The organism is Vibrio sp. OPT41, assembly GCF_015163595.1.
Taxonomy (GTDB): domain Bacteria; phylum Pseudomonadota; class Gammaproteobacteria; order Enterobacterales; family Vibrionaceae; genus Vibrio; species Vibrio alginolyticus.
Genome location: NZ_JADDYH010000014.1, coordinates 64,465 through 122,135 on the forward strand (window position 1 = coordinate 64,465; position 57,671 = coordinate 122,135).

Here is a 57,671-nt window from a genome sequence, read left to right on the forward strand (position 1 = left end):
GATTGATCAGAAAATAGCGCATATTCAGCGCCAGTTCGCGGTCTTTTTTGTCGGGCAGAGAGTCGCTAATCACTGCCTTGGAGGGTGCCTCAATGGTCGGACGCATCAAGCCAGTGATCAGCAGCAAGGCAAAGAAGTGCCAGATTTGATCAGCCAGCCCAATGCCAGTATACGCCAGCGCAGCGATCACATTACCGCCGAGCATCATCACTTTGCGGCCAAATTTATTTGATAGGTAGCCGACATAGATCCCAGAGGTGCTGCCTACCAGCGCCGAAAGCGCCAACATGGTGCCGATGGCGATCTCGCTGGCAGCGTAATCTTGATAGAGGAAGACAATCAGAAACGGCCAGGCCAGAAACAAGCTAATGCGTGAGAATAGGGTACCAAACAATACGATCCAAACCGGACGAGAAAGCGCTGAATGCGCTGGTACGTAAATAGGCTCTGATGTTCCATATAAACCTTCTTATTGCACAGAATCTATTCAGTATATCTACTCTTAATTTCAGTGCTATAGGTCAGATTTAGAGCAGTGCAATTAGTTGAATTAGTTAATTTGGTAACATTTTTATTTGGATTTTTTCTAACGGAGAGGCTGGAGATTGGTGAATTGCTCTGTGCATCAAAATCACTGATAAAAAATCATATTAGCAGGATTAAATAAATTAACCCATTCGTTGCAACACTAGCTAGTGTTGACCTGAGGGGGCTAAGAAACTTTGGGGCGTGCGACGTGAGGTCGTATGAAGCGCTGTTCACCGCTCAACGAGTAAACCTTCTATTGATATTAAATTTGTGGAGTACGCTGAAAAGTCTGTAGCGGTTTTGAGCATTAAAAATGAAAGGCTAAAGCCTTTCTACTTTACGAAAGAGCTTAAGCATCGTAATAAAATACTCAGAGCAGGTACGGTATATTCACGAATAAAGGACACAAATACACCAAAAGACTCTTGTGCAAACCCTCAAGATATTAAAGCAATGTGGCTGGAGCGTTTTGGGCTTGATTTACCTGCTGCAGCTCGCTTCAAACTGCTCCTAGAGGATACAGATAACTGGATTTACAATGGAGTTAATGGTGCATTTTATGCGTTGGATCCAGATTTTACTATATCGATATCTGAAGATGATTATCGAGGTAGTAATTTTTGGTGGCAGAATACTCTAATTGAAGAGCCCGTAAAGTACGATTATTTGCTCAAGTACAAAAATGCTGTTATGCATGAGTTGCCCGTCGTCCATTTCCAAAATGAAGGTTTATGCGTTCCATTTCCGGATGTTGAGTATGTAACTCACCCGGAAAAGAGAGATGGACTAGATGCAAAGTTTTATTGTGATCTATTTTACTATACCAAAGGCTCATTGTCGTATGCACTGTTCGAACATCTGCGCAAAATTCATACTGACAAGCCCGACTTAAGTACTCCTATTGTTACTCAGATAAAGTCTCCAATTATAAAGCTCCCATTTTTTATCTTAGATAAAAATGAGCAACTTGAAGAGCTTTGTAGTTCGTATCTGCTTGCATATAAGAAATTTGTTGAAAACCAAGATGACATTGTTGCGGATAGCCTTTATCAAGGAAAAATATGGATCGGTACAAACTTGAGAGGGTCTTCTCAGAGTGGGCGTTTAGTGAGGTAACCGAAAAATGCATATAACAAACTGTTTAAGAGTGATTCGCAGCGCTTGGCATTTTTGCTATGCGTTGCGTTTAGTGTTTAAGGTGGTATGCGGTAGCTTCGGTATTGCGTTGCTCACACCTTAACAGGGCGTTATGTGCTTTGGGAGAAAATGGAAATGGATATTCCCGACAGATTCAAAAATGTAAGATACGTTTCATCCCGCATTCCGGGTTGCAAAGATGATTCAGACTTAACGCTTGGAGCTAACTGTCAGGTCTTTGCTTATAACCTGCTCAGAGACTTCGGTCTAAATCCACCTAACTACCGTTCTAGTGAATGGTGGGATGAGTGAGGTGGTCACTGAGTTTAAGCCGCTAGATATCATGATGTACAACGACTCTACTGACTCATACGGAGCACACGTTGGGGTGTATGTCGGTAATGGACTCGTCTACCCCCTTTCTTTATCCAATGGCGTACCCATGTTTGAGCGCCATTTAGACTTACTTCAACAAAGTAAGTATCAGTTTTTATTGGCGCTAAGCGTATAAAACAGTTTGGTGCATAACGTACTTGAATCCAAGGCACTTAGTATCAAGTTTGAAGTGCGACACTTAGAGTAGCTGCTCATAAATATACTCTGTTGGTGTCTTGTAACCAAGCCTTTGGCGTGGTCTGTTATTCAGTTTATACGCTATCTGGCTGCACAGTCTTTGTGTCACATGAGCCATTGAGGTTTTCTTAGGTAAATATTGGCGTATGAGTCCATTTGTATTCTCATTGGTCCCTCGCTCCCAAGAGTGGTAGGGCGTTGCGAAGTAAAACAAGCATTTATGCTTGTTTTCTATCTCCTGATATTGATTGAATTCTGTACCATTATCAGCAGTGATAGTTCTAAATGGTAAGTTTGAACGTGTAACGATCTCTGTCATTCTCGCGTTGAGTGATACAGTTGTTCGGTCATCTAGCTGTCCGATATAGGTGTAGCCAGTCATTCTTTCAACGAGAGTGACAATGCAGTGCTTAGTTCCGCGACCGATCACGGTATCTATTTCCCAATGTCCAGGTTCTAGGCGTAACTCAGCTTGTTTTGGTCGTTCTGTTATGTGCCTTTTAGCGGCAATTCTCCCCCTGCTATCTTTGGCGTTGTAGCGCTTACGTCTCTGTTTTGGTGATTGACGTAAATGTTTCCAGAGCATGCCTCCGTTGGCTTTATCGGTCCAAATGTGCTGGTAAATAAGCTCATGGCTCATCACTGGATAGCCATGCAAACGGCAATACCCAACGATTTGGTCAGGACTCTAATCGAGCATTATAAGCGCGTCAATAATTTTGAAATCGTGCTTGGTATAGCGCTTGTTACGCCGTGACCGGCTCAACCTGTTTCTAGCTCTTTGTTGTGCTCTAGCAGGCTGATAGGAAGGGTTAGGGCGATAGGCGTTGTATCGAGAGTTACGTTTAAATTCTCGGTAGATAGTGCTCTTGTGACGCCCTAGCTCTTTAGCGATGTTGACGACACTAATGCCTTGCTTTCTAAGTGCGGACATCATATACCTTTCATTCTCAGTGAGGTGTGTGTAATTCATGGTTTTTCACTTCTTGGCGGGAGTAAAATTTATGAATAGCACATCTCACTGTTTTAAATTTCAGGGGTGTCGCACTTCGTACTTGAATCCAAGGCATATAACAAACAGTTCAAGAGGGATTCGCAACGCTTGGCATTTTCACCATGCGTTGATTTTAGTGATTAAGGCGGCTTGCGGCGGCTTTTGTATTGCGTTGCTCACCCCTTAGCTGGGCGTTAGCCTTATTACGGGGAATTGGAGCCCTCAGCAGAGGACTCCCGATATAAATCACTGTTTAAAAACGTGGTCTAAAACTGCAATATGATACGCATTTACTTGTCCCCAACGTTCATCAGGAACTTTATTGATCTTACCTCCAATTTTTTGGGTGTAAGCTCTAGCTTCCAAACCTTTAGCTTTTGCTAAGGTCAGAATGATTGGGATATTTTTAGAGTTACAATAAGCGATAACTGTGTAGTAATCCTTATCTCCAAATTTATGCTCTAATGCAGCATTTGCCGCTTTAAATGCATCGTCGGCTTTTTGATTGGCTTTTGTAACTTCGGCATTTGTTCTAGAAATGTGAGCTTGTGTATTTAACTGAGCCTTTTCTAAGTTGTTAATTCGTTGGTCATGTTGAACTAGCAAATTAGCTTGGTTTAATAGTTGCTCCGCCGATGATAGTACTCTCTGTGCTTCGAAATATGCATCTGCCAATTGTTCTTGGACTTGCCATGAAAAATCATCGGTAAATGCTTTTACCAACATTGAGTACCCACGTTGTGTAATTAAAATAATTCCAGATGGCGGAATAGGGTGTGGGTAAGAAGCTGCAAATGCTTGGTCCGTAGGCATTGCTATGAAGTAGTGTTTGTTCTTAAGCAACTTCGATTGGTTTGCAGTAAAAATGTTGTAAGTAGTGTTTTGAGAAACTCTATGTTATTTGTCAATGTCCCACAAGGTTAGGACACGCTCGGAGTTAAACTCAACGACAGGGATCGTAACCAAAAGGTCATTAATACTCAAAGGTCAAATATGGATATTTACCCAGAAATCGAGTTATCTAAAGCGCAGCATAATGCAATTGAAGCTCTTAGAAACAAGTCGTTTCCTGAACACCAAGTTACTCGCTCTTACTATAAGCAACTCCCGCATATGAGAGTTCTGAATTACGAAGGTGATCAGTTAGTTGGTTACATGGGATTAGACTACAGAGTTGTTCGCGTTGGTGATGAAATTTATAAAGTATTAGGTGTGAGTGACTTTTGCGTCGAGAGCACAGTTCAAAGACAAGGCATTGGCACAACAATGTTGTCTCAACTCAGCGAGTATGCGTCCACTAAAGATGTCGACTTCATCATTTTAGTCTCCGTTTTGGAGCGTTTTTATCTGGCTAATGGTTATCAGCGCCTTAACTCTCTAAGTTCTTGGTTGCGAGTTCACGAACATAAAAATTACGGTGTTGCTGTAGAGCAACTAGATGATTTATATGTTAAACCTATCAGCGGAAAAACTTGGGCTTTTGGTCATATAGATTGGTTAGGGTATATGTATTAGTCTGTAGTGGGCTAATAATTGGTTCACAACAAGAGTGGTTACACATGGCATTTTCACTATGAGTTGATTTAAGTGATGTAGGGCAGTTTTGTATTGTGATACTCACTCCTTAATAATGTGCTGTAACTCTTAGGAAGCAAAAGGTTTAATTTATGAAATGTAGAGTACTAGTAACCAGCATAAGTATTGCTCTTTGTAGTGTAGGAGAGGCCGCGAATCCACTAAGTATTCAAAGCGATGAGCAACTGTTTAAAAACTTCGCTCTCTCATCTTGCATTGCGACTAATTACAAAGGATCAGCTGTTGCGAAAGATGCGATAACGGCGATGCAAGGCTACAGAGAGTTTTCCGAGCTTCCTTTGGAGTCATTCTTTGGGGTTAGCGAGCTATTGGAAAAATATGATATGGCTATTTACAAATCAAAAAATGGTAACGTGATCAAATTGGCCTACTGTATAGACTTATCTAATTCAGACGATGTTCATAAGCTATACATTAATGCGAAATCAGAGTTATAACAAATTGCTCAAAGTTGATTCGCAACGTGTGGTATTTTTACGGCGCAATACGTTGAGTGATTAAGATGATTTTTAGTGGCTTCTGTATTGAATTACTCATCTCTTAGCGGGGCATTATGCGGTGATGTAAATATGAAGATATTTTTAATAGTAGCAACACTCGTTCAGTTTACTCTCCTGAGTTTCTCGAAATACTATTGCTCAATTGCAAATGAGGTGCTTAGAAAGGCGGTGGAAACTAAAGAGAGTAATTTTCTATCTTTCCTTGATAAGTATGATTATTACAATGACTTAGATAATTATCTAGGCTTAGCGTCCGCTACAGTGTGGGTTATGGTCGTGCTCGTGATAAAGTTGAAAAATGTATCAAGCACCGACATGGCTCATGTGGCTGTTTGTTTGCCGTTATTTTTTCATATGGTTTTGATGTCGATGTAGTTTCAATAGTTGTGGTTGGGTGATTAGGTACAACAAACGGTTCAGGCTAGCGTACCATACATAGCATTTCCAATTAGCGTTTCTTATACGTTACGAGAGCGTTTTCCCACAGGAGTAATATGTGATTGTAGTAGCAAGGTTTTCTTTTCCTCATGAAGCTCATATTGCGAGAGCAAGCCTAGATAGTGTCGGAATAGAAAGTTACATCGCTGACGAGCACACGGTAAATACTCAGTGGCTTTATTCAAATGCAATTGGCGGCGTCCGTCTGATGGTGGACGAAAGTGATGCAGAAGATGCGAAACAAATACTTAGTAGCGATTTCTCAGAATCATTGGGAAATGAAGTTGACGTTGATGAAGAAAAAGACGTTTGCCCTAAATGTGGTAGTAAAGATCTATTTGCATTTACAAAAGGTAAACGCCCAGCTTTCTTAGTTTTTATTTTACTGGGTTTTCCACTGTTTTTTTACAAGCATGGCTATAAGTGTAAGCAGTGTGGAGAGTTTAGTGAAAAACTTTAAATCTTTAGATAACAAGGCATTAAAGAGAACATTTGTACTCGTAGTATTTTTACGATGAGTTATGTCTAGTGCCTATACAAGAAGTCAGAGTTACTGCTTGCTTACAAGCAAAGCATTATACGATAGTGAAGGAATAACATTGAATGAGTGAAGTTAAAACAATAGAGCAGTTAAAAGAAATTTACGCAGAGCCAAGTGCGAGAGCTAAAAATAAAGCGCTGCCTGTGCTGGATGTTCATGCGATTACATTAATTAATAATTGCCATTTTGCAGTTCTAAGTACCGTTGATTCACAAGGGTATATCGATCTTTCTCCTAAAGGAGGAGAGCCTGGCTTCGTAAAAGTTTTAGATGAATCAACATTATTGCTCCCTGATAGCTCGGGGAACAATCGTATAGATAGTCTAAAAAATATCATTAGTAACCCCAAGGTAGGGTTGTTATTGATGGTAAATGGTATTGATGAAGTGCTCCGTATTAAAGGAATCGCAAGTATTCACACCGACTCCAACTTGATATCTGCTTGCCCCGATGGAAGTAAAGATCCTAAGGTTGTTATCAAAATAGTCATAGAGAGTATGTACTTTCATTGTGCGAAAGCGGTGATGAGAGGGAAACTTTGGTCTGATGACTATAAAGTAAATCGCTCAATTCTCCCTTCATTAGCTCAAATCTTTAAAGATCAACAAAAGTTAGAAAGTAAAGCGCTTAATCAAGAAGAGATGTTGAAATATTACCAATCTAGCCTTTAGAACGAGCGTGGTAATATATTGAAAAGATAGAAAAATCAGGTTCGACCGTACTATGCGGAAGTATGGATTAGGTTTAGTGGGGATGTTACTGTCTCAATAGCGTTAGTTCACAAATAAACAATTGTTAGTCCAAATTTTAAAATGAAAAATGCAGGAAAATTTACTCTAGAAAATTACGTTTTGGCTAGTCCGGGAGTTAGGTGTGTTGGACAAATGATTGATCTTTTTGTCAGTTTTAGCATTTTTACTCTCGTTTTATGGGGCGGCTTAGAAATCGGTATTGAAAAAGAGCTTGTGCGCGCTATAGCAGTAACTGCGACTGTATCGTATTACCTTTTTTCTGATTGTTTACCAAATGGTCAAAGTGTGGGTAAAAAACTTTTGGGCATTGCAGTTATAAGTGCAAGAACGGGTAAAAAGTGCAATATTTTTCAGTCGCTCTTTCGAAATGTTATTACTCCATTCTTCGGTTTTATTGACTCAATTTTCATTCTTGGTAAAAAGAGGCAACGTCTCGGTGATAAGTTAGTGAGAACGGTGGTGGTAGTGCACTAAATTGATAGCGCTGAGGACTAGGGTTCAAGTCGGGCTTTGTTTTCGTGGTGGAACAGCCTCGCTTAGGAGGTAGCGTTACTCACATACTTAATGTAGCGTTGTAAGAAAATTGGTATTGGAGTCCAAGTTTTATGTCAGAAAAAGAGAAAATGTTAGCAGGTGAGCTTTATGACCCAAGTGATGAAGAGTTATTAAAGTTAAGGTTGAGCGCTAGGTTACTAACTGAAAAATTGAATGCCACGTCTGTTGAGCATAAACAAAAGCGAGTTCAAATAACTAAGCGCTTGTTCGGCACAACAGGGGACGATATTCATGTTGAATCTTCTTTCAATTGCGACTACGGATCCAACATTCACGTTGGAGATAATTTTTACGCTAATTTTGGTTGTGTGATTTTGGATGTTGCGGAAGTTAAGTTTGGTGATAACTGTTTACTTGGGCCTCAAGTTGGCATTTATACTGCGACTCATCCCTTAGATCCTATCGAGAGGAACAGTGGTTTAGAGCTAGCAAAGCCCATAAACATTGGTGACAATTGTTGGATAGGTGGCCATGCCGTAATCAACCCTGGCGTAACACTTGGGAACAACGTGGTGGTAGCCTCTGGCGCAGTCGTTACAAAGAGTTTTAGAGACAATGTCGTTGTTGGTGGCAACCCAGCCAGAGTACTGAAGGAAATCGTCACTAAGTGATAATAAAGTATATGGACTATTTTGAGCCTGAGTTTAGGACTTGTGATCAACTCACCCCAAGCTTTGAGGCGTTCAACGGTTACTTGTTGACGCACTTGAATGTCTAAAATTTGCTTCAATATAGAGTCGTTACACGTGGCGCTTTTGTCGCGCGTTGAGCTTGTTTAAAAGTCTCATACGAAATCATTTGTATTACGTGTCTCACACTTTTATTGGATTTTCGTCACCAATAACAAACCAAAAGGCTGACCCCAAAATGTTAGTAACAAAGATTGAAACGGAACGATTAATTCTAAGAGAGCTAGTTGAAGATGATGCAAGCGAATTGTTTGACATCTTCTCAGACCATGAGGTCATGAAATATTGGAACTCTGGCCCTTGGGTTTCAATTGAAGAAGCGCGGACATTTATAGCCAAGAGTACACAGGCCATGAATAGCAATACAGAAGTGACACTAGGCATCTTCCTAAAGAGCAATGGCCAACTTCTGGGTAAGATAATGCTGTTTAATCACGTGAAAGAGTCTAGGCGCGCAGAAATTGGCTTTGGCGTTAGTCGTCATTTCTGGGGTAAAGGCATTGTATTAGAGGCGGGAACTGCATTAATCGAACACGCATTCAAAACACTGAATCTACGTCGAATCGAGGCTGAGATAGATCCAGACAATACTTCTTCAGGTAAAGTCTTGGAACGGTTAGGTTTTATAAAGGAAGGTTTCCTAAGGCAGCGTTGGGAAGTGAATGGAGTAGTCTCAGATTCCGCAATTTACGGGTTGTTAGCTAAACCCCTAGACAGCGTTTAGTATCCGGCCTTAAACGCATCTAATAGGTCTAGCCTGCTCGTGCTCTATACACAGCCTTACATTTGACGGTGAGGTTTCTTGAATTGACTTGGTGGTCACTGAATGTACTATCAAAGATAGGACTTACTGCAAGGATAGCAGCATGAGCGAGAAATTATTTTGGGTTAATCCCTACCAAACAGAACTTAACTCAAGAGTGAGCAATGTAGACGGAAATAAGGTTGAATTGGACCAGACTATCTTCTTTGCAGAGTCTGGAGGCCAAGAGAGTGATAAAGGAACGATTAATGGTATTCCGGTTTTGATTGCTCAAAAGTTAGGTGTTCGACTTATTTACACATTGGAATCCTCTCCAAATTTTACTCTTGGTGACATTGTAACTACGAATATTGATTGGAAGCGTAGATACGCCTTAATGAAGCTACACTTTGCGGCTGAAGTGGTGCTCGAGATGTTTTATCAGCGTCGGGAAGGCATTGTTAAGATAGGCGCGCATATTTCTGAAAATAAGAGTCGCATAGATTTCGAGTGGTCTGAAAGTATTGGCCCGCTATTGAAAGAAATTGAAACTGATGTGCAAGCTTTGATTAACTCTGATTCAGTTATTATTAGTGACTTTTCCGATCAAGAGAGTGAAAGAAGGTATTGGAGAGTGGATGGGTTTGCGCAAGTACCTTGCGGTGGCACTCATTTAAAGCGCACATCAGAAGTCGGCCAAATTCAATTAAAACGCAAGAACATCGGTAAAGGCAAAGAAAGGGTTGAGATAACCTTATGCTCGTAAGTCGATAGGGCATTAGAAATAGATTCCTAACAAGTGGCATTTCAATTCATGGTGAGATTCACATTTGCGATATGATGGTTGAGATTGAGGGCGTGTTGGCTACTTCTTAACGAAACGCTACACGATAGGGGCGGGAGGATGATATGTCGAAAGTTACATTGAAAGGCTTTATTTTAGTTCCGGAAAAGGATCTAGAATTAGTAAAACATGCGTTAATAACTCACAAAAGGCTCACGTTAGAAGAGCCGGGCTGCCTTACTTTTCTTGTGACTCAAAGCTCGACTAATCCGTTTCGTTTTGATGTCTATGAGGAGTTCGTCGACAAAGCCTCTTTTAAACAACATCAGGAAAGAGTTCAAGCCTCACATTGGGGAAAAGTAACAGCCAATGTTAAACGGCAATACGAAATCTTTGAATGTGTGCATGACTAATCGAATCGGAGTGATTTAGAGCGTTTACGCTTTGTTTTTTAGATTGCTCTACGCTCTACTATGTTGCTTTATTCATCTATTAACCTGGCTTAGTGTTCTTGATACTTTGCCGTATTAAATCTAGAAATTTTAATGGAAGTGTTATGTTTAGAGTTGTGTATGAATGGCGTGTGCCAAGTGAAAAAATGGATGAGTTTCAAAATATATGGCGTTCGACGACAGATTCAATTCATGAGTCAGTAGATGGGGCGCTTGGTAGTTTTATGCTTCGTTCTTACGATGTACCGGAAAAGGTTTTAACTATTGCCAAGTGGCGAACACGTGAAGACTGGGAGCGGTTTTGGGGAACTAGTAACCCAGAAAAAATGAAGAAGATGAGTGAAATTGCAGAGCGTATTTCAGTTGAACCATTCGATGAAATTGAAGATAGAACTAAGTAGGGCAATAGAAACGTTAAAGTGATGCCTAATGAACAGTTTGGCGGACAATATGAAAGACAACCTTAACCAAGGAATAGGGTTATGCAGATTTTAATCGTTGGAGGTAGTAAGGGTCTAGGAAGGTTCTTGGCTACGAACTTACAGGGTACAGAAATTTATGCGATTTCTAGATCAAAGCTAGTTGAGGAGGGAGTCGCTTCTGTTTGTATTGACGTTGATCCCGGTAAAAAGCCAGATTATACGTGCTTCAAAGGTGTAGAGTTTGACATCATAGTTTATTTGGCGTCGATGTGGGGAGAGTCTTTAGAATTGACAACAAACGAACTGATTGAGTTTATGAATGTTGGTCCGATTGGGTATCTTAATTTAGTCAATGAGCTTAACGCTTTAGGTTCACTTAACGATAAATGCAATATTGTATCTATTGGCTCTACAGCAGAGCTTTCAGAAAGTAGTGAATACCCTGCATTCACCCTCAGTAAAAGATTACTCAAAGATATTTCTAGCCAGCTGCAAAACGTTTATCGTGATTACCGCTTTACTCACCTTACAATAGGTGGGATCGGGCATGCTGAAGAGGAACGTATTGAGTATTCGAGTGTTTTGGAGATTATAAATATGCTAACCAAGCTTGATCCAAACACATACCTTTCAAATATGCATATAAAGTCCAAGCTAGGAATGTAGGTCTCAAGCTGTATTACGTACCTGCTTCTATGGTTTGGCATCATGTGCATTCTTTTTATTGAGCTATGGTTATAACTCCAATGAAAGGAGTTTACTTATGTCATACATTGATGGGTTTGTCGCTGCAGTGCCGACAGCGAATAAAGAAAAGTATATCGCACACGCAAAAATAGCAGCAGAAATGTTCAGGGAGTTTGGGGCCTTAAAGGTTGTTGAGACGTGGGGGAGTGAAGTACCAGATGGTGAGATCACATCATTTCCCATGGCAGTTAACGCTGAAAGCAACGAAACCGTTGTGTTTTCGTGGGTAGTCTGGCCTTCAAAAGAAGTTCGGGACTCAGGGTGGCAGCGGATCATGGGTGATCCTCGAATGAGTCCAGACAATAACCCAATGCCCTTTGATGGAAAGCGTCTCATTTATGGCGGATTTGATGTTATTTTGGAGCAGTAAAATACCAAAGAATCTCAACTCGATTCGTGACACTTGGTGTTTTAATCAGTATTACGCTTCTGATGTACGTTCAATAGAGTATTCCGCGATAAGTGTTGATAAAACTCCACTTGGAGGCTTAGAGTAAAAATGGAAGAGATAAATTATTCACTGATTGTCGTATCAGCTATCGCTGCCATCGCTAGCCCCGGACCTGCAACTCTTGCGATAGCAGGCACGTCAATGAACCACGGTCGACGCTTTGGAGGGTATTTGGCTGCAGGTGTTTTAACGGGGTCTTTATTTTGGTCAACCTCAGCCGCTTTTGGTCTCGCAACCATACTCTATAGCAATGTTTGGCTTTTTGAAATTCTTAGATATTGTGGGGCATTTTATCTTTTATTTTTGGCTTTAAAGTCCGTACATTCTGCCTGCAACATCGATCAGCTAAAGTTACCCAAAACATACGTAACGACAGAGAAGGGTAACTACTTAACCGGAGTGTTAATTCACTTAACTAACCCAAAAGCTATTCTGTTTTTCGGTGCGCTTTATTCGATAGGAGTTCCTCCTACGGCCAGTCCGTTGGAATTGTTGTCGGTCATTTTTGTTGTGGGGCTGGTTAGTGCTTTAGTTTTCTTTGGCTATGCTTTTCTTTTCGCGTATAAAAAGGTCAGGCAAACCTATCTCAGATCCAAAGCAGTTTTTGAAGGCGTGTTCGCGTTATTTTTTGGTGTGGCAAGCATTAAGTTGCTGCTTAGTGAGGCAGGAAAATGAAGCACAAAAGGCTTGAAGAAATAAGAATAGATAATCTATCTGATTTGACGGTCTATTAAGTATACTAAGTAGCCGATTTGTTAACTTCCATAAGAGCTGCTGGCTAGAAAAAGCTTACAACCAAATGATGCTAAATATTATCATTCAAAGGGCTAACAAAGGCCCATAATTTAATTCGTATCACTGTTCATGATTGTGCTCTTCGTGCAGTGCTGTAGTATTAGTAACGTGTTGTTAATACTAAATATAACCAATTGAAACCTGGACGTTGCATTACTTGTAGTTCGATGAAATGTTATCCCGCAAGACGTTAATTTGGAGAAAAGAATGGATTCAAACTCACTATTATTATTTGTTGTCGCTTGTCTCGCTATCAACATGATTCCTGGACCTGATGTAATTTATATTGTTTCCAATACAATGAAAGGTAAATTATCTGCTGGGCTGAAAGCGGCTCTGGGGCTTGGTGTTGGTTACTTTTTTCATACACTAGCGGCATGTTTAGGTTTGTCAGCAATAATTCTGAGTTCATCTTTGGCTTTTAGCGTTGTTAAATGGTTAGGGGCCGCTTACCTAGTTTATTTAGGTGTTCAGTCATTACTGTCCATGTGGCGTGGAGAAAGTAAAATCGTTGAAAACAAAAATGTTGATAATAATAAAAATGTGTTTGTTCAGGGAGTTATCGTCAGCGTCTTGAATCCAAAAGTAGCGCTATTCTTCCTATCATTTCTGCCTCAATTTATTGATACGTCTGCAAGCTCAACATCAATGCAATTATTAGTACTTGGCTTGCTGTTCAGCGTACTTGCGACGACATGTAACGTTTTGTACGCATCTGTGGGTAATTGGGTATTTAGTCGTCCACACTCTCAGCGTTATTCAAGAACTCTTGAAGGTGTTTCAGGTATTCTACTTATCAGTCTAGCGAGTAAAGTGGCATTTAGTGATCGTTAGATACAGGGCATTTTATTCTCGTGATTATTATATGGCTAATGTTTGCTCAATCTATACGTTAAATGAGTGCTATTGCATAGGTTGAATCACAAATTTCAAAAATACCAATAAGTGAACGTATTTATTTATAGTATGGTTGGCGCGATTTTATCGTAGCTAGGTTAATAACATGAAAAATAAAGTAATTCTGTGTTCCGCATTCCTTTTGGGTTTGTCAGGTTGTGCTTCTGTTCCTACTGTTGATTCGACAGTATCAAATCAAATGAAATCATTTGAAGCACCTCAAAAGGGGAACGCAGGGATTTACATTTACCGAGAAGATGCTTTTGTCGGAGCAGCGCTTAAAAAGTATGTTTACGTCGATGGGGAATGTATTGGTGAAACCGATCCTGGTGTATTCTTCTACCATGAGGTCGAAGGCAATAAAGAACATCAAGTAAGTACAGAGTCTGAGTTTTCGGAAAATCACTTAACTATCTTAACGGAAGAGGGCCGTAATTATTTCGTTAATCAATACATTAAAATGGGTGTATTTGTTGGTGGTGCGGGCGTAGAACTCGTGGACGAAAGCAAAGGTAAAGCAGAAGTACTAAAAGTCGACATGGCAGAAAAAGGAAACTGTTCTTCGATCTAGTTTTACTAACAGACGCTTTTTAGATTAAAAACACATTATCAATGTAACCCAACGCTTGATGAGATCCATTCAGCGTTGGGTTTTGTATTTTTGGCAAACAGTATACCTATTTCAGACCGCATGATTTGCCACCTCCTAGCTTGAGCCAATTTATCGTTCAAAGTATCTACTTGTGAAACGTGAATTTTCGAGAGGATTTCGTAGGGAGCAATCCTACAAACGCGATTAACTGATGTGCCATTCCATCATTAACCTTGTCGAGTGTATTGCTAAACTAGGTAGCGGTGTGTCTCCTCTCATTAAACAAATAATAGGTATATCAGTTTTAGCTTCTATGCCTTTACATCATGCACTCGGAGCGCAATTTAAAATCAAAGGGCTAACACCAATATTAGAGAAAAATCTTGAAAGTCACCTTACACCACTAACGAAACTCTCTGTTTCAAACATTACCTCAAATCGACTAACGCAGATGGTTAATAATGCGTTAAACCCTTATGGCTACTATCATTCCGAGCTCAATGTTCAGAGATCAGAGAATGATCTCATCATGCTTGAGGTTGACGCAGGGGAGGTGATGTTGGTCAAAAAATCTAACCTTGCTGTGTCGGGGGAGGCCATTAACGATCAGGATTTCATCGAACTAATTAATCAAGCTCAACTTAAACAAGGGCAGCCGTTGCTTCATTCTGAGTACGACACGCTAAAGCGAAACTTAATTTCATTGGCTCAGCAAAAAGGTTATTTAGATGGACGTTTTATCGAATCGTCTTTGGAAGTCATTCCAAGTTTGAATGAAGCCCATGTGAATCTGCATTTCTCTAGTGGTTCTCGCTACCAATTTGGAGAGCTGTCTGTTCTTACGTCGGGTATCGAAACGGCTCGAATAGAAGCGATGAGAACATTTGAGTGGAGCGACGATTTTGACACTGTGAAATTGAGTCAATATCAGGCCGATCTCTCCAGTACTGATTGGTTTCGCAGTGTGATTGTGAAAGCGGATTTCGAGGAGGTATCCGATGGTCATAAGGTGCCGATAGAAGTGCTCGCAGAGCCGAATTCACGCAATATTGTGCAAGTCGGCGGAGGGTATTCGACAGACTTGGGATTACGCGCTTCGCTAAACTGGACCAAGCCTTGGTATAACGCAAGTGGGCACAGTTTTGAGGCACAAGCGTACGCTTCCAAACCGGAACAATCGCTATTACTAGGTTACAAAATTCCCACACAAAATGTTCTAACGGATTACTACGGGATTCAGTTTGAATCTAAGCATGTCGACTATCGAGATACATCGAGTTTTTCTAATGATTTATCGTTTGAAAAGCACTGGCAGTTAGACAGTGATTGGCAAAGCACCATGCACGTTCGTTATTTGCAAGAAAGTTATCGACAAGCTTCGGAGAATAACGAATCACAGTTGTTATTACCGGGGGTGACATTTTCACTACTTGATCGCAAGAACGATCAATTAGAAGTAAAGCACCGTCACGTTTACTCATTGGAATACTCAGACCCTAATTTTTTCTCCGATTCTCGTTTGCTGCGTATTGAAGGCAACAGTGTGCTGTCTTGGGGCATTAGTGAAAAACACAAGTTTCACTTTCGTTCTAATGTTGGCATTAATGTCGCTGACACTTTGAGCGATATTCCATCATCATTACGTTTCTTTGCGGGAGGTGATGGCAATCTTCGGGGTTATGGTTATGAATCCATCTCTCCGAGAGACGAAAATGGCGATTTAACCGGTGCTCGTTACATGTTTACTGCTGGGTTGGAATATCAATATCAGGTCTACCGCCAACTGTGGCTTGGGGCATTTTATGATGTTGGTGATGCCTTCAACGAAAGGGTGGATTGGAAAAGTGGAACAGGGTTGAGTTTGATATGGAACTCAAAATACGTGCCCGTCAAAGTGGACTTTGCTTATGGTTTAGATGCTCCGCAAGGAGACCAATTCCGCGTTCACTTCTCGCTAGGAACGCAGTTTTAGCGGGCATTAAAAAGGCTCTCATCCTTGCAGATAGAGAGCCTTTTTAAGTCTTGATTGTTTAGAGTTCGAACTCACCATTCAGTTTCTTGAATATCCAGTTAGGCGCCTTATGCCATCCACCATAGTTTGGATTCTTAGTATGGATCTCATTCATTGATTGCCACTGAGTTTGGCCTTGTCCATCTCGAGACACTCGCCAAAAAAGTTCATCTTGTTGTCGAGTTAAGTAGTGCATGACATGTTCTGCAAAGGCTTCGCTTTGGACCAACACACCAAATTCCACATTGAGGAAATCCGATCTTGGGTCGAAGTTTGATGAGCCGATATAAGTAAGCCGATCATCGAGTATCACCGTCTTGTTGTGATAATAAGTATCCGCATGGAAGTAATGGTCATCATTTTTCGCTTGGTTTTTGTACTCAAGTAGATGAACGCCCTTATCCAACAAGGTTTGGCGGTGCTCCTCGTAATAAGCCGGAATAAAGCCAGAGTCATTAGATGCAGACGAGTTCGTCATTAACGTGATGTCCGCTTTTTGCTCCATCAAGGTATCAATAAAGGCAAATTCACCATCGCTTGGTACCACATAAGGCGTTGATATCACTGCTTTGGATGCAGAGGTTATTTGTTGCCAAACTTGGTGTTCTGCCCGTTTTCTAAAGTAGGGTTTGTTGTTTTTTAACTTGTCTAATGAGTCGAAAACGGGGGTGACTTGCGCAGTGATGAAGTTGGGATTGGTCAGGTGTTTAACTTGTTTTTCAACTTCAGCCAGAATGATGCTTTTGTCTTTCTCACCTTTATTAAGCGCTTTAGTAAACGTGGAATAGTTTGGGGTAACGTTAACGATGTTTTCTATTGGCGTGACATGCTCGCTGTCCCAAAGTTGTTGGTAGTTCTGGTCGAACGCTCGAATAATGTTGCCTTTGAACAAGACATCCATATCAAAGAAGTTGGCTTTGCGGCTGTAACCAAAATAGTCGTCGCCAATGTTGCGTCCACCTAGAATCATCCATTGATGGTCGACGTTGAAGTACTTCTCGTGCAGACGATTGTCCAAACGTTGTTGGTGAGTAGAGAAGTTGACGGCGCGACCAATCCAACCTGACTTACGTGAATCAAACGGATTGAATAAACGGATTTGAATGTTGTCGTGAGCGCTGAGATCAGCAAGCCATTTCTCGTTAAAAACCAATAGATCATCGAGAGTGAGTCGAATTTGCACGCCTCGATCTGCTGCTTGCTTGAGTTCATTGAGTAGCATCAAACCAAGCGTGTCACTCTCCCAAGAAAAGTAAGTCATATCGATGCTTTGCTGAGCATTTCTAACCAGTTCAACGCGACGCGCAAAGGCTTCCGGAGCGTTAGGAATTAAGTAAACTTCGGCTTGATGCTGAGTAGTTTGCCAATTGGCTTCAAAATCCGGTTCAACTTGCGGGTAGGGCTGGGCACAGCCAACCAATAGTGCGCTGAAGATAAAGAGTAGCAGGGCACGAAGGGCGTTAGGAAACATGAGTAAACCTTCCTAATGATGTTCAAGGAATAAGGATGAAAAAAGCCAGTGAACTGGCTTTTAGGTATTTGGTAACGAGCTATTAGTGACTGAAGATAACGTTACATGTGACTCAGAATCAGCCCAAGTTCCTCGAGACCGTTGAGGCGACCTTGGCGCAGTTTTGGATCGATGCCTGAGTGATGAGCATTGTCCCAGTCTTGTGTGGATTGAATACCGCCATCGTTATCGATCAGCAATACTCGGTCAGTCGCGCTGTTGTATTGGAAGTCCTCAAATAAACGTTCGCTAAACCACATACGAGAGAGCTCGTTCATCATTGCTTTGTCTTTGCTACCTGGACGAACACTTGAACCATCAAGCTTTAATGCTTTATTAAACACAAATGGTAATTCCGATGCATTGCAAGCGCCGACAATACAACTGATGCTTTTGAGTAAATCGCCAACGTCGAGATCGCCATTTTCACCTTTGGTATTGTAAGTCCATACGTTGAATCCAGGTTTGTAGTCAAAGTAGTAGAAGCTTGGCGTTGCCCCTGTTGCTTCTTCAGTTGAAACTTTATGACGGTTTGGACCCGTGAAGAGCAAATCATGCAACGTGGTTTTGAATTGCTGCATGTTTTTGGTCGCACCATTTAGTTCGCTTTCATCGTTGGGGAAGAAGTCAGCCAGAGCAAGTAACTCCGTTGTTGAATCGGAGTTCCCCAAACCGAAGAACAACTTAGTCATCGCCTCATAAGCGGTGCTAGGCAGCAGTTCCAATAAGTCAGAAAGATCGAGTTCAATCGAAGCTGAATCGTTGAGTAATGAACGATATTCGGTGCGTAAACGGTTTAAGTTCGTTTCCGATTCTAGCCACTCCACCATGTATTCGACGATTAAGTTTTCGTCACCACTTTCAATGATTTCTGGCGCTTCTTGGCTCAAGATTTCAATAATAGTTGGGATCAAAAATGTCAGGCTCGGCAGCATGCCTAGAGTATTGCTTTCTGCACTGTTTGAGCCAATTACCGTCGGTACGATCCATTCACTCTCAATCGCTTGTTCAGTAAAGTGATAGCCTGGTACTTCTTTCACTAGAAACGCTGGTGGGCGATGCTCGATGTAAGGCGCAAATGGCATCAACGTAGCTAATGGGCTGTTGTCTCGTGTTGGACTTATAACCGGAATATTCGCAGCGGTCAGTACCCAGTTCTTAAGACGTTGAATAGGATCAAGCATCTCGCTCTGTACCTTCATGACCTCTTCAAGTGGTAGTAGCGTTAGATCTTCAACACTTTGCTCTGGCCTTTGGCTCTTGGCAACATCGTAACTTTTATATTCAAAGCCGTACGCGTTGCTTTGCATGATGGCACGCTGAAAGTGCTCACCTGCGATTGCAGCATCGCCTTTTGATTGCTGTAAAATTCCCACCGACATGGCACCCGCACCTTGCCCCATGAGTGTCACGTTTTGCGGATTGCCGCCGAATGCCTCTATGTTTTGTTGAACCCATTCAAGCGCGTGTTTTTGATCGCCTAGGCCAAAGTTACCACCCTCTGAGTTGTCCAAACCATCGACCCAAACACTGCCCAGCAAGCCCAAACGATAGTTAAAAGTAACAGCAATAAACGGGTTACCATCGTCAGCACCTTGCGCAACCACCATATCACCATGAATCAGCGGTTCTGAGCCTGCGCCGTATTCAAAGTCTCCACCGTGAATAAAGACATAAACTGGCAAATCTGCGTACGCTTCTGTCCCGGCAGGTCGCCAAATGTTTAGGTTCAAACAATTTTCTGACTGCGTTTGTGTGGTGGTTTTTAACTGCGGACACGCATCACCGAACTGAGTCGCATCAATATCGCCTTCAAGTGGGGCCACAATGCTGTGCTGAAAGCGGTCTGCTTGCGCAAACTGGATACCTTTGAACGCCTCTACCGCTGCCAGTTTTTCATCCGCATCAAGAGGCGTGATGACGAGGGACTCTTTGGTCGCTTGAATGGTTGCATCGCCAATTTCCAAAGCGATTTGCTCTGGTGGTAAGGGTTGTAGTGGCTTCGGGCCGTTAGGAACGCTAGGTTTACTTGAGTCATCACTGCAAGCTGCTAAGGCAAGAGTGATGGTAATGGCTAAAGTTGAGCGATTGAGTAAAGTCATTGTTATGTCCAAAAAGTCATTTGGTGCGTGCACCGAAAATGTTAAACGGCATCTAACAAGCGACGTCCTGACGCTTTGGTATTAATCCGTGAATGGTTGGATGGCTTGTTGTATTGATGGCTCAAATGGTAGGGCATCAGTGACAGTTTCAATAATCGCCTTTGTAGGATGCAGTCCTACCATCGTCTAGGGGCGGGCTCTTTATGAGAGCTAGAAACGGTAACCAAGATTTAAGGTTACTGACTCTCGAGTTTCCCCTTTGTTATAGAGAAAGGTCAGGTTGTAGTTTTTGCCGATTTGCTTATTGAAACCAGTCAAAAACGCCCATTGATTAAGATCTACACCAATGTCGTAATCGAATTCGATATCACCACTTTTTACATGCCCGTCCATTCGAGCGTCCAGTCCTTGATATTCTGCTCCGACAAAGAACTGCGTGCGATAATCGACAAGTTGATAACCCAACATCGGCTGTACAGTAACAATACCATCGCCCCAATCATCTAAGCCCTTTAAGCGAGTTTGCGAATAGGTACCAGTGACAGAAGCAAAGAACTCTTTATAGCCAACCGAAAGGGTTGTACCTATACCACGAAGGTCATATTCCAAATGCAGCGGCACGTCTAAGCGTCCGCGACTACAAAGTGCAGATAAACCATCGCAAAACTTATCACCTAATCCTGGCAGTTTATCGTTCAGCTTATCTTTTATGTACTGGCCACCTTCACCCGTGTAGGCGGCATCAACATTGGCATCGACATTAACTTTTCCGATGTAACCAAATACATTCCAAAATGGCAGGATGTTTACATCGCCACGAAGCGTCATGCTCTCAGCACTCACGATGCCCACACTGTCTTCTGGATCAAACAGTTCATTAAGGCCGATGCCTTCAATCGTGAAATCATTAAATGGAATATTCATATCTTGATTTCGATACGCTAGCGACACACCAAACGGCAGAGGCAAATCGATACCTTGACGACGAACCATATCACCCATTAAAGGAAAAACTCGGTCTAGCTTAACACTGGCTTCTTGCATGCGTGGATCAGAGACCTCATTCAAGCGTTTTTCGTCTAGTACTTGCACGCCAAGCTTATCTTCATAAATCGCTACCGGTTTTACGCTGCTCATCATTTCGAGGGGTTTATTTTTCTTTGAACCAACTATCTTGGTGTTTTTACTGGCAATCGCAATTTTGCCTGATGTTAACTTCTGGAAGAGGATCTCTTGATCGTAAGAATCCACTTGGTAGTTGTGATGTGTGAACGGTTTATCGTTGGTAATGACCATACGTTTCGGTTCACCATTAACCAACTCAATATCAACGCTTAAAAAGCGAAAGTAGGCGATATCTTGAGGAAGACCGTATTTTGAGTAATTAAAACTGATGATCACATTACCATTCTGATCCTCTTTGGCTCTTACTGATGACGGATCAAAACTCTCCGCGTAGTTTCGAAGGCGGTATTCTGTTCGTGTGAAAGCTTCGATCTCATCAAGTACTTTTTCATTTTCATCGAGTTGTTCAGGGTTGTACTTGATACGCAGATCAATGTTGCCTTTGTTATCGGTGTTCTTGACCAAGTAGACGGACGAATCGCGAACGCTATCACCGATTTTAACACTTCGGTGGGCATGCTCGACCAAATGCTCGCCTTGAACTAGAGAGCTGATGGCCAGTTTTGGTAAATCATGACTGATACCGTATTTGTCGAACAGCGCTCGGCCTTGCTCGATTACTTCGTTGTAGGTCGTCGTCTCTTCAGCGGCGAAGCCAAAAGTGGGGGTAGTAAGCATTAGTGCGCTCGCGAGCACAGTAAGAGAAGACATCTTGCCGGCGCGTAATTCAAAAAAACTCATGACAGTTTCCACTCTGAATAGTCTCAAACCTTCGAGACTCAGACAGTTAATGTGTCACTGAACTTCTTGTTCAGTTAGATAGATGTGTTTGCTGTGATTGACGTTGTGAATGCAGAGTTTTCGATTGCATTTCGTGAATCAATGAGAGGATTTTATGAGGTGAAGAGAAATACCGTTAATCGCTTTTGATGGATACTATCCTCGCTTTATGGGTTACGGAGGAATAATGGCTAGCTCACAAACAAACAGCCCCGCATAGCAGAAGCAATGCAGGGCTTTAGTTTCAAGAACGGAGGTGACGCTTAGACCGTAACGCGAACACGAAACAGATCAGTAAACAACTTGGCAATCATCAAAATGATCATAATGTTTACCAGCATCAGCAAGGGCGTTTCAATTCGATACGCTGGGGTTAAATTGAGCGCTCCTGATGTCAAGACAACCAATAAGTTAATACCTAGAATTCTGTGTACCATCAGTTTTGGTGTGGAAAACACCTTCCAAATTACGATGATGTTGATGAAGTAGAATAGCCCAAGCTGCCAAAGCTCGGTCATCATTGGCATTATGAAAATGTATTGCAATAGAATCACCGTGCCAGTGCCTATCACACCAAAAAATGCATCTTTAATAATGCTTGGTGGCATAGTAGGAACGATTGAAGAGAACACGCCTGCTAGCATCGGAAAAATGAAACCTCCGGGTACGGGCAGATAAATCCAGATCAACAAAGAAGTGACGAACATGGATACACCTTGCAATACCTTTCTGCCGTCTTCATTCAAATGCTGGATAAACGTTCGATGCTCGTGATGCCAAACCGTGTTTTTCTCTCTTTGCATGACATAAGCAACGTGACCAATGAGCGACGTACTTGGATTTTTAATATCAAAGCTTTGAAGTTGCTGCGTTAGCGTTGGCCAATCGATCTCACGACTTTGCGATTTATCTGCTTGTTCTAGCAATCGGTCTTGGATTTGTGCCATCTCATTTAAACGCGCACGCCATAGCTGACGATGTTCTTTCAAGTGGTAGCTGCCAGTAAGTGGTAAACCGACCAGTTGGAACAACTTTTCTATGTTGGCGCTGTTGGTCTCAAGAGCTTCAGTATCTATATCATTGGGCGATTTCATAGCGTTAAGCATCGCCTCTCTGCTGGTCTCAAAACGTTGAATGAAGTTTTGTTCTGTACTGACTGGCCAGACTAATCGGTACACAACAGAAAACGTGATCACACCAAGAATAGTCTCTTGCATGCGAAGAACAGCGAAGTGGAACGTTGCTTGACTATCAAATCCTCCCATACATGCGATGATGGAGCACACAGCAAAACCGATAGAGAACACATAACCATACTTTTCGTCGCTCGACATAAAAATGCACGCACCTAAAAACAAGGTGAAGAAGGTGAGAAACAAAAAGCGATCTTGAGAAAACGTCGTGATGAGGAAAAAGGCATAACCGATGCCAAGGAGGGTTCCTAATAAGCGATTATGACCTTTGTTTATCGAGTGAGCGAAGCTTTCATTTAATGCCATTACCGCGACTGCGATCGCTGCCCAATACGGTTTCTCCCATTGAAACCATAAGGCAAGGCAGATCGCGATAACGATAGACAGCGCAGCTTTGATTGCTTCTTTGGTTGAGGCATTAAACATACATTCCACCGCATTATTGTTTGATGATTTTGATAGAGGCCGTCATACCAACACGTAGTTGAAAATCTTTCGGTAAGTGATCTAATTTCACTTTAATTGGAATGCGTTGAGCTAAGCGTATCCACTGAAAGTTAGGGTTCACATTGGGCAAAAGATCGTTACCAGTACTACCATCTTGCTTCGCAATGCCGTAGCCGATGCTTTTGATTTTTCCTTCCAACACAGCTTCATTGTGCATCATTAAGGTCACGTAGGCTTTATCTTGTGGATCAACGCCAACTAAATCCGTTTCTTTGAAATATCCTTCGATCCAAAAGCTGTCTTCATCAATCAAAGCCACGACTGGGGAGTTAGCGACGACTTGAGAGCCGACACGTAAGTTCAAATTAGTGATATAACCATTCGTTGGCGCATAAACTTTTGTGTAATCAAGGTTTAGCTTGGCTTCTTCAACATTGGCTTTCGCGAGTTCTACGTTGGCAACGGCTGTCTCCACCGCATTGTCTAGGTTATTCAATGTCAGTACAGGTACAGCGCCAGGTGTGCGCTTTTCTAACTTAAGTGCTCGCTGCTCTTCGTTTTTTGCTTTTGCTAACAGAGCGACCGCTTGTTTTTGAGTCGCCAATGCTTTGTGGTATGCCGCTTTATAGATGCTTGGGTCAATCTCAAACAGCAAATCGCCTTGTTTCACTTGCGAATTGTCTTCGACGTAGACTTGGATGATTTGTCCTGTTACGCGGGGGGTTATAGAAACGATGTGCGCGCTAACTTGGCCATCTCTAGTCCAAGGGTTGTCAGAGTATGATTGGTAGTAGCTGAAAATCACGGTGCCAGCGGAACACAGTAATAGCAGTGTGATGAGATAACGTTTTATCACGGAATTTGCCTCAAAATATGGTAATGAATCGACCAATAACGCCAGTAAAAATCACAATTAGGCTTAGCTCAGCGAGCGCAGGAAATGCAACGTATTTGTGGAGTCCCAGTTTTGTTGCAACGGTTCCAACCAAAATGGTGAGCATGTAAGCCAATGCAATAACCAGCAACAAGGGAGGGAAGTAAACTTCGCCCCACACAAGTTCATGTGGCATTGAGTTCATGGTGTTTTTCTCTATTAACTTGATGAATGTAAAGATAAGGCAAGTGATGGCATCAGTGATAATCGCTTTTGTAGGATCTAATCCATCAAGAGAAAGGTGTTATGCGCTATATAGAGGGAATAGCGCAACAAAGTAGCTTTTTGGACAGTGAAAATAAAAATAAATTTATTTTCCAATTTATTTGATGTTCATTTCAGACCACTAAGTTATTAAATTTTCGACAATTATTGTTCAATGTTTGCGTTTGAATATGCGAAGTGATGGTTTCATCCTTCAAATGGGATTACGAGTTGTGAGGTTTTGTTTCTAATATTCGCTTCGAAGCAAACGAGATGCTTTTTAAATTAAATAATCCAACAAATATGAGTGACAGATTATTCGTTAGATTATTTGAGGTTTATATTTATTAGTAAGAGTAAAATTGTCATGGAAATTATTTCTAACCTTTTTGACATGGCACCATTTGTTGCTCTCTTTATTACGCTCTCTCTCGGTTATATGGTAGGTAAAATTACCATTGGTCGATTTGTTCTTGGCGGTGTTGCGGGAACATTATTAATGGGTGTAATTATTGGGCAATTTGGTGTTCATATTGATCCCGGCGTAAAAAGCATTTTCTTTGCGCTCTTTATTTACGCAGTAGGGTATCAAGGTGGTGCGCAGTTCTTTAAAGCATTGAACTTTAGAACCATCAACATTCTACTTTCTGCTGTAGTGATGACGGTTTCTGGCCTGCTTTGTGTACTAGCAGCAGCTTGGATGTTTGATCTAGACAGAGGTACGGCAGCAGGCCTTGCAGCTGGTGGTTTGACTCAATCGGCAATCATCGGTACAGCGGGTGATGCGATCGCACGTCTTGGTGGTGTGACAGAAGAAGCGAAGCACCTAATGCAGACCAACGTCGCAGTAGGCTACGCGGTTACGTACATCTTTGGTTCGCTTGGTCCAATTCTGATGGTGACATGGGTATTCCCAACACTGATGAAGTGGGATATCCGAGCAGAAGCGATTGCGCTAGAAGAGAAAAATTCAAATGGTAAGCGTGATTTAGCGCCGGGTGAGTTCAACGCTATCACAGCGCTGGTTACACGAGCATTTAAAGTGAGCAAAGATGGTGGGCTAGCAGGCAAAACCTTAGCTCAGTTAAACCAACACGCTCTAGCTGCTTGTATTGAATTGATTCAACGTGATGGCAAAGTGCTAGAAGTGGACAAATTCACAGCACTGAAAGAAGGGGATGTCATTGTTGTAACTGGTCGTCGTAATGCGGTACATAAGCTGCAAGATGGTTTGGCTGACAACGAGATTGCACTTCCAGAAGGCTATGAAGTTATTGAAGAAAACCGTCAACTGATCGCAGACAACCGCAAACTGATTGGTAAGTCGCTGCAAGAGATTAAAGAGGCTTCGAACCAAGGCTCTATGCGCGGTATTTATGTGACAGACTATATTCGTGAAGGCAACTCAATTGAAATGACGCCGGATCTTGTGGTGAAGAAAAACGACGTCATCCAGCTTACAGGTACCGCAAAAGATATCAATCGCGTTGAGAAAAACATTGGTCAGCGAATGGGCTCAGCAAACGTGACTGACTTAATCGTGCTTGGTATGGGCATGGTGGTGGGCCTATTAATTGGTCTAATCAGTTTTAAGATTGCTGGTATTCCCGTCACTATCGGTTCTGGTGCAGGTTGTTTGATCTCAGGTTTGATCGTCGGTTGGTTGCGTAGCCGCAATCCGCATGTTGCTCAGTTTCCTGTGGGTGCCGCGAACTTTATTCGAGATTTCGGTTTGGCAGCATTTGTAGGCATTGTTGGCCTTGAGGCTGGGCCTCAAGCGGTCGACACCATCAAAGAACACGGTATGTCTCTGTTGTTCCTTGGCATGGGTGTAACGATTATCCCTCAGATTATTTCGTTCTTCTTCTCATATTTTGTATTGAAGATTAAGAACCCGGTTGAAGCACTTGGCTGTGTGACAGGTGGACGAAGTGCGAACCCAGCATTCGCGGCTTTAATGGAAAAAACAGGTAACGCAACGCCAGTATTCTCATTCACTGTGACTTATGCAGTCGCCAATGTCCTGCTTACCCTATGGGGTCCAATTATTGTCGGCATTATTACTTTAAACGCAGGCATGTAATTTAAATAAATTCGAACACGCTTATCGCCTAATTAAATAGGCGGTAGGGGAAGTATTATCCAAATTTTACTAAATAATAGATTCAGGTAAATATTATGACTACGCAAAACACAACAATTGATTTTTCAAAATTTGCAGATTTAAGCCCATTTGAATTAAAAGATAAACTAATTGAAGTGGCACAAACTGTTCCTGACCGCGCGTTATTAGATGCAGGTCGTGGTAATCCTAATTTTCTTGCGACACTACCACGTAAAGCGTTCATTCGTTTGGGTGAGTTCGCAATATTGGAAGCCGAGCGCACTTATTCATACCTAGATGGTGGTTTCGGTGGCATTCCAGATGGTGTGGGCATTGTTGAACGCTTCGATACGTTTGCAAGCAAGAATAAACAAGACCAAGGCGTACAGTTCTTGGAAAAGTCGCTGAGCTACGTAAAAGACCGTTTGGGTCTAGAGAAACAAGCATTCTTGAATGAACTGGTTAACGCATACCTTGCATGTAACTACCCAGTGCCACCACGTATGTTGACGAACATCGAAACCGTTGTGAAGCAATACATTGCAGAAGAGATGTACGGCCCAATGCCAATGACAACAGACTTCGATCTGTTTGCAACGGAAGGCGGTACGGCGTCTATGACGTACACCTTCCAAACTATGTTCAACAACGGTCTATTGAAGAAAGGTGACAAGGTTGCGCTAATCACTCCAATCTTTACGCCTTACCTAGAGATTCCAGAACTGAGTGAATACGAACTGGAAATCGTTGAACTACGTCTGGATGAGACAACATGGCAACTGCCGATGTCTGAAATCGAAAAGCTTGCAGATACAGGCATCAAACTGCTTTGTGTTGTTAACCCGGCAAACCCAGCGTCTGTGAAGTTCTCGGATGAGACTCTGGATAACCTATCAAATTTTGTGAACAACGAACGTAGCGACCTGTTCATTGTGACTGACGATGTATACGGCACATTTGCGGACGACTTTGTCTCACTGTTTGCAAAACTGCCATACAACACGCTTTGTGTGTATTCGTTCTCTAAGTACTTCGGTGCAACAGGCTGGCGTTTAGGCTCGATTGCGATTCAACACAACAACGTGTTTGACGATGCAATGCGTAGCCTTCCTGAAGTGCGTCAACTTGAGTTGGACGATCGTTACAAAACGCTGACTCCGGAACCTCGTGAGATCAAGTTTATTGACCGTATCGTTGCCGACAGCCGTAGCGTAGCGCTTAACCACACAGCAGGTTTGTCGCTTCCTCAACAAGTTCAAATGGCGCTGTTCTCATTGAATTGTCTGATGGACTCAGAGAAAAACTACAAAGAAGCATGTAAACGCATCATTCGCGAGCGTTACAAAACTCTGTACAAAAACATGGGTGTAGAAATTGAAGAAAACAAAGATCGTGTGGACTACTACACACTGCTTGAGCTCGACACTCTGGGCGGCAAATTGTACGGACCAGCATTCGTTGAATGGTTCAAAGCGAGCGAGAAGGGCAAAGACTTCCTGTTCCGCCTTGCACATGAAACCGGCGTTATCCTACTTCCAGGCCAAGGCTTCGATGTAGTGCATGCATCAGTTCGAGTTTCGCTAGCAAACCTTACTCACCACGAATACGAGCTTATCGGTCGTGCAACACGCAAAGTGTTGGATGAGTACTTTGCTGAATTCAAAGGCTAATGAATCCAGCCTGATTAAGAATAAGCCTCGGCGTTGTCGAGGCTATTCCGACCAAATAAGCACAGTGCGCGGCATTGTGTTTATTTAGTCGCCAAGCTAACAAACTTCTCAATTAAGAGTGACTTATGAAAAGCATTATTTCTATTCAATCTCATGTGGTTTATGGCCACGCAGGAAACAGTTCTGCCGTCTTCCCGATGCAGAGAATGGGCCTCGAAGTCTGGCCAATTCACACGGTTCAGTTTTCAAATCACACTCAGTACCAGCAAGGTTGGACTGGACAGAAGTTTGGGGCAGATGAAATTCATTCTCTAATGAGAGGCTTAGATAACATTGAGAAGTTAGGCGAATGTGGCGCGATACTGTCCGGTTATCAAGGAAGCGCAGAGCAATGTCGAGCGGTGGCCGAAGCGGTAAGTTTAGTCAAATCGCGTAACCATAGTGCACTTTATGTGTGTGACCCAGTTATGGGTGATCCAGACAAAGGTTGCATTGTGGCAGACGGTGTCAAAGAAGCGATAAGCCATAGCTTGTTGCCAATCGCTGATGTGATTGTTCCTAACCAGTTTGAACTGAGCGAGTTAACAGGTGTGAAAATTAACTCTCTTTATGATGCGGTCACTGCATGTAAAAAAACCCTAGAGCTGGGACCGAAAATGGTATTGGTGAAACACCTGCATGCACTAACAGATGACGCCTTCAGTATGATCTTAGCGACACCGAAAGCGTGTTATTTAGCTCAGCGTCCAAGTATTGATTTTGACCAGCAACCCGTCGGTGTCGGTGATTTGATTTCTGCGATTTTTACTTCTTGTTTGGTGAAGAAGATGTCTCCTGTCGCAGCCTTTCGTCATACACATAACGCCGTTTACGGTGTATTGGAGATCACCAAAGGCTATGGCACATGGGAGCTACAGACGATCAATGCCCAATACGAATTTGTCGAACCGACGCATGAGTTCAACGTCGTGAAAATTGCTTAGCGCAGTACCTAATTAACGGAGAAGCGTAAAGTTAGCATATAGAAACTTGGCATAATTGCTTTGATGGATAGCATCCTACAATCGCGATTATGGGGTTTAACCGTGCCTAGCTATAGTAACTCCACACAACGAAACGGACTTCATTTTGACCCAATTAACTTCAAACTGAGTCTCTGGTCATACGCCAGAGAACATTAAATGAGACTGATTATGAATCGTTTAATTTCCTCTGGTGTGACGGTTGTACTTTCGCTGCTGATAGTAGCTTGTAGTTCACCCCATACGCTGGATGTTCGTGTTTCTCAAAGCAACTATAAAGATGTCGAGATCGCGAGCTCAACACCAAATGAGCCACTTCGAATGTGGGCCAATGAAGCGCCGGATTTTCTCTACTCAGCGCACAATCAAACCACACCGATCAAAGTAGAGGGTGAACAGCTCAATATTTTGGCCTTATCGGGTGGTGGCGTAAACGGCGCATACGGGGCCGGCGTTTTGATGGGGCTACAGGAAAAGGGGGAGCTAAAAGATTATGCCATCATTACTGGAGTCAGTGCTGGTGCCCTAATCGCTCCTTTTGTTTTCATTGGCGGTGATGCGATGCCAAAGATGAAAGAAGTCATGCTCAACATCAATGATAAGAATATTTTGGGTAAGAAGAACTTCTTAAATACCCTGTTTAAGGACGCGTTTACCGATGGTGAGAACCTCTATGATTTCATCGCAGACGCTTACCCTGAGCCCATGATCGAGGCGATGGCGCAGCAACACCGCAATGGTAAACGCCTCTTTATTGGCAGTACCCATTTTGATTCAGGCGAACTGGTGATTTGGAATATTGGTGCGATTGCGAACAGTGATTTAGCGGACAAATCTGAACTGATTTACAAGGTGCTTGCTGCGAGCGCATCGATCCCTGGTGTTTTCCCTCCACAATTTATCGATGTTGAACATGATGGAGAAACTCTTGAGGAGTTACACGTAGATGGTGGTCTCGCAGCGCAGGTGTTCTTTAATCCGTCTAACTTCAACTATCAACAAATCTCAGATGCTTTGGGGTTAGAAAAAGCGCCTCAGTTGGATGTGATTCGCAATGGTGCGTTAAAAGCGCCGTATCGTCCACTAAAAGACAAAGGTTTGGACTTGGTATCGAAAAGTGTCTCAAGCCTTACGCTAGCGCAAACTCGTGGTGATCTCTATCGAATGAAATACATCAGTGAAATCAACGATATCGAGATGCAGTTTACCTACATTGATCAAGATTTCAGATACGCCAAAGTAACGAAAGATATGTTCGATCACCGCTACTTGCTGACGATTTACGAATATGGATTCAAAAAAGCCACCCAAGGGCAACTTTGGGTAACTGAACTCCCTTAATACAGGAAAACGATACAATGAAAAAAGCCGTTCTTACACTCATGATGCTTACCGCTTCCGCGACTGCATTCGCCCAAAGTGGAGCCCATCTTGACCAGCAAAAAGTGGATAGTGATATGCAGCAACTGTCTGCAATCAAAGAAGAAGGTGCAGCCTTTATTATGATTGACGAGAACTCGAGTTACGTGGCGGTCGAGTTCGTGGGAAAGTGGGAAGAGATCAACAACTATGTGTCACACAAAGAAGCGAAACAACGTAAATTGGAAAAAGTGAACAAGCAGTTCGTGTACTCTCAGGTCGGTGAAACGTTGGAGTCACTTGAGCAAAAAGTCGTTGACCACATTTACGCTGATCAACCTAAATATTTCAGTGTCGATGTCTACCGTGATTACCATGGTGACTCAGGAGAATTCAACTATTTAGCTCGTGTCGTTGAGTACAACTAAGTGAGAGAAAACCTACTGACGCTAGTAGGTTTTTTTTGTGTCGTCGAGAAGGAATTCAAACGCAGATTGTTACCGTTACCAAGTAGCAATTCTACGATCTTGTGGTAATTTAATTAGATAACTCTAAAAAGTAAGCACAACCTATGAATTTTAGTTTTGAACAACTTCTCGCGTTCGTAACCGTTTATGAACAGCTTTCGTTTAGTAAGGCGGCGGTCAAACTCAATAAGCACCGAACCACAATAGGGCAGGTGATTACCAATCTTGAAGACCAACTGGCGGTCAACCTGTTTGAGCGAGTGGGGCGCTCGGTAGAACCGACAGAAGATGGCCACCATCTGTACCACTATGCTAAGCAAACCATCGAACAGGCTCGTACTTTCGATAAAGTCGCACTGAGTCTTTCTTACGGTGGATTAGAGAATGTTAGTATCGCCTATTCAAGCGCTATACCACACCGTTTTCTTGTATTGCTTCGTATTCAATTAGCGGCAGATTTTCCGATGATGCGAGTTAACTTTCTTGTTCGTAATCGCAACGAAATTAAAGAGGGTTTACAGAATGGTGAGTATCAATTCGGTATTGTCAATGTGCATGATAGTCGAGCAATACATAGTCTGGATGCGACGTTTTTAGGTCATTTTGAATTTGTTCCTTTCGTCCAGAAAGGTGGTGAACTCGCTTCTGTTGCACCAGATCGAGTATTGACAGCCTTGAGGAATAGTAAACAATTTGTATTGCGGTCTCTTATTGAAGAGGGAATGGGCGAAAAAGTCATCGTAAGTTCGAACCATGAAGAGGTCGACCAATTGGCCCTTGTAGTGAAAATGGTTGAAGCAGGTTTAGGATGGGCGATTCTCCCCAGAACGTTTGCCCATTCGGAGTTTTCTAATAATCATATAGAGCCAGTGGAAGCTTCTGAATTATTGGAAGGTTTTAAGTTTGGTTTTGGCCTATGGTGCCAACCATCTAAGCAAGTCGGTGATGTAAAAAATTCAATCATGAAGGTCGTTACAGAATACCGAGAGAAAATAATCCGTGATATGACTTAGCGGCGACATGTATCCTGCTCATCCCTCTCAACAACAAGACTCAATGTGAGTCTTGTTTTTTTTGTGTCTGAAAAACGTTATCGTTCTAGCGAAGAGCTAATGTCTATTGGAAGGATATAACCCTCTATATGAGAGTATGGAGTCCATACTTTTTGGCTTAATCTAACCTCGCTCAATGGGTAAGCCCAGAGCAAAAAGTGTTTTTACCATATGTCCGCTGCAAGGACGCAGATTTTCAGCCGGGTTTAGTTACCCGGCTTTTTTTATAGTAATAAAAATGCCAGCTATCACCCCAAGCTCTCTGTTACAACTGGCTTGTTACTTCGCTTAGCAATCCAGTACGCAACGCTACCCCAAAGCACGGTGAGTGCCCAAAGTGCTGTCCAATGTGGAGCGACTTGTTGCCAGGTTGCCCCCATTTGGTTTAGCGCTAAGAAAGCTTTGATCGCCCAAGTGCTTGGGCTTAAATCAGCAATCCATAGTAAGGGAGTAGGTATGGCTTCAATCGGCCAAATAAAACCAGCCAAGAAAATGAGCGGCATAGAGCTCACTAAGACGACTAAGGTGACAAGTTCACGCCGAGGTAATAAGTAACCTAGCCAGAAGCCTAGTCCGCAACAACCTAAAAAGAACGGGAACAACATAGCCAGCAATTCGCCCGCATTGGCGATATGGTTTACGTTTAAACGTTCGAAGCTAAAACCAAAATAATAGGCGCCGAGTAAATAATAAATTGCCACAAATACTAACGTTCTCACAAGCAGCAGCGATCCCGTTGATACTTGTGACCAATAGCCACGACCATGACGCTGTGTTCCCGTTTGTAATCCAACCGCCATGATCAACGTTTGTTGTAAAATCAGAACAAATACTGCCGGCACTACGTATTCGATGTAACCCATGGTTGGGTTGAACGTTGGTTTCATATTAAGCTTAATAGCAGAGTAATTATGGCTAGCCATACTCATGGGCACACCATCTATCACCATTTTACTGACTTTCACTTGGGCCCCTAATGTGCCTCCAGCTTGGGCCAATCCTTCTACCACGGTTCCGTACACGAGAAAATACGAGGCGTCCGCAGCGTAGACCAGAGTCGGGCTTTTACCTAGCATTAGGTCTTTGTAAAAGTGTTCTGGTATGACTAAAAAACCGGTGATCTCTCGTTGTAAAAATGCTTGCTTTGCATCGGCAATCGTATGAAGTCGAGTGACTACGTTGACTTGCGGAGTGGCATCAACCATACGTTCTAGCTTTAAACTCGTCTGACTACCATCTAGATTAACAATCGCGATTGGTTGTTCACGAGGCGTTTGTTGTGCATAAGGCAAAGGGTATAAAAACGAGTAAAATACGACACCACCAAACACGGTCAACGTAACGACTGGATTGGTTAGAACGGCCTTAAGTTCCGCTTTAATCAGTTGCCACAATGTCATACCGCCTCCTTCGCTTGGCGTGTTGATGAAGCTGTTCGATGTTTACCCATCAAGGCTGCGGTAATGAGCAGGGGCACAACGTAACCAATCATAGGCCATAGCGAGCTTAAAGATTGTGCGGCCGATGCTCCATAGCTTGCTTGACTCACTTGTACTTCAATGTAATGGGTAATCGGCAATAATGAACGCCATGCATAAGCGAGCGTGTTCATGTCAGAAACTGGGAATGTAATTCCCATGAACGCGAAGCTTGGAGCCGTAAATGCGCCAGCAAAACTCATCGCACGTGCAGGATCCATCGACAAGAAGAAGAACAACGCTCCCATAATGATACAGGCGATAACCGTCGCCAATTGTGCTAATAGCATAACCACAAAACTGCCTTCCATTGGCCAATCAAGCACGGAATAAAACCAGTACAAGAACAACGCACCTTGCGCCATAAAGACCGGAATGTACTGACTTAATAGGGTAGTGAGCCTGGCGTATGGCTTTTCGCCCAAAAATGCAAAGCTATTCTTTCCACCATAAATGCGAAAGTGCGCGGCAAGAATCAAAATAGTGCTTACTACAATACATATTTGCCAAATGGCTGGCACGATAGCCGTTACCAAAAATTGTGCGTAGTTATTGTTACGGTTAAATAATGCGGTTATTTGTGTCGACACGGGTACAGCCTGTCCAGCCGCTGCTAACGTTGTGGTGTTACCCTTAGCCAAGTTGCCCATTACTTCAACCTGAGCGTCGAAATAGCCTTGTGCTTGCGCAACGGCAGAGTTGATCAGTTTCGCTACCAAAATGTACTGACTGTTGTAAAAGACAGAAAGTTGAGGTTGGCGGTGCTGGAGAATATCTTGGTCGAACTTAGATGGGATGACCGCGTAAGCGTAGATATCGCCTTCAATCATCGCATTTTTTGCTTCGCTTGCACTGGCGTAATGATAGTTAACAGCCAGACTCGACGACGCATCCAAAGATTGAATGAGCTTTCGAGAAAGTTGGGAATGTTGTAGATCAACCACACCGATTGGCAGATCCCGGGCAATGCCCGCAGAGAACACTCCCCAAATCATCAGCGCGAGCAAAATCGGTATCCAAGTAAGGCACGAAAGCAACCACTTGTCTCGTCGTAAGATATGCCGCTGTGAAATCTTAATCGTCATAGCATTAACCTAGTGGTTGTGATTAAAGTTCAACGACAACACTCATTCCCATACGCAGTTCAGGTTCGGGTTGAGCTGGACGAGCTTCTACTTCAAAGGTACGAAGATCAAAACCTTGAGAAGCATCGGTTGCTCTCCACGTTGCAAAGTCACCCATAACGGCAACATGCGTTACTTTGAACTCAACATTTTTGTTTAAGGCAGGCAAATAGGCATCAAAGGTTGCTCCTTTTTTAAAGTGTTGAAGGTAATCTTCACGCACATTAAGTGTCGCCCAGGCATCTTCTGTATCTATCACAGTAACAACCGGGAAGCCCTGAGGTGCTAATTCACCACTTTGAAGTAGAACTTGAGAGACTTCGCCGTCAAACCAGCTGTAGATCTGAGTATCTTTCGCGTACGCTTCTACTTCGGCTACGGCACCTGATGCCATGCGCGCTTTTTCCGCCGCAGCCACTTTGGTTTCACTTCTAGCGCCTTCTTTTGCCATTTCGTACATTTGAAACGCGGCACTTTCTGTGTATTTCGCTGCTTGCCACTGAGTTAAAGCTTCATCGCGTTTTTGTTCTGCAACCACGCCATCGTTATAAAGGTTATTCACACGATTGTAGGTTTTTTCCATTAAATTCGCAGCGGCTTTGGCTTTCATCCACTGATCTTTTGCTGCTTGGATTTGTTGCTCACGTGCGCCTTTCTCAGCTTCTTGAGCTAAGGCGTCCGCCGCTTTTTCACCTGCTTTTGCTTGTTCTAACTTCGCTTCAATTTCAGGACTATGAAGGGTAAAAATAAGCTGACCTTTCTCTACATCGTCGCCTTTACGTACCATGACCTCATCAATACGCCCTGGGACTTTTGAGGAAATGCTGTATTGCTGGGCTTCAATTAATCCCTGTAAGCGGATCGGTTCCGGTTGATAGGCTTGGTAAAATTGATACCCAACCCAAGAGGCAACACCCAAAGCACAAAGTGAGAGTAAAACGGGTTTTAGTGATTTAGCTGCCATGATTTATTTCACCTCTTTGGATGTTGAAGCAGGGATATAAGCGGTATTTTGATATTGTTCGAAGCTGTTCATTTCACTGCTCAATGCGAGTAGCTTGGTTAAAGATATTAAATAGCGGAAACGCGCCGCTGAACGTTGTGTTTCTATACTCGCGACATAAAGTTGTGCATCCACAACATCCAGAGAAGACGACAGACCCTGAGTAAATGCTTTTTCACGCAAGCGCAGGTTTTCGTTAGCGAGTTCAATGCTAGATGCGAGCCCTTGTACTTCATCAATGGCTTGCTGAGCCTCCAAGTATGTCTTTTGGACTAACAGCGATAAGTCTTGTTTGGCTTGGGACTTTAATGAGTCGACCTGCGAGACGACGCTTTGAGCGGCTTTGACTTTTTCGCTTCGCCCTGATGATTCAATCAGTGGAATGCTGACACCAACACCAACTAACCAGTCAGGCTTCATTTGGCTTGCGAGAGAATCGTCTTCATACAAGCTGTAGTCGCCGTAAAGATAAACTTCAGGGTAGTATTTCCCTTTTTCTGCTTTGATTAAGCTAGAGGCTTGTTTGTGTTTAGCGCTCAGAAGTTCTAACCCCGGATAGGTAAGCAGCGTTTGATCGACAAAAGCGCTAAGAGGGGGAAGACTGTCGTTGATAAACAAAGATTCAGCGGGCTCTACGGCATCATCTTGCGCGAGTAATTTACCTAATGCAGCCTGAGCGATACTCAAATCGCTGGCTGCTTTACGTGTTTCTACAGATGCTTTATCTAAAGAAGCCTCGGCTTGCAGGCGCTCAACGTGCGCGATTTGTCCTTGCTCTTCAAGCTTAATGGCAAAATCTCGATGCTTTTTTAGCCCAGCTTCAACCGCTTGCCGCGTTGCGAGTACTTCCTTTGCCAGTACGACAGAAAAGTAGTACTTCGATAAATCTTCAAAACGCGCTTGTTGTTCCATTAAAAGCTGACTTTTCGCCTCATCCGTTTTGCCTTCTGCTGCTGATTGAGCCGCAGAAATTCTACCACCAGTAAAAATTGGCCAAATGGCACGAATAGACGAAGAGAAAATATCGCGCTCGGTTATGGTCGAAGTGGTATTAGCTAAGGCACCAAAAATAGGCTGAAAAGCAGGAGGTACGTTAATGTGTGCTCCTGTGCTGTCTAGAATCTGTTTTCCCGAAAGCGTGATATCGGTATCTAAACGCGTGTAATTCGCGCCAATGGTAACTTGAGGTAAGTTGAGATTGCTGGTGGCACTCTCTTGGTATTGGTAGTTCTCGACGTTTGAGCGTTGAGCTTTAAGAGAATAGTTGTTTTCTAGCAATAGCTGCCATGCGGTATCAAAAGTGATCGGTGCCGCATGACAGGCAAGGGAAATCGAGCTGCTAAGTAAGCCCAGTATCCAAAACTTTCCTGTTTTTTTCATAATGGCTGCTTTGTCGTAGAGTATTAGCTCTAATATAAAGGATTCGTAACTGCGTGTTAAGTAGGAGGGAAAATTGGGCAGTAGTATGCGCCCAGTTATATTTGTGCTGGGCGCGGGAGATGTTACAAATTTATTTCGTATATGGACAGTGAAACTCCGCTCTCCACTCGAGCTGACGAGAACCTCGCATCGTATTCAATAGATCTTTTCCACTCATTTGAGGGAACGATAACAGGACTTTGAGATCAGAAGTACCGCCTCCGTTTTTTTCATAAGCCCTGACGTGTGTAAATGTTGAATACATATTCTCTGACAGCATCGCCTTATTCAGGCATATTCCAAAGGTATCGCGTTCCATGTTTGGTGTTCCTTCTAACTATAAATGCACCTCTGTTTATAGTTTTCCAGTTTTCAGATGGTGTCTAAGTGTTTGTCATGTAGTCAGTATTTGTGTTTTGTTTTATTTTTGTCCAAACCACTGACATCAATGTTGAGCTTTTAATAGACTTCCAGCTTCACTGCTTTCAAACCGAAACTCTCATTGGTTTCGTTGATTAAAAATTATACGTTGTAAAGTCTAAAAACGCCTCAAAAACCGCTAAAATCGATGTGATCGCGATCATGATTTTAAGGGCAATTTATGTATGGAATTGAGTATCAGAGAGGAATGCTAAATTTGGTGAATGGTTGTAATTTTATGTTTCAGCTCGTCGATTAATTAACCGTAAACTCTGCGGTTTGTTTGCCTTCCTCACAGATTTATCACCGCGACAACGTCATGCTGTTAACTGAGTGTTAACGTTACGCTCAAGAGTGAATCACAAGGATGTATCAATGAGTTGGAAAACCATCAGCTTTCGTAAGCGGATGCTCATTATCATGACGCTATCGGGGTTGATAGAGCTGTTATTGCTTGTCGCCGCGGGGTTCACTTATCTCAAAATCAATCAAGAGCAAGAAATGGGAGAAAAAGCACTGGGTGTTGCCCGTTTTTTAGCGGACTCAGCGGTTGTTCGTGAAATGATCGAAACCCAAAACCCCCAGCCATACCAACTTCGCTTTAGAGAATTAACCGAAGCCATAGGTGCTGCATTCATCGTTATTGGCGACCATAAGGGAGTACGCTTAATCCACCCTGTTGATGAGCGGTTGGGCAAGCCAATGAGAGGTGGCGACAATCGTCGAGCGCTAGAACAGGGGTTGTCTTATGTTTCGACGGCACAGGGCTCGTTAGGTTATTCAGTTCGTGGTAAAGCTGCGATTTTTGACGAGCAAGGGAACATCATTGGTGTGGTTTCGGTTGGCTATTTGCTCGACCGACTGCAAGACCGCATCGAACCATTTTTGGCCTTTTTGATTTTAATGGTCATCGTAGTTGTCGTCGCTAATGCCATTGTATCCAATTATGCGTCGAGAAAGTTTCAGCGCGCCATTTTAGGCTTTGAGCCTGAAGAAATAGGGCGGTTGTACGGCGAATTAGAAGTGACGATGAGCACCATCAAAGAGGGCGTGTTAAGCATTGATGCCCAAGGGATACTTCGCTCGATAAATCGTAGTGCCTGCCAGATTCTCGGTATTGATAGAGAATCAGCGCTCAATAAACCTTTGACTGATACGCTGCGTGATAGCGATCTATATACAGTGTTAGAAAGCGGGCAGGAAGATCATGATATTGAAATATTCCTTAATCATAAGCGCCTGATTGCAAATCGCTCTCCAATTTATGTTGATGGAAAAATCGTGGGGGCGGTATCGAGTTTCCGTTTAAGGGATGAAATCAATGATCTAACCGAGCAGCTATCACAAACCAAGGAATATGCAGATTTGTTACGTTCACAGACCCATGAGCATCGCAATAAGCTCAACACCATTAGTGGGCTAGTACAAATGGGTGAACTTGATGCGGTGCAAAAGTTAATTGGACAAGAAACCGCACACTATCAGGCAATGATTGAGTTTTTAAGAGATACCGTTAAAGACCCGCTAATTGCAGGTATGTTGCTTGGAAAAACTGAACGTGCTCGCGAGTTAGGCTTACAACTGGTGGTTGAGGAAGGCAGTCGTCTGGAGCCCCTGCCTGAGTGGCTAAATTCGGAAGACCTAGTCACAATTTTGGGTAATTTGATTGATAACGCTTTCGATGCCACGTTAACTTCAATTCGCGATGAATCAAATGTTGCGTCAGAACGCAGAAACATTGATGTGTCCGTTAGCGATTACGGAAATGAAGTGATACTTGAGGTGATAGATCATGGCTGTGGCCTCCCAAAAACAATGGATCCACAAACATTATTTACAAAAGGCGTTTCGACGAAATCTCGTCAAAATCGAGGTGTTGGGTTACACCTTGTCAATCAGCTTGCTACTCGATATCACGGCCATGTTGAGATGATACCCAATACAAATTATGGGACAAGAATAACGGTGTACTTACCCAAGGAAGAACAATTATGAGTATGGCGACTCGCGTAATGATCATTGAAGATGATCTGGCTATTGCTGAGCTGCACCACAAATACTTAAGCCAACTGACAGGTTTGGAAGTGGTTGGAATTGCGACCACGAGAATGGAAGCGGAAATGCAACTCGACATTCTTAAGCCAGATTTACTATTGATGGATGTCTATCTTCCCGATGGCACAGGGCTTGAGATACTAAATACACTGCGTGCAAGTAACCAAACGTGTGATGTCATTTTGATTACAGCCGCAAGGGATGTCGATACATTACAACAGGCGATGAGGGGTGGCGTTGTCGATTACCTGTTAAAACCCGTGATGTTTCCACGCTTAGATGCCGCACTGAAAAAGTATGTGTCCCAACGCCAACAACTAGACATCGTAGAGAGTTTGGATCAGAACCTCGTTGATAAAATGCTGCAGTCTCATGCCAATCAAGACAACTTGCCGAACCGATTACCAAAAGGGATTGATGGTGTAACCCTAGACAAGATCAGAGAGTTGTTCCCAAATGGCAGTGTGCTGACCGCTGATGAGGCAGGCGAAAAGATCGGCGCGAGCCGAACAACGGCGAGGCGCTATTTGGAGTATCTTATCAGCACTGGTGAACTAGAGGCTGATTTAAACTATGGCTCTGTTGGTAGGCCAGAAAGGTGCTATAAAAAAGTGACAAGGTAGCGTTTATATTGATGCTCTATGCAAAATAAAAAGCGATGGCTTATTGTAGAAACCATCGCTTTACAAATTACTGCTGTTCCGTTCTAAGAGGTTAGAAGTTGTATTCTAACTTCGCTTCGATAGAGCGCTCAGCGCCAAACCAACAGTTATTTTTGTCGTAACAAGAATAGTATTCTTTATCGAATAGATTGCTTGCAGAAAGTGTGACGCTAGCCCCTTTCATTGATTCAGATACCGTTGAGAAATCGTAACTTGCTGCTAAATCAAACAAGGTGTAGTCCGGTACTTTTTGACTATTCTGTGCATCAATTTGTGCTTCTCCGACATAGCGAACGCCAGCACTGGTACGAAGGCCTGAAAGATTTCCTTCAAAGAAGTAATTGGCCCATAGAGAGGCCGTTTGCTCAGGTACCCAAACCGGCGTTTTACCTTCTTGGTTGTAATAACTGTCCTCGGTAATCTCCATATCGGTATATGTATAGCCTAGAGTGAAATCAGCTTGTGCTGTGGCTTGCCATTTTGCCTCAAGTTCAATACCTTGTGATACCACTTCGCCCGCTTGATAGTTCGGTGCATATGGATTATTCGGATCGGTCAAGATCGCGTTTTTCTTCGTAATATGGAAGAGTGCTAAGTTACCTGAGATATCACCAGATAATGGTGCGTATTTAAAGCCTAACTCCCATTGATGACCGGTTGATGGCTCAAATGCTTTACCAGAAGAGTCGGCACCCGCAATTGGCTCGAAACTTTCCGAGTAAGTAAGGTATGGCGAGAGACCAAAATCTAGCTCATACAAACCACCGACTCGGAAAGATACGTTGGTATCGTCTAACTCTTCCTTGCTCTTGGATACTGTTCCTAGATAATCGCTAACGGCGTCTGTATTTGAATCGTATTTATCCCAACGAAGACCTGCAATCATTACAAGTTGGTCGTAACGAACTTGATCTTGGAAATAAACGCCAATCTGCTTCGTTTTGATATCCAAGTTTTGTTTGTATTGGAAATTCAGTGCATTACGATCAATGCTGTTGTGGTCAGGATTAAAAATGTCCTGAGTTAGCGAATACCCAAGCGTGTCTTTGTATTTTACATCTGAGTCTAGATACTGATAATCAAGCCCGAACAATAAGTTATGTTCAAAATTTCCTGTTTTAATGTAGCCCGATAGTTGGTTGTCAATCACAAAGGATTTGGACTTTTCATCGGTTAAATAGGCATTTCGACCAACGGTACGGTTATCCGCTTCAAGTGCACCGTTATATGTGTTTTCCTGATAGGCATCGGCGGTCATGTAGCGGGCATTCTGTAGAAATTGCCAATTGTTGTTAAAGTCGTGTTGGACTTTGTAACCCATCATCAGAACTTCGCGTTCGTAAGTGTTCCAGTCCTCATCCCCTAAATAAGTGCTTGGTGACATCGAGCCAAGTGGGTTTTTAATCACTGAGCCAGATGCAGGCACAGTCGTGTAGATACCTGCTGATGGATCATTTTGATAGTAAACATTCACGTTCACTAATGTGCTTTCTGTCGCTTGCCAATTGAAAGATGGGGCGAGTACATAACGTTCATCTTCAGACGTATCGGCTTGACCATCTCGCTGTTTTGCCAGGCCGACGATACGGTAATCCACATTAGAATCACCAATTTGTCCTGTGGTGTCGAACGTCAGTTCTTTTAGGTTGTTAGTCCCAGTACTAATCGAGACAGAGTGCGAGGGTGTTGACTGAGGCGCCTTGGCGATAATGTTGACCATACCTCCTGGTGGAATATTGCCGTAAAGAACAGACGTTGGCCCTTTAAAAACCTCGATTTGCTCAAGAGCAACGGAATCGACCTGCGGTTGAAGGTTCCAACCGTTGTACAGCAAAGGAAGACCATCATAAAAGTTGGTGTAGTTAATAAAACCACGAATATTGAATAGGTCAAGTCGGGAAACGGCACCACCACGCAATTCTGTATTTACGCCAGGCGCATAACGTAATGCTTCGCTCACCGAGTTTACGCCGCGTAGGTCCATGTCATCTTTAGTGATTACCGTGATCGCTTGCGGTGTTTCCTCCGGTTCTAAAACGGTTTTAGTTGCGGTGTTTCGGTATGTTTCTCCTAGCACCGTAATCGTTTCGTGTTGGGATACGCTCTCAGTCGCATTGGCGTGGCCAGCGAGCAATGCGGATACGACGATAGCAACCGCTGAACGATGAAATCGAATCGGACTTTCCATATTTATAAATTCCACTACTTTTTCTATTTATTGATAATGATTGTTATTTGTATTCTATATTCAAAGAAATAGGAAAAGTTAACAATTTGGTGCAAAACACTAATCTTTGGAACTTATTCTTCTGTTCTTAGGTTTTAAAGATAGCGAGTCGTTTGGCTCGACAGGAATCCAATACTGCATTTGTGCTTGTTCGCTATCAACATCATAACCTTCTGGATAAAGCTCTAACTCATAACCATCGATAGCATGATAATTAGAGTAGGGTAGCCAATGTAAAATAAACCATTCCAGCGTTGAGGCGAGCTCTGATGCTTTGCCTATGTGTGTAATGACGGCGTAGGTTTGCTCAGGAACAGCCAAGAGGTCTAACCCCGAGTTGGAAGAGTTCGTTGATCTTGGTGCGTTTGCTGTTGGACTGCACTCATAACCTGCCCAATACTCAAGTTGTTGGTTGTTTGAATACGCTTGCGTCACATCAATCACGCCAAAGTAAGTACTTTCCGAATTATTAAGGTTTTCAGATGAATAAAGACGTGACCAAAGTGACGGTACTTTGGATTGGAAATCGGGCGTAGCGGAAAACAATCCGTGAATAGGTTCATGATAACCAGCAAGTTCAAAAGCCGGTTTTGTTTCTATTCGAACTTCAATAAAGCGCTGATGTTTTTTCTCTTCTTCTGGTGTCTTACGCAGCGTCAAAGGTTGCCTCAACCCGGAGAGTTGTTGCGTTTTTCGATATTCGCGGGGGCTTTTTGAAAACATATTCCTGAACGCTCGGCTAAATGCGTGTTCAGATGTAAATCCCATTTCTATCGCTATATCTAACGAGCGGTCAGAAGTATGGATTAAGCGCTCAGCCGCAAGGCTAAGTTTAAGCTCTCTGATGTAGTGAGCGACGGATACGCCAGTGTGTTGTTGAAATACGCGTTGCAGTTGCCAGCGCGACCAACAACTTGCTTTTGATATTTCATCTACGCTCAGAGTGCTGTCTAAGTTGGTGTGAATGTAGTCAAGCACCGATTGTATTCGGTTAATGGGATGTGGGTTAATGGCGCTTGATTTCATGGCGTTCTACTTTCACATTAATAGTGATTTCATTATCTTTAATTGAGTATCATTATCAATAGGATGATGAAATAAAAAGTAAGTAACACAGATCACGATAAAACTGTAATGGATTGCAAGTATGAGTAATTTTTACCCATATTAGAGTTTTTGCTTAAATTTTGTAGCGTTCAGATGAAACTTTTTTTATCAATAAAATACAATCGCTTATGACGTTTTGTGCAACTTATTTAAACGTTTGCACTGGCAAGTGTTGATGTAAATCAAATAGTCGTAGACAATATTGCCCCGTGTCGGACTCTCCTCCAGCGAGTACAGTGTGTACTTTTGAGACATAAGTGACTTAAATGACCTCAATACGTCGTGTTTCCAAGAATCGGAAATGCAACTTCTTAAGGTTCTTTGGGCCCATAGACTTTACCTATCAACGTAATAGGTAAGACCAATTTTCTATTTTGAGGTGCCATTGATAGGGTTGGCTAATTCTCTAGCCGTATCCGGGCACACAATAAGTACCTCGTTTTTAAGGGAAAGATGATGGTAATACCAGAAAACAGCAGCATCGTTATTTTTGGTGCTTCAGGTGACCTTACGTACCGTAAGCTCATTCCTGCTTTATACCACCTCTACGCGAACAAGCAGCTTCCAGAGAATTTTGCCATTCTGGGTGTAAGTCGCACTGAATACAGTGATGAGTCTTACCGCGCGAAGCTGAAAAAATCGCTTCAGGAAATGGAAAAGACTGAGCCAGAAACGCTTGATGCATTTATTAACCATCTGCACTACCAAGCAATTAATACTTCTGACACACAAGATTACGGTAAGCTATCTTCTCGCTTAGACCAACTTGCGGACGAATATCAATTCGAGCAACGCAATACGCTTTTTTACTTAGCAACCCCACCAAGTTTATACAGTGTGATCCCTGCAAGTCTTGCAGCACATGGTCTTAACAGTGAAGAGGATGGCTGGAAACGCCTGATCATTGAGAAACCATTCGGCTATGATCTTGAATCGGCGCGTATTCTGGACAAAGAAATTCACGAGCACTTCCAAGAGCATCAAATCTACCGAATTGACCATTACTTAGGTAAAGAAACGGTACAAAACCTACTTGTGCTTCGTTTCTCTAATGCGATGTTTGAGCCGCTTTGGAACCGTAACTTCATTGATTACGTTGAAATCACAGGCGCAGAATTCCTTGGCGTAGAGGAACGTGGTGGTTACTACGACAACTCTGGCGCTGTGCGCGACATGTTCCAAAACCACTTGCTACAAGTATTAGCAATGGTAGGTATGGAACCACCAGCGCAAATCAATGCAGACTCGATGCGTGATGAAGTGGTAAAAGTGCTTCAATGCCTAAAGCCATTAGACGAAAACGCTCTGCGCAATGACCTAGTATTAGGCCAATACACGGCGTCTGAAGTCCGTGGGCAAAGCCTACGCGGCTACCGTGAAGAGCCGGGAGTTGCAGACGATTCTCGTACAGAGACTTACATCGGTTTGAAAGCGTACATCAACAACTGGCGTTGGAATGGCGTGCCATTTTACGTGCGTACTGGTAAGCGTCTTCCAACACGCGTTACTGAGGTGGTTATCCACTTTAAACAAACACCGCATCCTGTGTTTGGTCAAAACGCACCAGAAAACAAGCTGATCATTCGTATTCAACCAGACGAAGGCATTCAAATGAGCTTTGGCTTGAAAGAGCCAGGCGCAGGCTTTGAAGCGAAGGAAGTGAAAATGAACTTCCATTACGCTGACCTGCAAGAAACGCAAATGCTAACGGCATACGAGCGTCTTCTACTTGATGCTTTGAATGGTGATGCTACGCTATTTGCACGTAGTGATGCGGTGGAAGCGTGCTGGCAATACGTACAGCCAATCTTAGATTTTAAGCAAGATCCACAATCCCTCTTCGGGTACGCATGCGGCACTTGGGGACCTAAAGAGTCAGATGACTTGTTACAGCGTGATGGCCGCGCTTGGCGTTTCCCATGTAAAAACTTAACAGATACGGATTACTGTGAACTATGATCAACCATAAGATCTACCAAACAGCAGAACAGGTAGTTGAAAGCCTAGCTAACGATATGAAAGCGTTTAGCGAAATGGGCAGACCTGTTCACATCTCTCTTTCTGGCGGCAGCACTCCTAAAATGCTGTTTAAACTACTGGCTTCAGAGGCTTACGCAACCTCCATTCAATGGGAAAACCTCCACTTTTGGTGGGGTGACGAACGTTGTGTTGCCCCTGACGATGCAGAAAGCAACTACGGTGAAGCGAACACGTTGTTGTTTAGCCAAGTAAATATTCCTGCGGAAAACATTCACCGCATCCGTGGCGAAGATGAGCCTAAAGCAGAAGCCGAGCGCTTTGCAAAAGAGATGGCAGAGGTGATCCCGAGTGAAAACGGCACACCTGTGTTTGACTGGATCTTATTAGGCGTTGGTGCAGATGGTCATACAGCTTCTCTGTTCCCTGGCCAAACGAATTATGATGATGCGAACCTATCTCTTGTGGCGTCGCATCCTGAATCGGGCCAACTTCGTGTGTCGAAAACCGCACGCGTATTAGAAGCAGCGAAACGCATTAGTTACTTAGTGCTTGGTGCAGGAAAAGCGGACATTGTTGAAGAAATTAACAGTTCACCAGCACACGCACTGCCATACCCAGCGGCTAAGATTCAAGCGAAATCGGGCCTAACGGAATGGTATTTAGATTTAGACGCGGCAGCAAAAATTGCTTAAGACGCTGCTCGTCGATGAAATAAAATTGGAGAGAAACAATGAAAGGTGATATCGGTGTAATTGGCCTAGCAGTAATGGGTCAAAACCTTATCCTAAACATGAACGATCACGGCTTTAAAGTGGTTGCTCACAACCGTACTGCTGCTAAAGTAGACGAGTTCCTGGAAGGTCCAGCAAAAGGCACGAACATCATCGGTGCATACTCTCTAGAAGAACTAGTAGAGAAGCTAGAAACGCCGCGTAAAGTAATGTTGATGGTTCGCGCTGGTGACGTTGTAGACAAGTTCATCGAAGCGCTAGTACCTCTGCTAGACAAAGGCGACATCATTATTGACGGTGGTAACACTAACTACCCAGATACAAACCGTCGTGTTGCTGCACTACGTGAAAAAGGTATCCACTTCATCGGTACTGGTGTATCTGGTGGTGAAGAAGGTGCGCGCTTCGGTCCATCTATCATGCCTGGCGGTGCTGCTGAAGCATGGGAAGCGGTTAAGCCTATCTTCCAAGGTATCGCTGCGAAAACTGACGCTGGTGAGCCATGTTGTGACTGGGTTGGTAACGACGGTGCTGGTCACTTCGTTAAGATGGTACACAACGGTATCGAATACGGTGACATGCAGCTTATCACAGAAGCTTACCAGTTCATGAAAGACGGTCTTGGTATGTCTGCAGACGAGATGCAAGCAGTATTCGCTGATTGGAACAAGACTGAGCTAGACAGCTACCTTGTTGAAATCACGGCTGACATTCTTGGCTACAAAGATGAAGACGGTGAGCCTCTCGTTGAAAAGATCCTAGACACAGCAGGCCAAAAAGGTACTGGTAAATGGACTGGTATCAACGCACTAGACCTAGGTATTCCACTAACGCTTATCTCTGAGTCTGTATTCTCTCGTTGTCTATCTGCACTGAAAGACCAACGTGTTGAAGCCGAGTCTCTATTCGGTAAGACAATCACTCCAGTTGAAGGCGACAAGCAAGAGTGGGTTGATGCACTACGTCAAGCGCTACTAGCTTCTAAGATCATCTCTTACGCTCAAGGCTTCATGCTAATGCGCGAGGCGTCTAACGAGAACGGTTGGGACCTAAACTACGGTAACGTAGCACTAATGTGGCGTGGTGGTTGTATCATCCGCTCTGCGTTCCTAGGCAACATCCGTGATGCGTACGAAGCGAACCCAGACATCGCTTTCCTTGGTTCTGATGAGTACTTCAAAAACATCCTACAAGGCAGCCTAGCAGCATGGCGTAAAGTAGCAGCGAAATCTCTAGAGTCTGGTATCCCAATGCCATGTACGATTTCTGCGCTATCTTTCCTAGACGGTTACACAACAGCTCGTCTACCAGCGAACCTGCTTCAAGCTCAACGTGACTACTTCGGTGCTCACACTTATGAGCGTATTGACCGTCCACGTGGTGAATTCTTCCACACTAACTGGACTGGTACAGGCGGCGACACAGCGTCTACAACTTACGACGTGTAATCGTTTTAAGTAAACCGACTAAATATAAAGATATAAAGGGATGCCCAAGTGGCATCCTTTTTTGTGTCTGTAAGATATTGGTAGATTTAAAAGTTACATTAAACGTTGATTCGTCACGCACTTCTCAGAAATGGGAGAGCATGCATTTGCTAGCAGTTTAATATTTCTCTTCGAAGAGTGAAGCTAAGCAGCTCTCTGTCGTCTCCTCAACTATAAGGTAATAGAAATGACACAACAGAAGCATCCATTTCACACAGCTTTCGTGTTGCTTATGTTCATATTACTGATTACTTACTCTATCTATCGCCTTTATCATCATTTCGTTTTCGAATCTCTACCGCTTCAGCTCAGTAGTGGTTTTCAAGTGCTCTACATTGATGCGTCATATGTTTTAAGTATCGCAAGCTTACTCTTATGCCCTACATTATTGGTCTATATTTTATTTGATCGAATGACTCAGTTAGTCAAAGTGCCGATTAAAGTGATAACTATAACAATTGTCTTGTCCCTTATCGTTGCTATTCCAGGTCAAATTTTTGAATTTGGGCGATTGAAATATATTGCAGAAAGTAATGGTTACTCAGCGTGTCCACCTTTCACAATTGCATCAAGCGGAATGTTTGTAGAAGCTATGGTAAAAGAAGAAAAATACTGTATAGAACCAGAAATTAATCGTATTGGTATGTATGGTTATTTTCACGAACTCGAACGGATTGATAACTATATCAAGTCACACGGAAATGACATCCAATAGAAAAGAGCGCCTAGGCGCTCTTTTCAGTGGTCGTTTTCTTGTTTTGATAAAACCTGTCTTTTAGGTAGAGAATTGCACTGACCAAAAGAGCCACTAAAGAAACAGTAAATAGGGCGTACATGCTGAGAATCCATGCGAATGTGGCCGTCAAGAATGCAATGAAGGAAAACATCCTGCTGAAAGACATCACATGGCCAAGTTTGTTACTTTTCATAAACGCCTCCCGATGCTAAGTGGGGATAGACAATTGTGGTCATATGCCACACTTTTAATTGTCTGCTCTTTTGGGGCGTTTCACACAAAAAAGTGGCTAAAGATTTCTCAAAAAAGGTGAAATATTGAACTGGTAGACAAATCGTTAAACTGAGTTGCACAGATATGACTTCGGTTGTCTATCACTTCAAAGTTTTTAACTACGCAGATTAAGGGCATGTAGCGTTATTATTATCGTATTCGAACTCTACGATACACAATTGCAAGTGAACCTACACTCGTAAGCTCATCCCTGTCGTCAGTTACAGTAAAAGTTTTTTTCTCTTTTTAACAATACCTTAGTAACTACGGGCAATTAAATCTGTTTTTCGATCGAAACTCAGATTGCATAAAAGGTGAAAAAGAGTGCTAGGTAAGCCTTTAAACTACGCCTATAATTAGCGCCCACATGGAGGATGTTTACTATATGAACATCCTTTATTTTTTGAAACTAGCAACAAGGATCCAGTAAAACATGTTTTTCTGGTTTTGTTTACGTTGACCAAGAAGGTAATTAACACAGCAAATTGAGGTTCTAAGATGACTCTTAACAAGTACTTTGTTTTCATTCCAGCAGAATTGGAACAGGAAATGCGCAAGGACAATCAAGTGATCTCTGAGAAGGAAACTCAACGTCAGGCATTAGTAAAACAGGCACAACAACAAGGCGGCCTGTAAGCTAGGTTTCAAAGAGAAAGAGCACCGCAACGGTGCTCTTTTTGTATCTGAGGTCGTAGAATTAACTTAATATGCCAAGGCTTTTCAACTTTCTGTAAATGGTATTTCGGCTCACACCAAGCATACGAGACGTTTTGCTAATGTTCCCCTGATTGGCTTGATATGTTTTGAGCAACTTATCTTCGACGGTTGCACGCAGTTCTGAAGTTGGTTCAGCGGATGCTGCTCCTTCTTGAGCTTGGCTGAGTTTCATACTTAGGTGGGCTGGGACGTGTATGAGTTCCAATATTTCTTCACCTTGCGCCATTAAGGCGGATACTTTGATTAAACTATCGAGTTCACGCAAATTTCCTGGCCATGAGTAAGACAGCATCAGAGAAAGTAGGTGAGGGCAAAGCTGTTGTTCAGATTCGGCGTGACGCCGATGAATGTTCTCAATCAGTTGTCGTTTGTCATCACGTTCCTCAAAGCGAGGTAGCTCAATGATCAAGCCATTAAGGCGATAATACAAATCTTGGCGGAACAATCCTTCGCTGACCAAATGTTCCAGATCTTTATGCGTGGCTGCAATGATTTGCGTATCGACTTGAATGCTTTGGTTGGAACCCACGGGAAGCACGGTTTTATCTTGCAATACATGGAGCAATCGGCTTTGAGCTTCCAAGGGTAAATCTGCGATTTCATCTAGAAACAAAATCCCTTTGTGTGCTTGGCGAATTTTTCCCTGATAGCCTTTGCTGTTTGCGCCAGTAAAGGCACCGGCTACGTAGCCAAATAATTCAGATTCAACCAGATCTTTTGGTAGCGCTCCGCAGTTGACGGAAACTAACGGTCCCGTTTTTCTCTGGCTGTTTTTATGGAGTGCTTTCACAAACTCGTTTTTGCCAACACCAGTCTCTCCGAGAATCAACAAACTGATGTCTTTATCGATGACGCGATTGGCTTGCTGCCAACAGTGCTCAACAGCGGAGTCGCCATAATGAAGATCATTGGACGCCGCTACAGCACGAGACTTGACCTTGCTATCTTTATCGGTAAGCGGTTTTGTTTTGAAAACGAAAGGGTGCTCATTTCCCCGAGTGGATAGAATGTCGTCTAAGGATTGCCCAATGATACTTTTTTGCGCAAAAAGTTGAGAGGCTACTTGATTGTGAGCCAAAACTTGTCCGTCTTCATTTGCAATGATAATTCCTTGCCAACCACTATTCAGTAAACCTTTTTCGCACGCTAAATCCACACGAATATGCCCTTGTGGAATCAAGTTAAGTAGTTGATTCTCCACTTGCTGGACCATGTTTTGTACTAGTACTTGCGTTGAGAAGTCATGTCTCTTTTGCTCGCTTGTAATATCTAATACGCCAATGAGGTTACCAAGATGATCGAAAATAGGATTAGCCGAACAGCTAATAAAACGATGGTGTTGGATAAAGTGCTGATCACCAATAACAGAAACGGGCTTTGCTTCAACCAAAGCTGTACCAATCGCGTTGGTGCCTTTGACCTTTTCTTGCCAGCATGCTCCAGAGCTTAGCGAGATTTCCGTCAACTTCTCACGAAATCTAGGCTGTCCCCAACTGCCGATGATGACACCATCTGAATCCGTCAAAATTAAGCGACTGTCGCTATGAGCAAATAGCTGATTAAACAAAGGGAGCGCAAATTGAGTGACTGCCTCTAGCAAAAAGTTGAGTTGGTGACGCCTATCTTGGAGCGTCGCTGGCGTTACTCGAATATCTTCAGGGCGTCGACGCTGTTTTAAACCCGCTTGTTCACTTCTGACCCATGAAGTTGAAAGCCAATTGTTATCGCTAATATGTTGAAGTTCCATGACTGTACCATTTTGTCACAGTGAGGGTGTGCCATTTTGGAACACTTGAACATTGGTGTTCACACCATACATCCGCTCAAACATCGCTCACTTGGTTTGTTATCGCTTGGTAATCATAGTTTTACATTTAATTAACAACAAGTGTGGCGTAGTTGGCGTGTGACTTGCGTAATGCTCTTTGTGAACAGTGCGATACGACACTGCAATAACACATTGAACGAGAAACAAAAGGAAGAGTTATGATCTATGCACAGCCAGGTAGTGAAAATGCCATTGTTAACTTTAAATCGCATTACGATAACTTTATCGGTGGGGAATGGGTAAAACCAACGGGTGGTGAGTACTTTGACAATATCTCACCAATCAACGGACAAGCGTATTGTAAAGTTGCTCGCTCTAGCGAGGAAGATATTGATTTAGCACTGGATGCCGCGCACAACATCAAAGCAAAATGGGCCAAAACCAGCGTGACAGAACGTTCGAACATCTTGCTGAAAATTGCTGACCGTATTGAGCAGCATCTAGAAGAGCTTGCTGTTGCAGAAACTTGGGAAAACGGCAAACCAGTTCGCGAAACCTTGGCGGCAGATTTACCTTTAGTAGTGGATCACTTCCGTTACTTCGCTGGCTGTATTCGCGCACAAGAAGGCAGTGCGGCAGAACTGGATGAGCACACCGCAAGCTACCACTTCCCAGAACCGATTGGTGTGGTTGGTCAAATTATTCCGTGGAACTTCCCAATGTTGATGGCGGCTTGGAAACTAGCACCGGCACTAGCGGCGGGTTGCTGTGTGGTATTGAAGCCAGCAGAGCAAACCCCAACGTCGATTCTGGTTCTGATGGAAAAAATCGGTGACCTTCTTCCTCCTGGTGTCATCAACGTTGTAAACGGATATGGTTCTGAAGCGGGTCAAGCATTAGCAACCAGCAACCGCATTGCGAAACTCGCGTTTACCGGGTCTACGCAAGTTGGCAACCACATTCTGAAATGTGCAGCAGACAACCTGATCCCATCGACAGTTGAGTTAGGTGGTAAATCTCCAAACATCTACTTCTCAGATATCTTCGATTACGAAGATGAGTATCTTGATAAGTGTATCGAAGGTACGTTACTTGGTTTCTTCAACCAAGGTGAAGTTTGTACTTGTCCATCTCGCGTACTGGTTCATGAAGCGATTTATGACAAGTTTGTAGAGAAACTGACGGAACGTGCACAGCTGATTAAACAAGGTAATCCGCTCGATACCGATACTCAAGTCGGTGCTCAGGCTTCTCAAGAACAGTTTGATAAGATTTTAAGTTACCTGGAAATCGGCCGTGAAGAAGGCGCAAAAGTGGTCTTTGGTGGTGGAGTGTCAGAACAGCCAGAGTCTATCAACCAGGGGTACTACATTCAGCCAACCATGTTGGAAGGCCACAACAAGATGCGAATCTTCCAAGAAGAAATCTTTGGCCCAGTGATCGCTATCACCAAATTCAAAGATGAGGCTGAAGCGTTGGAAATCGCAAACGACACTGAATATGGCTTAGGCGCAGGTGTTTGGACACGTGATGCGAACGTTGCATATCGTATGGGCCGTAATATTGAAGCTGGCCGGATCTGGATTAACTGTTACCACGCTTACCCTGCACACGCAGCGTTCGGTGGTTACAAAAAATCGGGTATCGGGCGCGAAACGCACAAGATGATGCTGGATCACTACCAGAATACTAAGAACTTGCTGATTAGCTACAGCATCGACCCGTTAGGCTTCTTCTAGTGAAACTAAGTAATTAATAAAGAAAAAGCAGTATGAATCAAAACCCCGAATCTTCGGGGTTTTTTATTAGCGTGAGCTTGTCGGCTGAAGGTTAACTTAGATGTTTAACCTGCTTATATTGTGATATCAGGAACGTTGAATTATCGCCACTTTTCGTTCCATAAGCTTTTCTACGGCGGCGTTTTGCTTGTCAATATTGAGTTGTGGATCAAAGTCCAAAACGCGATTGCAAGATTCGAGACTGGCAAATTGATTTAAACATTCACCAAGCTCTCTTTTAGAGCTTGTTCGCATCAGACTGCTTTCTGATGAGGAGAGTAGGGTGACTTTACGGCCATGAAACGTTCCTTGCGGCACTGCATCACTTTGCTGCGCTTGTTGAACGTCATGAACCGATGAATTGGTGTATGTGGATTGGATGTCATTGGACATAAAGACACCTAAACTCTCAAGTCTAAAGTTTGTGGCATCGGTGGTGCCTTATCAATAGTTACATGAGAAGACAATAACGCTTCCCACGACTCGCTGTGCGTCAGCAATTCTGCTAAAGCTGTTTCAAAATATTCGTAATCCAGTCGCCTAATGTTAATGAGTCGATTTAAACATAGGACATGTCGGTGGTTATCTAAACTAAAAAATAACTGGTGCTCAGGCCAGTGATAATTAAAGGCCAAGAAAGAGCGATAAAGATCGGAATTTACAATTTGAAGGCCAACAATCTCAGCTTCGAGCTGCAGAGTTGTCGATTCAGGATGAAAGATGATATGCACCCTTAGATTATCATCAAAGGCTAAGCTTACTTCATTTTCCGTTAGATGCAGTGCAGGCAAGCCTATTTGATGAGCAAACTTTAGCAAAATCTCATCGATAGTTTGGCGTGCTGACATAGGAATAGTCCCTTTTGAAATTTTATCAAGGAAAATATTAGATGTATCTCTTCATGTTTATCAATATTAGTCGGTTGTTATTATATTTTGGCTTTTAAATGTGTTGAGAGAAATAGAAAGGCAAAAGTAAATGTGTTCAGATGCATATCTCGATGGTAATGATATATATGAATATCACTTTTCTCTAATAAACTTCAATTAAGGAAGGAATGAAAGAGAACAGAAACTGCTTTTGAAATTACAGTCCATGTTAACTACGTGTTGTTGAAAAATGCGATTTATTGTCCGCTTGTAGTATAAATATAAGTTGATCTTTTATATTTTTACATAAAGAATTGTGTGAATTTCAAATGAGCTAGATTATATAAAATACGTTTATGGGGTCATAATGAACAATTCTATATGGGCTGGTTTTATTGGGTTATTCATACTGAGTGGGTGCAGTCAGACTGTGTCCGTCAATGGGGTGGATGGCTTTGATACACAGAGTCAGGCATCAGTCTATGGTTGGGTTTCTGTCGACGGCTACTTTCCACCTTCGATTACTTCTCTTGAAGTGGAAATATGTAAAGTTATTGATAATCAATGTCTTAAATCGGCATCTCAGAGCTACCAAGGTGTTCAGTTGCCTGTGCAGTATTCGTTTTTAATTGCACCAATTCAAGCTGGTGAAGGAAAAATGAAGATTATTGGAAAGCTTTATTCAAACGGTGAGCTCGTTGCGGAAAAAGAAAAGAACTATTTATTTTTAGAGGGAAATAAACAAGAAAACTTGATTCTTGTTCCAAAAATAAACAGATAAAATTTTAAGTACTACATTTTTATTAGAATTTTCTAATTTATAAAAATAAAGATCATATCTTTCCTTTTGTGAAAGATTTGTTGTCTTTTATAAACATTAATTACATGACTTTGAAGTCATCGGGTCAGTTGTTTTTTAGACTCATACTTGTTGCAAAAACAGTATTTTTTATGATTATATCTCGCTCCTTGAACACGTTGGCTTGGCGTTTTAGGCTATAAAACATACATTTTTATGATTTTGGAAATTTAATTTTGTTCTCGAAACGATGCCGAAATCTATTTAATTGTATTCTAATGTATAACAAAACAACCAAACTTAAATAACGAAATGATATTTAAGTTTTGGCTAATGATAAACGCTATCTGATAAAAATAATAAAGATGGACAGCAGAAATTTACTAAGTCAAACTTTTACCTTTAGGTAAAGGTAATGCTTGGGTTATTCGCTAATTATTCGGGGGGTATGGTAAGTGATAGAACTTCTATGCTCTTTTCTTTGCTTCTTTAATTCATACAGCAGTACTTAGAAATAACAACAATCAAAGTAGTGCTTTGAAAGTTTCTCAACATTTGCACTGAGAAACTCAAAATAATGAAGGGTAGAAAATGGATGTGTCAGGCCAACTAAACTCAGAAAGGGTCGACTCGAGTTCACGAAAAATTCGTAGTTTTTCCTGCTATGAAAAATCTGACGAAGTATTTCACTCAGACCAGTCTCACATTGTTGTCGTTCACAATGGTCAGCTTCGAGTTCAAACAGGTGATTGCACAATCGATGTTGCTGCAGAAAATGGGGTATTTCTATCTCAAGGGGATTACTTGTTAGAGTACTCTCCGCTAGATGGGGCATACAAAGCGTCGATTATTGCTTACGACAATGAACTCGTTAGTCAGTTGCTGCAAAAACACAGTGATCTCTTGATGATGCTGCCTAAGGTAGACAAAGTTTGTTCTGGTTTGTTTACTTTTGGTTTGAACATACTCGTTGAACAAGTGCTTTCTAGCATGCAGACGCTTGAGCAACAAGCGTACCCTGATGCCATTATGTGCCTAAAATACGAAGAACTACTCATTCTCTTGCTACACAGCAAAGGAGGAGAATCACTGTATGCGTTGCTGTCACAACAAACAAACCGTACGTCGGAACGGTTACGTCGATTTATGGAACAGCATTACTTAAAAGAATGGAAGTTGACAGACTACGCGCAGGAGTTTGGTGCCAGCTTAACCACTTTTAAAGAGCTTTTTAATGAGCACTATGGCATTTCTCCAAGAGCTTGGATCAGTGAGCGTCGACTACTGCATGCTCATAAACTGCTGTTGACGAGCAAGATGAGCATCGTAGATGTGGCGATGGAGGCAGGGTTTTCCAGCCAGTCTTACTTTACGCAGAGTTACCGTCGTCGTTTTGGAACGACCCCAAGCCGCGTACGTTCGGGAGACGATCAAGTGGCTATCGCGAAATGAAATGACTTGAGACTAAAATTTTCTGACTAATTTTGAAAGTCACTCACCAGTGTAAATTCTATTATGTATCGTGTAACAACGAACGATTAAAAATTATTACATCTCTTTCTTTCTGGATTGTTCGAAAGGGGTGCGGAGACGAACATAAATGAAAAAGCAGCATTGGCGACGCCGTTCGCTTTTTCCAGACAGCATAGTGACACAGCGGAAAGTGACTGTTTTACAAAGAGGAGCTCGTTATGAAAACGCCTCGAAACCTACGCAGGATCTCAATGTTGTGCACGTCAATCACCGACAATTGTTGAGTGAAGGCGTCATAAATTATGAGCAGCTATCTTTACTTCAACGCTTGTTGGATAGAAATGTCGTCGATAGCCTGTGCGCTAGCCAGTTAGTAAAAACGTATCAAAAACTTGGTGCTTCGATAGACCGGTTTGCTATGCGTTTATTTTTGGAAATTGGATCGCAGCTCAGTGATAGCAGCACAATCACAACGTTCGAACAAAGGCTGGACTACATCAACTCTCGTCTGGGCTTTCGCTTTAATTTGGCTGTCCCAAAAACGTTGATGCTTTGTTTCCATTTATCACTCAACGAGTGGATTAACCGACAAGTCGATCAAAGTGCTCTTCATGCTTCGATTAAAGTTGAACAACTTATCAATCAACTCGATATTCAGAAGGAATATTGGTCGAAGCTATCAGGGGAAGACACCAGTGCCGTCTTTGTTCAACAGCAACTCGATCTTATTAAGAGCCAGCAGCATCAACTTAAAAAGCAACTTGGGACGTTAAGCGAACAACAGTTGCAAGTGATTGAATGTCATCGTTTGTTAATTGAGAAGTGGCAACCGTCTTTAGACGAGCTGAAAGGGTTCGCGGAGTACACCTCGACAACCGAACAATTTATTTCTGAGTGGAAAAATTGGTGTTCGGAAGTACGACTTGAAGCCCCTGAGCTGAACGAAGTTTGGGATGCATGCGATGTGGTTTACAACGACCAAAATGCGGTTGCGAAAGTATGGCAATGGTTCAAGAACATGCAAACTGTTGGTGATATCGATCACTACTATTTTGATACTCAAAGTGGTCAGTGCGGCCAGGCTTGCAATCACCTCAGCCAGATCTAAATAGGGCGTTAAATGTTAGATAAGATGATGAAATCTTTAGCGGAAGCGCTAAAGGTAGGGGATTTTATTGCCTCAGAAAATGGTTCTTACAACATCGAGGTTGACCAGTTATCACTGACCATCAAGCAACGTGCGTCATGGATTTTATGGGAAGCGACGTTACCCTTCCAATTTAAAGAGCATCTAGATTATCAACAAGAACAAGCGTTACAACGTTGCATGCAGCTCTCATTAAAAACCATTCGTGCGGATGGCGGCGTACTGACAACCAATGATGATCAGCAATTGATTT

General features: G+C 42.8%; 54 protein-coding genes and 2 pseudogenes (1 of these 56 running past the window's edge). 36 read left to right on the forward strand and 20 right to left on the reverse strand.

Translation table 11 applies throughout. The annotated features are described in order from the left end of the window. Positions 1-459, reverse strand: a pseudogene (locus IQP38_RS03975) (MFS transporter); the annotation flags it as partial. 339 nt (positions 460-798) lie between these two features. On the opposite strand from IQP38_RS03975, the gene IQP38_RS03980 reads away from it, so the two are divergent. After that, positions 799-1,644 (forward strand): hypothetical protein, encoded by an 846-nt coding sequence (locus IQP38_RS03980; RefSeq protein ID WP_193837332.1) that lies wholly within the window; start codon positions 799-801, stop codon positions 1,642-1,644. Between the two features lie 325 nt (positions 1,645-1,969). After that, the gene (locus tag IQP38_RS26220; RefSeq protein WP_005377069.1) at positions 1,970-2,176 is read left to right on the forward strand and encodes a hypothetical protein; all 207 of its coding nucleotides are present in this window, start codon (positions 1,970-1,972) and stop codon (positions 2,174-2,176) included. A 63-nt stretch (positions 2,177-2,239) separates the two neighbouring features. On the opposite strand, the pseudogene IQP38_RS03995 reads toward IQP38_RS26220, so the two are convergent. Further along, positions 2,240-3,211: pseudogene (locus IQP38_RS03995) on the reverse strand (IS30 family transposase). Positions 3,212-3,478: 267 nt separating this feature from the next. Next, positions 3,479-3,958: a hypothetical protein gene (locus tag IQP38_RS04005; protein ID WP_021033918.1), complete on the reverse strand. Its 480-nt coding sequence runs from the start codon at positions 3,956-3,958 to the stop codon at positions 3,479-3,481. A 267-nt stretch (positions 3,959-4,225) separates the two neighbouring features. Between IQP38_RS04005 and IQP38_RS04010 the strand changes: the two genes are divergently transcribed. The 16 genes from IQP38_RS04010 (at position 4,226) to IQP38_RS04085 (ending at position 16,157) form a co-directional block, all read left to right on the forward strand. Continuing rightward, a complete protein-coding gene (locus tag IQP38_RS04010) occupies positions 4,226-4,747 on the forward strand; it encodes a GNAT family N-acetyltransferase (RefSeq protein WP_053350306.1) in 522 nt (173 codons plus the stop codon). A 152-nt stretch (positions 4,748-4,899) separates the two neighbouring features. Further along, entirely contained in the window at positions 4,900-5,265 is a 366-nt protein-coding gene (locus IQP38_RS04015; RefSeq protein WP_228009980.1) for a T6SS amidase immunity protein Tai4 family protein, read from the forward strand. 559 nt (positions 5,266-5,824) lie between these two features. Next, positions 5,825-6,226: a DUF2007 domain-containing protein gene (locus IQP38_RS04020; RefSeq protein WP_054579579.1), complete on the forward strand. Its 402-nt coding sequence runs from the start codon at positions 5,825-5,827 to the stop codon at positions 6,224-6,226. A gap of 143 nt (positions 6,227-6,369) precedes the next feature. Then, entirely contained in the window at positions 6,370-6,978 is a 609-nt protein-coding gene (locus tag IQP38_RS04025; protein ID WP_054579578.1) for a pyridoxamine 5'-phosphate oxidase family protein, read from the forward strand. Between the two features lie 141 nt (positions 6,979-7,119). Beyond that, the gene (locus IQP38_RS04030) at positions 7,120-7,533 is read left to right on the forward strand and encodes an RDD family protein (RefSeq protein ID WP_171343268.1); all 414 of its coding nucleotides are present in this window, start codon (positions 7,120-7,122) and stop codon (positions 7,531-7,533) included. Positions 7,534-7,664: 131 nt separating this feature from the next. Beyond that, entirely contained in the window at positions 7,665-8,225 is a 561-nt protein-coding gene (locus IQP38_RS04035; protein WP_005377080.1) for a sugar O-acetyltransferase, read from the forward strand. Positions 8,226-8,481: 256 nt separating this feature from the next. Beyond that, the gene (locus IQP38_RS04040) at positions 8,482-9,027 is read left to right on the forward strand and encodes a GNAT family N-acetyltransferase (RefSeq protein ID WP_053304370.1); all 546 of its coding nucleotides are present in this window, start codon (positions 8,482-8,484) and stop codon (positions 9,025-9,027) included. 142 nt (positions 9,028-9,169) lie between these two features. Beyond that, on the forward strand, positions 9,170-9,811 hold the full coding sequence (locus IQP38_RS04045; RefSeq protein ID WP_193837333.1) for an alanine--tRNA ligase-related protein: 642 nt from the start codon (positions 9,170-9,172) through the stop codon (positions 9,809-9,811). 143 nt (positions 9,812-9,954) lie between these two features. Then, positions 9,955-10,242, forward strand: a complete 288-nt coding sequence (locus tag IQP38_RS04050) for a putative quinol monooxygenase (RefSeq protein WP_005377083.1) — start codon at positions 9,955-9,957, stop codon at positions 10,240-10,242. 143 nt (positions 10,243-10,385) lie between these two features. Next, the gene (locus tag IQP38_RS04055) at positions 10,386-10,682 is read left to right on the forward strand and encodes an antibiotic biosynthesis monooxygenase family protein (protein ID WP_031781322.1); all 297 of its coding nucleotides are present in this window, start codon (positions 10,386-10,388) and stop codon (positions 10,680-10,682) included. A gap of 81 nt (positions 10,683-10,763) precedes the next feature. Continuing rightward, positions 10,764-11,369: a hypothetical protein gene (locus IQP38_RS04060; RefSeq protein WP_064368475.1), complete on the forward strand. Its 606-nt coding sequence runs from the start codon at positions 10,764-10,766 to the stop codon at positions 11,367-11,369. Positions 11,370-11,466: 97 nt separating this feature from the next. Next, positions 11,467-11,820, forward strand: a complete 354-nt coding sequence (locus IQP38_RS04065; protein WP_017821465.1) for a DUF1428 domain-containing protein — start codon at positions 11,467-11,469, stop codon at positions 11,818-11,820. Between the two features lie 129 nt (positions 11,821-11,949). Then, positions 11,950-12,576 carry a LysE family translocator gene (locus tag IQP38_RS04070; RefSeq protein WP_064368474.1) on the forward strand — a complete coding sequence of 209 codons (627 nt, stop codon included), beginning with the start codon at positions 11,950-11,952 and terminating at the stop codon, positions 12,574-12,576. Positions 12,577-12,903: 327 nt separating this feature from the next. Next, positions 12,904-13,530 (forward strand): LysE family translocator, encoded by a 627-nt coding sequence (locus IQP38_RS04075; protein ID WP_005377098.1) that lies wholly within the window; start codon positions 12,904-12,906, stop codon positions 13,528-13,530. Between the two features lie 169 nt (positions 13,531-13,699). After that, entirely contained in the window at positions 13,700-14,164 is a 465-nt protein-coding gene (locus tag IQP38_RS04080; RefSeq protein ID WP_193837334.1) for a DUF2846 domain-containing protein, read from the forward strand. A 334-nt stretch (positions 14,165-14,498) separates the two neighbouring features. Beyond that, on the forward strand, positions 14,499-16,157 hold the full coding sequence (locus IQP38_RS04085; RefSeq protein ID WP_193837468.1) for an outer membrane protein assembly factor: 1,659 nt from the start codon (positions 14,499-14,501) through the stop codon (positions 16,155-16,157). 58 nt (positions 16,158-16,215) lie between these two features. Here the strand turns inward: IQP38_RS04085 and IQP38_RS04090 are convergent, their stop codons facing one another. The 6 genes from IQP38_RS04090 to IQP38_RS04115 all read right to left on the reverse strand — a co-directional run bounded on the left by IQP38_RS04090 (position 16,216) and on the right by IQP38_RS04115 (position 24,432). After that, complete coding sequence (locus tag IQP38_RS04090; RefSeq protein ID WP_021033915.1) at positions 16,216-17,667, reverse strand: phospholipase D family protein; 1,452 nt, start codon at positions 17,665-17,667, stop codon at positions 16,216-16,218. Between the two features lie 101 nt (positions 17,668-17,768). Then, a complete protein-coding gene (locus tag IQP38_RS04095) occupies positions 17,769-19,808 on the reverse strand; it encodes a carboxylesterase family protein (RefSeq protein ID WP_193837335.1) in 2,040 nt (679 codons plus the stop codon). 210 nt (positions 19,809-20,018) lie between these two features. Next, entirely contained in the window at positions 20,019-21,674 is a 1,656-nt protein-coding gene (locus tag IQP38_RS04100) for a hypothetical protein (protein WP_193837336.1), read from the reverse strand. Positions 21,675-21,976: 302 nt separating this feature from the next. Further along, entirely contained in the window at positions 21,977-23,332 is a 1,356-nt protein-coding gene (locus tag IQP38_RS04105; protein WP_104975374.1) for an FUSC family protein, read from the reverse strand. Between the two features lie 13 nt (positions 23,333-23,345). Beyond that, positions 23,346-24,209 carry an HlyD family secretion protein gene (locus IQP38_RS04110; RefSeq protein ID WP_193837337.1) on the reverse strand — a complete coding sequence of 288 codons (864 nt, stop codon included), beginning with the start codon at positions 24,207-24,209 and terminating at the stop codon, positions 23,346-23,348. 10 nt (positions 24,210-24,219) lie between these two features. Beyond that, positions 24,220-24,432, reverse strand: a complete 213-nt coding sequence (locus tag IQP38_RS04115; RefSeq protein ID WP_005377106.1) for a DUF1656 domain-containing protein — start codon at positions 24,430-24,432, stop codon at positions 24,220-24,222. Between the two features lie 426 nt (positions 24,433-24,858). Between IQP38_RS04115 and aspT the strand changes: the two genes are divergently transcribed. The 6 genes from aspT (at position 24,859) to IQP38_RS04145 (ending at position 32,126) form a co-directional block, all read left to right on the forward strand. Beyond that, complete coding sequence (aspT, locus tag IQP38_RS04120) at positions 24,859-26,574, forward strand: aspartate-alanine antiporter (RefSeq protein WP_005377107.1); 1,716 nt, start codon at positions 24,859-24,861, stop codon at positions 26,572-26,574. 95 nt (positions 26,575-26,669) lie between these two features. Further along, positions 26,670-28,265 carry a bifunctional aspartate transaminase/aspartate 4-decarboxylase gene (locus IQP38_RS04125; protein WP_054579569.1) on the forward strand — a complete coding sequence of 532 codons (1,596 nt, stop codon included), beginning with the start codon at positions 26,670-26,672 and terminating at the stop codon, positions 28,263-28,265. A gap of 125 nt (positions 28,266-28,390) precedes the next feature. Then, positions 28,391-29,248, forward strand: a complete 858-nt coding sequence (gene pdxY / locus IQP38_RS04130) for a pyridoxal kinase PdxY (RefSeq protein ID WP_054579568.1) — start codon at positions 28,391-28,393, stop codon at positions 29,246-29,248. 210 nt (positions 29,249-29,458) lie between these two features. Next, positions 29,459-30,628 carry a patatin-like phospholipase family protein gene (locus IQP38_RS04135; RefSeq protein WP_054579567.1) on the forward strand — a complete coding sequence of 390 codons (1,170 nt, stop codon included), beginning with the start codon at positions 29,459-29,461 and terminating at the stop codon, positions 30,626-30,628. Positions 30,629-30,645: 17 nt separating this feature from the next. After that, on the forward strand, positions 30,646-31,074 hold the full coding sequence (locus IQP38_RS04140; RefSeq protein ID WP_047102715.1) for a hypothetical protein: 429 nt from the start codon (positions 30,646-30,648) through the stop codon (positions 31,072-31,074). Between the two features lie 143 nt (positions 31,075-31,217). Continuing rightward, entirely contained in the window at positions 31,218-32,126 is a 909-nt protein-coding gene (locus IQP38_RS04145) for a LysR family transcriptional regulator (protein ID WP_033906183.1), read from the forward strand. A gap of 287 nt (positions 32,127-32,413) precedes the next feature. On the opposite strand, the gene IQP38_RS04150 is transcribed toward IQP38_RS04145, so the two are convergent. From IQP38_RS04150 to IQP38_RS04170, 5 genes are all read right to left on the reverse strand, one after another. Then, positions 32,414-33,565 (reverse strand): ABC transporter permease, encoded by a 1,152-nt coding sequence (locus tag IQP38_RS04150; RefSeq protein ID WP_005377120.1) that lies wholly within the window; start codon positions 33,563-33,565, stop codon positions 32,414-32,416. Further along, the gene (locus tag IQP38_RS04155; RefSeq protein WP_031778953.1) at positions 33,562-34,728 is read right to left on the reverse strand and encodes an ABC transporter permease; all 1,167 of its coding nucleotides are present in this window, start codon (positions 34,726-34,728) and stop codon (positions 33,562-33,564) included. The genes IQP38_RS04150 and IQP38_RS04155 overlap by 4 nt, the downstream gene beginning before the upstream one ends. 22 nt (positions 34,729-34,750) lie before the next feature. Then, the gene (locus IQP38_RS04160; RefSeq protein ID WP_005377122.1) at positions 34,751-35,731 is read right to left on the reverse strand and encodes an HlyD family secretion protein; all 981 of its coding nucleotides are present in this window, start codon (positions 35,729-35,731) and stop codon (positions 34,751-34,753) included. Positions 35,732-35,734: 3 nt separating this feature from the next. After that, positions 35,735-37,150: a TolC family protein gene (locus tag IQP38_RS04165; protein ID WP_053306992.1), complete on the reverse strand. Its 1,416-nt coding sequence runs from the start codon at positions 37,148-37,150 to the stop codon at positions 35,735-35,737. A gap of 130 nt (positions 37,151-37,280) precedes the next feature. After that, complete coding sequence (locus tag IQP38_RS04170) at positions 37,281-37,508, reverse strand: hypothetical protein (protein WP_005377125.1); 228 nt, start codon at positions 37,506-37,508, stop codon at positions 37,281-37,283. 476 nt (positions 37,509-37,984) lie between these two features. Between IQP38_RS04170 and IQP38_RS04175 the strand changes: the two genes are divergently transcribed. Then, entirely contained in the window at positions 37,985-39,604 is a 1,620-nt protein-coding gene (locus tag IQP38_RS04175) for an ATP-binding protein (RefSeq protein ID WP_053306993.1), read from the forward strand. Next, positions 39,601-40,287 carry a response regulator gene (locus IQP38_RS04180; protein ID WP_017634565.1) on the forward strand — a complete coding sequence of 229 codons (687 nt, stop codon included), beginning with the start codon at positions 39,601-39,603 and terminating at the stop codon, positions 40,285-40,287. Before IQP38_RS04175 ends, IQP38_RS04180 begins: the two co-directional genes overlap by 4 nt. A 91-nt stretch (positions 40,288-40,378) precedes the next feature. Here IQP38_RS04180 and IQP38_RS04185 read toward each other — a convergent pair whose 3' ends face one another. Together IQP38_RS04185 and IQP38_RS04190 are read right to left on the reverse strand one after the other, a co-directional pair. Beyond that, a complete protein-coding gene (locus IQP38_RS04185) occupies positions 40,379-42,514 on the reverse strand; it encodes a TonB-dependent siderophore receptor (protein ID WP_064376719.1) in 2,136 nt (711 codons plus the stop codon). 99 nt (positions 42,515-42,613) lie between these two features. Continuing rightward, positions 42,614-43,579 carry a helix-turn-helix domain-containing protein gene (locus tag IQP38_RS04190; RefSeq protein WP_053350326.1) on the reverse strand — a complete coding sequence of 322 codons (966 nt, stop codon included), beginning with the start codon at positions 43,577-43,579 and terminating at the stop codon, positions 42,614-42,616. 537 nt (positions 43,580-44,116) lie between these two features. On the opposite strand from IQP38_RS04190, the gene zwf reads away from it, so the two are divergent. The 4 genes from zwf to IQP38_RS04210 all read left to right on the forward strand — a co-directional run bounded on the left by zwf (position 44,117) and on the right by IQP38_RS04210 (position 48,573). Then, positions 44,117-45,619, forward strand: coding sequence for a glucose-6-phosphate dehydrogenase (gene zwf / locus IQP38_RS04195; protein ID WP_017634563.1), 1,503 nt, complete (start codon positions 44,117-44,119; stop codon positions 45,617-45,619). Continuing rightward, entirely contained in the window at positions 45,616-46,332 is a 717-nt protein-coding gene (pgl, locus tag IQP38_RS04200; RefSeq protein ID WP_017634562.1) for a 6-phosphogluconolactonase, read from the forward strand. The genes zwf and pgl overlap by 4 nt, the downstream gene beginning before the upstream one ends. 38 nt (positions 46,333-46,370) lie before the next feature. Further along, complete coding sequence (gene gnd, locus IQP38_RS04205; RefSeq protein WP_005377160.1) at positions 46,371-47,819, forward strand: decarboxylating NADP(+)-dependent phosphogluconate dehydrogenase; 1,449 nt, start codon at positions 46,371-46,373, stop codon at positions 47,817-47,819. 226 nt (positions 47,820-48,045) lie between these two features. After that, positions 48,046-48,573, forward strand: coding sequence for a hypothetical protein (locus IQP38_RS04210; RefSeq protein WP_033906174.1), 528 nt, complete (start codon positions 48,046-48,048; stop codon positions 48,571-48,573). A 10-nt stretch (positions 48,574-48,583) separates the two neighbouring features. On the opposite strand, the gene IQP38_RS04215 is transcribed toward IQP38_RS04210, so the two are convergent. Continuing rightward, complete coding sequence (locus tag IQP38_RS04215; protein WP_064376720.1) at positions 48,584-48,787, reverse strand: hypothetical protein; 204 nt, start codon at positions 48,785-48,787, stop codon at positions 48,584-48,586. Positions 48,788-49,365: 578 nt separating this feature from the next. Between IQP38_RS04215 and IQP38_RS04220 the strand changes: the two genes are divergently transcribed. Further along, positions 49,366-49,503: a hypothetical protein gene (locus tag IQP38_RS04220; protein WP_193837338.1), complete on the forward strand. Its 138-nt coding sequence runs from the start codon at positions 49,366-49,368 to the stop codon at positions 49,501-49,503. Positions 49,504-49,564: 61 nt separating this feature from the next. Here the strand turns inward: IQP38_RS04220 and IQP38_RS04225 are convergent, their stop codons facing one another. After that, a complete protein-coding gene (locus IQP38_RS04225; protein ID WP_193837339.1) occupies positions 49,565-51,331 on the reverse strand; it encodes a sigma-54-dependent Fis family transcriptional regulator in 1,767 nt (588 codons plus the stop codon). A gap of 239 nt (positions 51,332-51,570) precedes the next feature. On the opposite strand from IQP38_RS04225, the gene IQP38_RS04230 reads away from it, so the two are divergent. Then, entirely contained in the window at positions 51,571-53,091 is a 1,521-nt protein-coding gene (locus IQP38_RS04230; protein ID WP_193837340.1) for an aldehyde dehydrogenase family protein, read from the forward strand. 126 nt (positions 53,092-53,217) lie between these two features. Here the strand turns inward: IQP38_RS04230 and exsE2 are convergent, their stop codons facing one another. Both exsE2 and exsC read right to left on the reverse strand, forming a co-directional pair. Continuing rightward, on the reverse strand, positions 53,218-53,523 hold the full coding sequence (gene exsE2, locus IQP38_RS04235) for a T3SS regulon translocated regulator ExsE2 (RefSeq protein WP_017821350.1): 306 nt from the start codon (positions 53,521-53,523) through the stop codon (positions 53,218-53,220). 8 nt (positions 53,524-53,531) lie between these two features. After that, positions 53,532-53,978, reverse strand: coding sequence for a type III secretion system regulatory chaperone ExsC (gene exsC, locus IQP38_RS04240; RefSeq protein WP_017821349.1), 447 nt, complete (start codon positions 53,976-53,978; stop codon positions 53,532-53,534). Positions 53,979-54,366: 388 nt separating this feature from the next. Between exsC and IQP38_RS04245 the strand changes: the two genes are divergently transcribed. The 4 genes from IQP38_RS04245 to IQP38_RS04260 form a co-directional block, all read left to right on the forward strand. Then, positions 54,367-54,780: a YscW family type III secretion system pilotin gene (locus tag IQP38_RS04245; protein WP_054579559.1), complete on the forward strand. Its 414-nt coding sequence runs from the start codon at positions 54,367-54,369 to the stop codon at positions 54,778-54,780. Positions 54,781-55,389: 609 nt separating this feature from the next. Continuing rightward, complete coding sequence (locus tag IQP38_RS04250; RefSeq protein WP_005377191.1) at positions 55,390-56,250, forward strand: AraC family transcriptional regulator; 861 nt, start codon at positions 55,390-55,392, stop codon at positions 56,248-56,250. A 148-nt stretch (positions 56,251-56,398) separates the two neighbouring features. Then, complete coding sequence (locus IQP38_RS04255) at positions 56,399-57,379, forward strand: T3SS regulon anti-activator ExsD domain-containing protein (RefSeq protein WP_193837341.1); 981 nt, start codon at positions 56,399-56,401, stop codon at positions 57,377-57,379. Positions 57,380-57,391: 12 nt separating this feature from the next. Then, on the forward strand, positions 57,392-57,671 hold the 5' portion of the coding sequence (locus tag IQP38_RS04260; RefSeq protein ID WP_053307002.1) for a YscB family type III secretion system chaperone. It continues 149 nt past the right edge of the window; only the first 280 of its 429 coding nucleotides appear in the window; its start codon is at positions 57,392-57,394; the stop codon falls past the right edge of the window.

Excerpts from the sequence above, each read along its gene's own strand:
- IQP38_RS26220 (WP_005377069.1), top strand. The coding sequence starts at position 1,970 with ATGAGTGAGGTGGTCACTGAGTTTAAGCCGCTAGATATCATGATGTAC.
- IQP38_RS04005 (WP_021033918.1), bottom strand. The coding sequence starts at position 3,958 with ATGTTGGTAAAAGCATTTACCGATGATTTTTCATGGCAAGTCCAAGAA.
- IQP38_RS04010 (WP_053350306.1), top strand. The coding sequence starts at position 4,226 with ATGGATATTTACCCAGAAATCGAGTTATCTAAAGCGCAGCATAATGCA.
- IQP38_RS04015 (WP_228009980.1), top strand. The coding sequence starts at position 4,900 with ATGAAATGTAGAGTACTAGTAACCAGCATAAGTATTGCTCTTTGTAGT.
- IQP38_RS04025 (WP_054579578.1), top strand. The coding sequence starts at position 6,370 with ATGAGTGAAGTTAAAACAATAGAGCAGTTAAAAGAAATTTACGCAGAG.
- IQP38_RS04030 (WP_171343268.1), top strand. The coding sequence starts at position 7,120 with ATGAAAAATGCAGGAAAATTTACTCTAGAAAATTACGTTTTGGCTAGT.
- IQP38_RS04035 (WP_005377080.1), top strand. The coding sequence starts at position 7,665 with ATGTCAGAAAAAGAGAAAATGTTAGCAGGTGAGCTTTATGACCCAAGT.
- IQP38_RS04040 (WP_053304370.1), top strand. The coding sequence starts at position 8,482 with ATGTTAGTAACAAAGATTGAAACGGAACGATTAATTCTAAGAGAGCTA.
- IQP38_RS04045 (WP_193837333.1), top strand. The coding sequence starts at position 9,170 with ATGAGCGAGAAATTATTTTGGGTTAATCCCTACCAAACAGAACTTAAC.
- IQP38_RS04050 (WP_005377083.1), top strand. The coding sequence starts at position 9,955 with ATGTCGAAAGTTACATTGAAAGGCTTTATTTTAGTTCCGGAAAAGGAT.
- IQP38_RS04055 (WP_031781322.1), top strand. The coding sequence starts at position 10,386 with ATGTTTAGAGTTGTGTATGAATGGCGTGTGCCAAGTGAAAAAATGGAT.
- IQP38_RS04060 (WP_064368475.1), top strand. The coding sequence starts at position 10,764 with ATGCAGATTTTAATCGTTGGAGGTAGTAAGGGTCTAGGAAGGTTCTTG.
- IQP38_RS04065 (WP_017821465.1), top strand. The coding sequence starts at position 11,467 with ATGTCATACATTGATGGGTTTGTCGCTGCAGTGCCGACAGCGAATAAA.
- IQP38_RS04070 (WP_064368474.1), top strand. The coding sequence starts at position 11,950 with ATGGAAGAGATAAATTATTCACTGATTGTCGTATCAGCTATCGCTGCC.
- IQP38_RS04075 (WP_005377098.1), top strand. The coding sequence starts at position 12,904 with ATGGATTCAAACTCACTATTATTATTTGTTGTCGCTTGTCTCGCTATC.
- IQP38_RS04080 (WP_193837334.1), top strand. The coding sequence starts at position 13,700 with ATGAAAAATAAAGTAATTCTGTGTTCCGCATTCCTTTTGGGTTTGTCA.
- IQP38_RS04085 (WP_193837468.1), top strand. The coding sequence starts at position 14,499 with ATGCCTTTACATCATGCACTCGGAGCGCAATTTAAAATCAAAGGGCTA.
- IQP38_RS04090 (WP_021033915.1), bottom strand. The coding sequence starts at position 17,667 with ATGTTTCCTAACGCCCTTCGTGCCCTGCTACTCTTTATCTTCAGCGCA.
- IQP38_RS04095 (WP_193837335.1), bottom strand. The coding sequence starts at position 19,808 with ATGACTTTACTCAATCGCTCAACTTTAGCCATTACCATCACTCTTGCC.
- IQP38_RS04100 (WP_193837336.1), bottom strand. The coding sequence starts at position 21,674 with ATGAGTTTTTTTGAATTACGCGCCGGCAAGATGTCTTCTCTTACTGTG.
- IQP38_RS04105 (WP_104975374.1), bottom strand. The coding sequence starts at position 23,332 with ATGTTTAATGCCTCAACCAAAGAAGCAATCAAAGCTGCGCTGTCTATC.
- IQP38_RS04115 (WP_005377106.1), bottom strand. The coding sequence starts at position 24,432 with ATGAACTCAATGCCACATGAACTTGTGTGGGGCGAAGTTTACTTCCCT.
- aspT (WP_005377107.1), top strand. The coding sequence starts at position 24,859 with ATGGAAATTATTTCTAACCTTTTTGACATGGCACCATTTGTTGCTCTC.
- IQP38_RS04125 (WP_054579569.1), top strand. The coding sequence starts at position 26,670 with ATGACTACGCAAAACACAACAATTGATTTTTCAAAATTTGCAGATTTA.
- pdxY (WP_054579568.1), top strand. The coding sequence starts at position 28,391 with ATGAAAAGCATTATTTCTATTCAATCTCATGTGGTTTATGGCCACGCA.
- IQP38_RS04135 (WP_054579567.1), top strand. The coding sequence starts at position 29,459 with ATGAATCGTTTAATTTCCTCTGGTGTGACGGTTGTACTTTCGCTGCTG.
- IQP38_RS04140 (WP_047102715.1), top strand. The coding sequence starts at position 30,646 with ATGAAAAAAGCCGTTCTTACACTCATGATGCTTACCGCTTCCGCGACT.
- IQP38_RS04145 (WP_033906183.1), top strand. The coding sequence starts at position 31,218 with ATGAATTTTAGTTTTGAACAACTTCTCGCGTTCGTAACCGTTTATGAA.
- IQP38_RS04150 (WP_005377120.1), bottom strand. The coding sequence starts at position 33,565 with ATGACATTGTGGCAACTGATTAAAGCGGAACTTAAGGCCGTTCTAACC.
- IQP38_RS04155 (WP_031778953.1), bottom strand. The coding sequence starts at position 34,728 with ATGACGATTAAGATTTCACAGCGGCATATCTTACGACGAGACAAGTGG.
- IQP38_RS04160 (WP_005377122.1), bottom strand. The coding sequence starts at position 35,731 with ATGGCAGCTAAATCACTAAAACCCGTTTTACTCTCACTTTGTGCTTTG.
- IQP38_RS04165 (WP_053306992.1), bottom strand. The coding sequence starts at position 37,150 with ATGAAAAAAACAGGAAAGTTTTGGATACTGGGCTTACTTAGCAGCTCG.
- IQP38_RS04170 (WP_005377125.1), bottom strand. The coding sequence starts at position 37,508 with ATGGAACGCGATACCTTTGGAATATGCCTGAATAAGGCGATGCTGTCA.
- IQP38_RS04175 (WP_053306993.1), top strand. The coding sequence starts at position 37,985 with ATGAGTTGGAAAACCATCAGCTTTCGTAAGCGGATGCTCATTATCATG.
- IQP38_RS04180 (WP_017634565.1), top strand. The coding sequence starts at position 39,601 with ATGAGTATGGCGACTCGCGTAATGATCATTGAAGATGATCTGGCTATT.
- IQP38_RS04185 (WP_064376719.1), bottom strand. The coding sequence starts at position 42,514 with ATGGAAAGTCCGATTCGATTTCATCGTTCAGCGGTTGCTATCGTCGTA.
- IQP38_RS04190 (WP_053350326.1), bottom strand. The coding sequence starts at position 43,579 with ATGAAATCAAGCGCCATTAACCCACATCCCATTAACCGAATACAATCG.
- zwf (WP_017634563.1), top strand. The coding sequence starts at position 44,117 with ATGGTAATACCAGAAAACAGCAGCATCGTTATTTTTGGTGCTTCAGGT.
- pgl (WP_017634562.1), top strand. The coding sequence starts at position 45,616 with ATGATCAACCATAAGATCTACCAAACAGCAGAACAGGTAGTTGAAAGC.
- gnd (WP_005377160.1), top strand. The coding sequence starts at position 46,371 with ATGAAAGGTGATATCGGTGTAATTGGCCTAGCAGTAATGGGTCAAAAC.
- IQP38_RS04210 (WP_033906174.1), top strand. The coding sequence starts at position 48,046 with ATGACACAACAGAAGCATCCATTTCACACAGCTTTCGTGTTGCTTATG.
- IQP38_RS04215 (WP_064376720.1), bottom strand. The coding sequence starts at position 48,787 with ATGAAAAGTAACAAACTTGGCCATGTGATGTCTTTCAGCAGGATGTTT.
- IQP38_RS04220 (WP_193837338.1), top strand. The coding sequence starts at position 49,366 with ATGACTCTTAACAAGTACTTTGTTTTCATTCCAGCAGAATTGGAACAG.
- IQP38_RS04225 (WP_193837339.1), bottom strand. The coding sequence starts at position 51,331 with ATGGAACTTCAACATATTAGCGATAACAATTGGCTTTCAACTTCATGG.
- IQP38_RS04230 (WP_193837340.1), top strand. The coding sequence starts at position 51,571 with ATGATCTATGCACAGCCAGGTAGTGAAAATGCCATTGTTAACTTTAAA.
- exsE2 (WP_017821350.1), bottom strand. The coding sequence starts at position 53,523 with ATGTCCAATGACATCCAATCCACATACACCAATTCATCGGTTCATGAC.
- exsC (WP_017821349.1), bottom strand. The coding sequence starts at position 53,978 with ATGTCAGCACGCCAAACTATCGATGAGATTTTGCTAAAGTTTGCTCAT.
- IQP38_RS04245 (WP_054579559.1), top strand. The coding sequence starts at position 54,367 with ATGAACAATTCTATATGGGCTGGTTTTATTGGGTTATTCATACTGAGT.
- IQP38_RS04250 (WP_005377191.1), top strand. The coding sequence starts at position 55,390 with ATGGATGTGTCAGGCCAACTAAACTCAGAAAGGGTCGACTCGAGTTCA.
- IQP38_RS04255 (WP_193837341.1), top strand. The coding sequence starts at position 56,399 with ATGAAAAAGCAGCATTGGCGACGCCGTTCGCTTTTTCCAGACAGCATA.